Origin of the sequence: Sphingobium estronivorans (genome assembly GCF_008692605.1) — a bacterium.
GTDB lineage: Bacteria > Pseudomonadota > Alphaproteobacteria > Sphingomonadales > Sphingomonadaceae > Sphingobium > Sphingobium estronivorans.
In genome coordinates, this window is sequence record NZ_LFCT01000002.1 from 56,333 (window position 1) to 113,566 (window position 57,234).

General features: G+C 63.0%; 51 protein-coding genes and 1 tRNA gene (2 of these 52 only partly in view). 26 read left to right on the forward strand and 26 right to left on the reverse strand.

Annotated elements, in window-relative coordinates:
- Positions 1-208: the 3' portion of a hypothetical protein gene (locus F7P65_RS01725; RefSeq protein ID WP_150290026.1), read on the forward strand. 158 nt of this gene lie to the left of the window's left edge; only the last 208 of its 366 coding nucleotides appear in the window; its start codon lies off the left edge, out of view; the stop codon is at positions 206-208.
- On the opposite strand, the gene F7P65_RS01730 is transcribed toward F7P65_RS01725, so the two are convergent.
- On the reverse strand, positions 205-1,401 hold the full coding sequence (locus tag F7P65_RS01730) for a phospholipase D-like domain-containing protein (RefSeq protein WP_240334157.1): 1,197 nt from the start codon (positions 1,399-1,401) through the stop codon (positions 205-207). The two genes, F7P65_RS01725 and F7P65_RS01730, sit on opposite strands and share 4 nt — an antisense overlap.
- 124 nt (positions 1,402-1,525) lie before the next feature.
- On the opposite strand from F7P65_RS01730, the gene rpoZ reads away from it, so the two are divergent.
- Positions 1,526-1,870 carry a DNA-directed RNA polymerase subunit omega gene (gene rpoZ / locus F7P65_RS01735; protein ID WP_007688625.1) on the forward strand — a complete coding sequence of 115 codons (345 nt, stop codon included), beginning with the start codon at positions 1,526-1,528 and terminating at the stop codon, positions 1,868-1,870.
- A gap of 60 nt (positions 1,871-1,930) precedes the next feature.
- Here the strand turns inward: rpoZ and mprF are convergent, their stop codons facing one another.
- The 4 genes from mprF to F7P65_RS01755 are packed head-to-tail and all read right to left on the reverse strand — an operon-like array spanning position 1,931 to position 7,298.
- Positions 1,931-4,624 (reverse strand): bifunctional lysylphosphatidylglycerol flippase/synthetase MprF, encoded by a 2,694-nt coding sequence (gene mprF / locus F7P65_RS01740; RefSeq protein ID WP_150290028.1) that lies wholly within the window; start codon positions 4,622-4,624, stop codon positions 1,931-1,933.
- Complete coding sequence (locus F7P65_RS01745; protein ID WP_240334158.1) at positions 4,621-6,066, reverse strand: virulence factor family protein; 1,446 nt, start codon at positions 6,064-6,066, stop codon at positions 4,621-4,623. Before F7P65_RS01745 ends, mprF begins: the two co-directional genes overlap by 4 nt.
- An 11-nt stretch (positions 6,067-6,077) precedes the next feature.
- Entirely contained in the window at positions 6,078-6,506 is a 429-nt protein-coding gene (locus F7P65_RS01750) for a DUF2147 domain-containing protein (protein ID WP_150290029.1), read from the reverse strand.
- 42 nt (positions 6,507-6,548) lie between these two features.
- Complete coding sequence (locus F7P65_RS01755) at positions 6,549-7,298, reverse strand: virulence factor (RefSeq protein WP_240334159.1); 750 nt, start codon at positions 7,296-7,298, stop codon at positions 6,549-6,551.
- A gap of 104 nt (positions 7,299-7,402) precedes the next feature.
- On the opposite strand from F7P65_RS01755, the gene F7P65_RS01760 reads away from it, so the two are divergent.
- From F7P65_RS01760 to F7P65_RS01770, 3 genes are read left to right on the forward strand one after another with little or no spacing between them, the layout of a single operon-like run.
- Positions 7,403-8,644: a glycosyltransferase family 4 protein gene (locus tag F7P65_RS01760; protein ID WP_150290030.1), complete on the forward strand. Its 1,242-nt coding sequence runs from the start codon at positions 7,403-7,405 to the stop codon at positions 8,642-8,644.
- A gap of 7 nt (positions 8,645-8,651) precedes the next feature.
- On the forward strand, positions 8,652-9,173 hold the full coding sequence (locus tag F7P65_RS01765; RefSeq protein ID WP_150290031.1) for a sigma-70 family RNA polymerase sigma factor: 522 nt from the start codon (positions 8,652-8,654) through the stop codon (positions 9,171-9,173).
- Positions 9,166-9,885, forward strand: a complete 720-nt coding sequence (locus tag F7P65_RS01770; protein ID WP_150290032.1) for an anti-sigma factor family protein — start codon at positions 9,166-9,168, stop codon at positions 9,883-9,885. Before F7P65_RS01765 ends, F7P65_RS01770 begins: the two co-directional genes overlap by 8 nt.
- Before the next feature lie 34 nt (positions 9,886-9,919).
- On the opposite strand, the gene F7P65_RS01775 is transcribed toward F7P65_RS01770, so the two are convergent.
- Positions 9,920-10,513: a nitroreductase family protein gene (locus F7P65_RS01775; RefSeq protein ID WP_150290033.1), complete on the reverse strand. Its 594-nt coding sequence runs from the start codon at positions 10,511-10,513 to the stop codon at positions 9,920-9,922.
- A 103-nt stretch (positions 10,514-10,616) separates the two neighbouring features.
- Positions 10,617-10,781 carry a hypothetical protein gene (locus F7P65_RS21920; protein ID WP_162854513.1) on the reverse strand — a complete coding sequence of 55 codons (165 nt, stop codon included), beginning with the start codon at positions 10,779-10,781 and terminating at the stop codon, positions 10,617-10,619.
- Positions 10,782-10,990: 209 nt separating this feature from the next.
- On the opposite strand from F7P65_RS21920, the gene F7P65_RS01780 reads away from it, so the two are divergent.
- The 5 genes from F7P65_RS01780 to F7P65_RS01800 all read left to right on the forward strand — a co-directional run bounded on the left by F7P65_RS01780 (position 10,991) and on the right by F7P65_RS01800 (position 17,304).
- Complete coding sequence (locus F7P65_RS01780) at positions 10,991-14,320, forward strand: trifunctional glycoside hydrolase family 18/polysaccharide deacetylase/glycosyltransferase family 2 protein (RefSeq protein WP_150290034.1); 3,330 nt, start codon at positions 10,991-10,993, stop codon at positions 14,318-14,320.
- A gap of 106 nt (positions 14,321-14,426) precedes the next feature.
- Positions 14,427-14,708 carry a hypothetical protein gene (locus tag F7P65_RS01785; RefSeq protein ID WP_150290035.1) on the forward strand — a complete coding sequence of 94 codons (282 nt, stop codon included), beginning with the start codon at positions 14,427-14,429 and terminating at the stop codon, positions 14,706-14,708.
- A 73-nt stretch (positions 14,709-14,781) separates the two neighbouring features.
- A complete protein-coding gene (locus tag F7P65_RS01790) occupies positions 14,782-15,183 on the forward strand; it encodes a PDZ domain-containing protein (RefSeq protein ID WP_150290036.1) in 402 nt (133 codons plus the stop codon).
- Complete coding sequence (locus tag F7P65_RS01795; RefSeq protein ID WP_150290037.1) at positions 15,180-15,866, forward strand: winged helix-turn-helix domain-containing protein; 687 nt, start codon at positions 15,180-15,182, stop codon at positions 15,864-15,866. Before F7P65_RS01790 ends, F7P65_RS01795 begins: the two co-directional genes overlap by 4 nt.
- Before the next feature lie 145 nt (positions 15,867-16,011).
- On the forward strand, positions 16,012-17,304 hold the full coding sequence (locus tag F7P65_RS01800; RefSeq protein ID WP_150290215.1) for an ATP-binding protein: 1,293 nt from the start codon (positions 16,012-16,014) through the stop codon (positions 17,302-17,304).
- Between the two features lie 546 nt (positions 17,305-17,850).
- On the opposite strand, the gene F7P65_RS01805 is transcribed toward F7P65_RS01800, so the two are convergent.
- The 3 genes from F7P65_RS01805 to F7P65_RS01815 all read right to left on the reverse strand — a co-directional run bounded on the left by F7P65_RS01805 (position 17,851) and on the right by F7P65_RS01815 (position 21,308).
- Positions 17,851-18,630, reverse strand: a complete 780-nt coding sequence (locus F7P65_RS01805; protein WP_150290038.1) for an SDR family NAD(P)-dependent oxidoreductase — start codon at positions 18,628-18,630, stop codon at positions 17,851-17,853.
- Positions 18,631-18,718: 88 nt separating this feature from the next.
- Positions 18,719-20,035 (reverse strand): NAD(P)/FAD-dependent oxidoreductase, encoded by a 1,317-nt coding sequence (locus F7P65_RS01810; protein WP_240334162.1) that lies wholly within the window; start codon positions 20,033-20,035, stop codon positions 18,719-18,721.
- 25 nt (positions 20,036-20,060) lie between these two features.
- Complete coding sequence (locus F7P65_RS01815) at positions 20,061-21,308, reverse strand: MFS transporter (RefSeq protein WP_150290039.1); 1,248 nt, start codon at positions 21,306-21,308, stop codon at positions 20,061-20,063.
- A gap of 80 nt (positions 21,309-21,388) precedes the next feature.
- Here F7P65_RS01815 and F7P65_RS01820 point away from each other — a divergent pair, with 80 nt between their 5' ends.
- Positions 21,389-21,958, forward strand: a complete 570-nt coding sequence (locus F7P65_RS01820) for a TetR/AcrR family transcriptional regulator (RefSeq protein ID WP_150290040.1) — start codon at positions 21,389-21,391, stop codon at positions 21,956-21,958.
- A gap of 37 nt (positions 21,959-21,995) precedes the next feature.
- On the opposite strand, the gene F7P65_RS01825 is transcribed toward F7P65_RS01820, so the two are convergent.
- Positions 21,996-24,326 (reverse strand): TonB-dependent receptor, encoded by a 2,331-nt coding sequence (locus F7P65_RS01825; protein ID WP_240334163.1) that lies wholly within the window; start codon positions 24,324-24,326, stop codon positions 21,996-21,998.
- Positions 24,327-24,506: 180 nt separating this feature from the next.
- Here F7P65_RS01825 and F7P65_RS01830 point away from each other — a divergent pair, with 180 nt between their 5' ends.
- Together F7P65_RS01830 and F7P65_RS01835 are read left to right on the forward strand one after the other, a co-directional pair.
- Positions 24,507-24,881: a RidA family protein gene (locus tag F7P65_RS01830; RefSeq protein WP_150290041.1), complete on the forward strand. Its 375-nt coding sequence runs from the start codon at positions 24,507-24,509 to the stop codon at positions 24,879-24,881.
- Between the two features lie 48 nt (positions 24,882-24,929).
- Positions 24,930-26,531 carry a GMC family oxidoreductase gene (locus F7P65_RS01835; RefSeq protein WP_150290042.1) on the forward strand — a complete coding sequence of 534 codons (1,602 nt, stop codon included), beginning with the start codon at positions 24,930-24,932 and terminating at the stop codon, positions 26,529-26,531.
- Between the two features lie 272 nt (positions 26,532-26,803).
- Here F7P65_RS01835 and F7P65_RS01840 read toward each other — a convergent pair whose 3' ends face one another.
- The 3 genes from F7P65_RS01840 to F7P65_RS01850 form a co-directional block, all read right to left on the reverse strand.
- The gene (locus F7P65_RS01840; protein WP_150290043.1) at positions 26,804-27,436 is read right to left on the reverse strand and encodes a tyrosine-type recombinase/integrase; all 633 of its coding nucleotides are present in this window, start codon (positions 27,434-27,436) and stop codon (positions 26,804-26,806) included.
- A 258-nt stretch (positions 27,437-27,694) separates the two neighbouring features.
- Positions 27,695-28,651 carry a three-Cys-motif partner protein TcmP gene (gene tcmP / locus F7P65_RS01845; RefSeq protein WP_150290044.1) on the reverse strand — a complete coding sequence of 319 codons (957 nt, stop codon included), beginning with the start codon at positions 28,649-28,651 and terminating at the stop codon, positions 27,695-27,697.
- Between the two features lie 66 nt (positions 28,652-28,717).
- Positions 28,718-29,458 (reverse strand): DUF5131 family protein, encoded by a 741-nt coding sequence (locus F7P65_RS01850; RefSeq protein ID WP_150290045.1) that lies wholly within the window; start codon positions 29,456-29,458, stop codon positions 28,718-28,720.
- Positions 29,459-29,635: 177 nt separating this feature from the next.
- On the opposite strand from F7P65_RS01850, the gene F7P65_RS01855 reads away from it, so the two are divergent.
- The gene (locus tag F7P65_RS01855) at positions 29,636-30,916 is read left to right on the forward strand and encodes a three-Cys-motif partner protein TcmP (protein ID WP_150290046.1); all 1,281 of its coding nucleotides are present in this window, start codon (positions 29,636-29,638) and stop codon (positions 30,914-30,916) included.
- A gap of 46 nt (positions 30,917-30,962) precedes the next feature.
- Here F7P65_RS01855 and F7P65_RS01860 read toward each other — a convergent pair whose 3' ends face one another.
- The 6 genes from F7P65_RS01860 to rlxS all read right to left on the reverse strand — a co-directional run bounded on the left by F7P65_RS01860 (position 30,963) and on the right by rlxS (position 36,732).
- Positions 30,963-31,487: a hypothetical protein gene (locus F7P65_RS01860; RefSeq protein ID WP_150290047.1), complete on the reverse strand. Its 525-nt coding sequence runs from the start codon at positions 31,485-31,487 to the stop codon at positions 30,963-30,965.
- Positions 31,484-33,139, reverse strand: a complete 1,656-nt coding sequence (locus F7P65_RS01865) for an anti-phage dCTP deaminase (RefSeq protein ID WP_150290048.1) — start codon at positions 33,137-33,139, stop codon at positions 31,484-31,486. The genes F7P65_RS01860 and F7P65_RS01865 overlap by 4 nt, the downstream gene beginning before the upstream one ends.
- 406 nt (positions 33,140-33,545) lie before the next feature.
- On the reverse strand, positions 33,546-33,749 hold the full coding sequence (locus F7P65_RS01870) for a hypothetical protein (protein WP_150290049.1): 204 nt from the start codon (positions 33,747-33,749) through the stop codon (positions 33,546-33,548).
- 336 nt (positions 33,750-34,085) lie between these two features.
- A complete protein-coding gene (locus F7P65_RS01875) occupies positions 34,086-34,280 on the reverse strand; it encodes a helix-turn-helix domain-containing protein (protein ID WP_150290050.1) in 195 nt (64 codons plus the stop codon).
- Entirely contained in the window at positions 34,277-34,693 is a 417-nt protein-coding gene (locus F7P65_RS01880) for a CopG family transcriptional regulator (protein WP_150290051.1), read from the reverse strand. Before F7P65_RS01880 ends, F7P65_RS01875 begins: the two co-directional genes overlap by 4 nt.
- A 98-nt stretch (positions 34,694-34,791) precedes the next feature.
- Positions 34,792-36,732, reverse strand: a complete 1,941-nt coding sequence (gene rlxS, locus F7P65_RS01885) for a relaxase/mobilization nuclease RlxS (protein WP_150290052.1) — start codon at positions 36,730-36,732, stop codon at positions 34,792-34,794.
- A 280-nt stretch (positions 36,733-37,012) separates the two neighbouring features.
- Here rlxS and F7P65_RS01890 point away from each other — a divergent pair, with 280 nt between their 5' ends.
- The 5 genes from F7P65_RS01890 to F7P65_RS01910 all read left to right on the forward strand — a co-directional run bounded on the left by F7P65_RS01890 (position 37,013) and on the right by F7P65_RS01910 (position 41,036).
- Positions 37,013-37,339, forward strand: a complete 327-nt coding sequence (locus F7P65_RS01890; protein WP_150290053.1) for a hypothetical protein — start codon at positions 37,013-37,015, stop codon at positions 37,337-37,339.
- Positions 37,340-37,764: 425 nt separating this feature from the next.
- Positions 37,765-38,028, forward strand: a complete 264-nt coding sequence (locus F7P65_RS01895; RefSeq protein WP_240334164.1) for a helix-turn-helix domain-containing protein — start codon at positions 37,765-37,767, stop codon at positions 38,026-38,028.
- A 246-nt stretch (positions 38,029-38,274) separates the two neighbouring features.
- Entirely contained in the window at positions 38,275-39,240 is a 966-nt protein-coding gene (locus F7P65_RS01900) for a hypothetical protein (protein ID WP_150290054.1), read from the forward strand.
- Positions 39,237-40,496, forward strand: coding sequence for a hypothetical protein (locus F7P65_RS01905; protein ID WP_150290055.1), 1,260 nt, complete (start codon positions 39,237-39,239; stop codon positions 40,494-40,496). Before F7P65_RS01900 ends, F7P65_RS01905 begins: the two co-directional genes overlap by 4 nt.
- Before the next feature lie 60 nt (positions 40,497-40,556).
- The gene (locus tag F7P65_RS01910; protein ID WP_150290056.1) at positions 40,557-41,036 is read left to right on the forward strand and encodes a hypothetical protein; all 480 of its coding nucleotides are present in this window, start codon (positions 40,557-40,559) and stop codon (positions 41,034-41,036) included.
- Positions 41,037-41,594: 558 nt separating this feature from the next.
- On the opposite strand, the gene htpG is transcribed toward F7P65_RS01910, so the two are convergent.
- The 3 genes from htpG to F7P65_RS01920 form a co-directional block, all read right to left on the reverse strand.
- Positions 41,595-43,481 carry a molecular chaperone HtpG gene (gene htpG / locus F7P65_RS01915; RefSeq protein WP_150290057.1) on the reverse strand — a complete coding sequence of 629 codons (1,887 nt, stop codon included), beginning with the start codon at positions 43,479-43,481 and terminating at the stop codon, positions 41,595-41,597.
- A gap of 301 nt (positions 43,482-43,782) precedes the next feature.
- On the reverse strand, positions 43,783-43,926 hold the full coding sequence (locus F7P65_RS22605) for a hypothetical protein (protein ID WP_420853293.1): 144 nt from the start codon (positions 43,924-43,926) through the stop codon (positions 43,783-43,785).
- A gap of 104 nt (positions 43,927-44,030) precedes the next feature.
- On the reverse strand, positions 44,031-44,777 hold the full coding sequence (locus tag F7P65_RS01920; protein WP_240334165.1) for a class I SAM-dependent methyltransferase: 747 nt from the start codon (positions 44,775-44,777) through the stop codon (positions 44,031-44,033).
- A 120-nt stretch (positions 44,778-44,897) separates the two neighbouring features.
- Between F7P65_RS01920 and F7P65_RS01925 the strand changes: the two genes are divergently transcribed.
- Complete coding sequence (locus tag F7P65_RS01925; protein ID WP_150290059.1) at positions 44,898-45,347, forward strand: Rrf2 family transcriptional regulator; 450 nt, start codon at positions 44,898-44,900, stop codon at positions 45,345-45,347.
- 84 nt (positions 45,348-45,431) lie between these two features.
- Here the strand turns inward: F7P65_RS01925 and F7P65_RS01930 are convergent, their stop codons facing one another.
- On the reverse strand, positions 45,432-46,616 hold the full coding sequence (locus tag F7P65_RS01930; RefSeq protein WP_150290060.1) for a tyrosine-type recombinase/integrase: 1,185 nt from the start codon (positions 46,614-46,616) through the stop codon (positions 45,432-45,434).
- Positions 46,617-46,760: 144 nt separating this feature from the next.
- A tRNA-Ser gene (locus tag F7P65_RS01935) sits at positions 46,761-46,850 on the reverse strand.
- Positions 46,851-46,972: 122 nt separating this feature from the next.
- On the opposite strand from F7P65_RS01935, the gene hspQ reads away from it, so the two are divergent.
- From hspQ to F7P65_RS01965, 6 genes are all read left to right on the forward strand, one after another.
- A complete protein-coding gene (gene hspQ, locus F7P65_RS01940; RefSeq protein WP_150290061.1) occupies positions 46,973-47,344 on the forward strand; it encodes a heat shock protein HspQ in 372 nt (123 codons plus the stop codon).
- Positions 47,307-48,083, forward strand: coding sequence for a GDSL-type esterase/lipase family protein (locus tag F7P65_RS01945; protein ID WP_150290062.1), 777 nt, complete (start codon positions 47,307-47,309; stop codon positions 48,081-48,083). The genes hspQ and F7P65_RS01945 overlap by 38 nt, the downstream gene beginning before the upstream one ends.
- Positions 48,084-48,204: 121 nt before the next feature.
- Entirely contained in the window at positions 48,205-50,139 is a 1,935-nt protein-coding gene (locus tag F7P65_RS01950) for an OPT family oligopeptide transporter (protein WP_150290218.1), read from the forward strand.
- A gap of 141 nt (positions 50,140-50,280) precedes the next feature.
- Positions 50,281-53,052, forward strand: a complete 2,772-nt coding sequence (locus F7P65_RS01955; RefSeq protein ID WP_150290063.1) for a TonB-dependent receptor — start codon at positions 50,281-50,283, stop codon at positions 53,050-53,052.
- Entirely contained in the window at positions 53,052-54,122 is a 1,071-nt protein-coding gene (locus tag F7P65_RS01960) for a phytase (RefSeq protein WP_150290064.1), read from the forward strand. Before F7P65_RS01955 ends, F7P65_RS01960 begins: the two co-directional genes overlap by 1 nt.
- A 104-nt stretch (positions 54,123-54,226) precedes the next feature.
- Entirely contained in the window at positions 54,227-55,543 is a 1,317-nt protein-coding gene (locus tag F7P65_RS01965; RefSeq protein ID WP_150290065.1) for an acetyl-CoA hydrolase/transferase family protein, read from the forward strand.
- Between the two features lie 173 nt (positions 55,544-55,716).
- On the opposite strand, the gene F7P65_RS01970 is transcribed toward F7P65_RS01965, so the two are convergent.
- A protein-coding gene (locus F7P65_RS01970; protein WP_150290066.1) for a M1 family metallopeptidase crosses the window boundary here: on the reverse strand, positions 55,717-57,234 show its 3' portion. Its footprint extends 1,131 nt past the window's final position; the window shows 1,518 of its 2,649 coding nt (coding positions 1,132-2,649); its start codon lies off the right edge, out of view; its stop codon occupies positions 55,717-55,719.

Here is a 57,234-nt window from a genome sequence, read left to right on the forward strand (position 1 = left end):
ATATTGGTTCAATTACCGCACCGACATCGCCGAAGCGCGCAAGGAATTGGCCCGCGACCTGCGCCACGCCTCCGATGCCGAGGATGAGCGCGACGCCTGGGACGAATATCGCGGCGAACTGGCCGATGCGCGCCACGATTATGCGAAGGAAATGCGCGAGAAGGGCTATCGCCCCGGACAGGTGCGCGTTTATGGGTCTGGCCGTTAATCGTCGCGATTGCGGAAGTTCAGGCGGCGCGTGACGGTATAGTCCAGAAAGCCGACCAGAAAATAGCTGATCCATTGCTTGATGAGGGTCGGCAGGCTGCGGTGGGCGCGATGCGTTTCCAGCGTGATCTGCCGGCTTTCCTGTGTCCGCCGTGCGACAAAGCCGCGCATCGCCTCGGCAAAGCCCGCATCCTCGACCCTCAGCATGATCTCCAGATTGAGGAACAGGCTGCGCATGTCGAAATTGGCCGATCCGATATAGACTGCGTCGTCCACCACGATCAGCTTCATGTGCAGCTTGCAGGGTTGATATTCCCATATCTCCACCCCGCGTTTCAACAGCGGGCCATAGAGCAGCCGGGCCGCCGCGACGGTGGCGCCATTGTCCGACTTCGACGGCAGGATCAGGCGTGATCCACCGCGCCGCGCGGCACGGGCCAACCGCTTCAGCATTCCTCGCCCCGGCGAGAAATAAGCCTCCACCATGTCCAGCCGTTCGGCCTGCTCCAGATCGTGCTTCACCAGTTGCGCCCAGGGACTGAGCCTGCGGGTCGGGCCGCCGATCACCCAGCGCATCGGCTCGTCCCGCTCACGGCCGGTCCCGTGCCAGTGGCGGACCATCCGGCGCAGCGTGCGGAACCGCTGCTGGCGGGTCGACACCCAGCGCCAGAGCTGACCGTACCAGCTCGCCATCGCCTGCACCTGCGGACCTTCGACCGACAGGCCCAGATCGTACCAGCAATCCTCCGGCGGAATGCCGAAATAACCATCCTCGACATTGAAGCCGCCCATCAGCAGCCGCCGGTCGTCGGCCAGCGCCAGCTTTTGATGGTTGCGGATCAGGTAACGGGTCGAGCGCCGCGCCCCGAAGCGTCCGAACTGCGCGCCCGCGGCGATCAGCGGATCGAAAAAGGCGAGCGGCGTCGCCGCCGATCCGAAGGCGTCCACCATCAGCGTCACCGCCACGCCCCGCCCCCGCGCCGCGATCAGCCGGTCCAGAATCAGCCGCCCGCTGTCGTCCGCGGCGAAGATATAATAATAGAGCTTCACGCTCTCATGCGCGCCGTCGATCAGGTCGACCAGCGCCTGCCGCAACGCCGGACCCGTCTCGATCACCCGCAGCCGATTGCCCCGCAGCGACAGGCCGATCCCGTCTTCGCCGCAATGGGCCTCCGCCTCGTGCATGGTCGCCATATCCCGTTCATGCCCGCATTCGGGGCGGCTTGCCATGACTTTATGGGCTTTTCATTGACTCTTATGAAGAGCGCTGTTAGGCGCGCATTTCACGATATTTCATTGGTTGTTCAGGAGCGCCCGTTTGGCCCGCGTTACCGTCGAAGATTGCGTCGACAAGGTTACCAACCGTTTCGATCTCGTTCTGCTTGCCGCGCAGCGCGCCCGGGAGATTTCGGGCGGCGCCGAACTGACTCTGGACCGCGACCGGGATAAAAATCCGGTCGTCGCCCTGCGCGAGATCGCGGAAGAAACCGTTCTGCCGGTGGATCTGCATGATTCGCTCGTCGCTTCGCTGCAGAAGGTGCAGATCGATGACGACGACACGCCGGACGAAATCGGATCGATCGCCCAGTCGGCGGAGGCCCTGCGCCTGACCGCCGCCGCCCCGCCGCGTAACCAGAATATCGGCGGCGACTACGACGGCTGATCCGTTCGCGTTTGGAGAGGGAATGAGGCCCGGCCTGCGCCAGCAGGACCGGGCCTCGACTTATTGGGGCTGACCGGACCAGTGGGTGCAGGGAAGCAACGCCTCATGCATCTCCGCGATTTCCGGGGCCGCAACTGTGTCATCCACCGGATCGACTGAGGGAAGGGGCGCGGCCCGTTGCGTCCTCCGCGTCTTCGTCGCCGCGCTGCCCGACCCGCCGCCCACCAGCTTTTGCAGGTCGATCATCGCGCGGGACAGGGAGATGCCGCGCGGTCCGGCAATGAAGCGCGGCTCCCAGCGCGGGGCATATTTGTCCTTATAGGCGCGCAGCCCCTCAAAGCCGTAGAAGCTCTCGCCATGGCGGAAGAAAAAAGCCCCCGCCTTGGCCCAGAGCGGAGACAGACGCCGCGCCTCGATCCCCGAGAGCGGCGCCAAACCGAGCGTGAACCAGTCATAGCCCTGCTCCCGCCCCCACAGCATCAGGCGGATGAACAGGAAATCCATCGTGCCATAGGGCGCATCGCCGACATAGCGCATCAGATCGACCGACAATTCGCGGCGATTGGCGGTGGCCCAGATATTGGCGAAGGCGACGATCCGCCCCTCCTGCCGCACGATGGCGCAATCGCAGCCCGCGATATAGGCGGGGTCGAAACGGCCCACGCTGAACGCCTTTTCGCCATGCCCCTTGGCGCCGAGCCATTCGTCGGAAATCGGCTCCAGTTCATCCAGCAATAGCGGCACATGGCGCGCGGGCACGATCTCGAAGTTCGCCCCTTCCCGCGCCGCGCGGCGCTCGGCATAGCGCAGCGGCTTGGCATCCGGCCCGTCCAGCGTGAAATGATGCAGATCGACGCGTGCTTCCTCGCCATATTTGACGATGACGAAGCCCAGGTCGATCGCCAGCGGCAGCGCATCGAGGCTCAACTGGTAAAGCAGCAGCCGCCCCTGCTCGGCATCGGCCCGTTCGCGCAATTGCCAGAGCAGGTCGGGCCATTCTTCCCGGTCGCCCACGGGGTCGCCCATGACGATCCAGCTATGGCCTTGCACCTGATACATGACGAAGGCGCGCGCGGATTCGGAGATCAGGAACAGCTTGTCGCCGGTCGTCGCCAGAAAGGCGTCGGTCCGCTCGGCCAGCGCCAGCGCGTCCATGCTGGGGGTGCTGGACGGCCGGTCGGCCCGGCGCGGCGCGGTCGCCGGACGGAACATCCGCCAGAAGGCCGCCGCCACCGCCAGCACCGCGCTCGCCAGCCCGGCGCGCAGGAAGCGGGCGGCATTGGCATGCGGGCCGAAATGCCACCAGAGGTCGTTCTGATAATCGACATGCTTGTAGGCGAAAAAGCCGATCCAGATCGACAGGCCGACCGCCACTGCCAGCGTCGCGATCCAGGCCGGGGTCAGCGCCTCTGCGGTAAAGCTGGTGCGGCGGTAGAAGGCGCCGCGCGTCCATTGCAACAGCGCGGCGATGATGAGCAGCGCGCTCGCTTCCTCATAATCCAGACCCTTGATCAGCGAGAAGAGCGCGCCCGCCAGCAGCAGGCTGCGTGTCATCCAGAAGGCGGCGTCCAGCCGGCGATAAAGGCCCGAAGCGAGCAGGATCAACAGGGTGCCGACGATGCTCGCGGCGAAATGCGACGCCTCGACAAAGGTCAGCGGCAACCAGCCGGTGACGATGTGCATGCGATATTTGATCGCGGGCAAGGCGCCCGAAATCAGCAGGATCACCCCGCCCACCGCGACCAGCAGCGACAGCATGACCGGCGCCATGCCCGACGCGGCGGCCTGCGCGCCGTCCAGCACCCGGCTGACGGGATGGCGCCAGCTATTCCCTTCGTGCAGGGCGATGGCGATCACGCCCAGCATCAGGGGGATGAGATAATAGATCAGCCGATAGGCGATCAATGCCGCCAGCAGACTGGGCCTGTCGACATCGGGCAAGGTGGCGACGATCACCGCCTCGAATATGCCGAGGCCGCCGGGCACGTGGCTGACCAGCGTGACGATGATCGCCAGCGCATAGGCCAGGAACAGCGTCGGATAGAGGGCGGGCGCGATGCCCGGCACCAGAATGAACAGCGCGGCGCTGGCGGCGGCAAGATCGATGCTGGCGACGCCGATCTGGGCCAGCGCCTGCCCGCGCGTCGGCAAGGCCAGCGTCCAGCCGAAGAGGCGCGGCGCGCTGCCCTCTTTCCCTGCGGCAATCAGGCCCACGATTGCGGCGAGCAGGATCGCGCCGCCCGCCAGCCGTTGCAGCACCGGCGCAAAAGCGAGGCCCATCAGCGCGATATCCGCCGGATGGAGCGCCATCAGCAGCCCCGCCAGCACGAACACCCCGCCCCAGAAGGACAGCCCGGCCGAAGCGATGATCCGGGCGATGTCCCCGCCCTCCAGCCCGGCAGCGGTGTAGATGCGGTAGCGCGCCGATCCGCCGGTCAGCAGCGACAGCCCCAGATTATGGCTGAGCGTATAGCTGCAAAAGGAGGCCAGCGCCGCCGTCCGCCATGGCAAAGGCCGTCCCACGATGCGCAGGGCGACATAGTCGTAGAAGGTCAGCGCCACATAGCTCGCCGCCGTCAGCGCCAGCGCCGCGCCCAGTCGCCAGCCGGCGATCATATGCACCGCATGGCGGATGTCTTTCAGGCGCACCTCCGCCAGCAGGCCATGCAGCGCGACCAGCCCGAGGGCCGCCACGGCCAGCATCACGGCGACGGTCAGCGGCGCTTTCCACGCCCGGAGCCGGTCCGGCATCATATCGTCAGCCCCTTGAGCATATGGTCCACCAGCAAGGGGGCGTTGCGGTCGAAATGATGGCCGCCCGGCACCAGCACCGTTTCCGCCAACCCATGGGGAATGGCGGGACAGGCGCTGTCATTCTCCTGGGTTCCCCTGACGCAGAGGATCGGCACACCACGCAGCCGGGCGATCGCCGGAACGGTCGGATATTGCGGGCTGTCGTCCATGTTGAGCCAGCTCGACAAATGAAACTTGAAATCCGCCGAGGGGCTGAGACCCAGCAGCGACAGCCGCTCCACCTTCGCGCGCTGGGTGGGCGGCAGGCTGCCGACGATATAGGGCAGCACATCCGCGCCGAAGCTGTATCCGACCAGCAACACCCGGGGCCGGTGCCAGTGCTGCGAATAGCCCCGGATGATCGCGGACAGGTCGGCGGCGGCGCCCTGCGGCGTGCGCTGGCTCCAGAAATAGGACAGGCTGTCCATGCCGACCACCGGAATGCCCGCATGGGCGAGTTGCGCCGCCACATCCTTGTCCAGCCCGACCCAGCCCCCGTCGCCGGAATAGATCACGGCCATCAGGCCGGTGTGCGGCGCGGCGGGATCGGTAACGATATTGACCGGCAGCCCAACCGGCAGCGCGGCATCGGCGCTGACCGGCGGCGGCGCGAGGAAGGGCTGGATTTGCGCCAGCAGCGCCGCGTCCCTCTGCCCCTCCGCCGCCGTGACCAGCCGCCCGCTGCCCGTGCGGGCGACGAAGCGCTGCAAGGCTGCCGGGCGCAGGGCGTGGCGTCCGCCATCGGTCAGCGCGATCCAGGGCGAGGGAAGCTGCCGGCTGGGCGCGAAGGCGAAGCCGCGATAGGGCCGGCCATAACCGGTGAGTTTCAGGCTGCCCGACCGGCACCAGGGCCGCGCCCCGCCCAGCACGGGCGCGAAATCCTGCGACAGCACCGCCTTGTAGGCGCCGTTCGGCCCGGAGGCGAGCGCGGCATAGGCCAGCGCCGCCCCCTCCCCCCGGCCGATCAGGACCGGCTTGTTGTACATCGGCAGCTTCCAGCGATGCTGAAGGTCGCGGGAAAGGGCGATGATGCCATAATTGGGGTTGATGCAGCGGCGGGACGCCTGAAGCGCCTTCAGGAATTGCGGCGTGGAGATGCCCGCCACCATCGCCCCGCGCGCGGCCAGATGGCGGGCGAAGTCGGCGCTCCGCTGATCCCATCCATCGCGGTCGGACAGCGCCAGCACCACACCGGTCGGCAGGCGCGCCGGACGATAGACCGCTACAGGACCGACGGGCGGCAGGGTGTAATCGCTCTCCGCCACCATGCCGCCGATCGCGGCGGGCACTGCATCGGGCTCTGCCCGCGCCGGGTTCATGGCGTTGAAGGTCGACAGCAGCACAGCCGCGCCGGCCAGCAGGCCGGGAATAAGCCACAGAGGTCCGCGACGAAGCCGAATCATGCTTGCCTCCGTCAGGTCCCCGGCACCCGTTCTATCCGGGTCCATGTTTGCGACTTGCAGAGCAGGCCGCCCAATATGCAGCCCTTGACCCGCATCTGGCCAAGCGACAACTGGCTGATCTGCGAACTGAAGCGGCGGCCCATGTCGGGGACGAAAACGGTGCCGCGCCACTCATTCTTGCCGTCGGCGCGGTAATCCTCCAGCAATTCGGTGCCGATCAGCCGGGCCGTGCCCCCGTCGCGGGCATCGTCCTGCGCCTCGCGGTCGGCCCAGACGACCCAGCCGCACAGCCGCTCGCCGCACGGGCCGGTGCGCACCGCGACATTATTATGCGGGCCGAGCCACAGCCCCTCGGGCGGCGCGGCAGGCACCTTCGCCGCCAGCGCGGGCGCGGCGCATGCCAGGCACGCACCTGCGATCCAAAGCCTCCCCAACCTCATATGACCACCCTTTCAGGAACGATCATTCTGCTTTAGGCCAGCTTACATTGCGCGCCGCTCTGCATATTCTGAATTTTTGGCAATGTTTGCCGCGCGTAGCACAGTGGCGGCGACCAGTGCCGAATCGTCACGCAGGAAATGGCCGCCGGGCAGGGCAACGACATGCACGTTGGACTGGTGCCAGCCGGGACAGAGGCTGCCACTTTCCTCCACCCCATGGATGCACAATACCGGCGCCCAGTCGAGCCGCCGCGCCGCAGGCCGGGCGGGACCGTCATCGGTGAAGTCGAACACCCCGCCCGGCGTTGCGCGGAACAGCATGGTGTCGGCGGGCACGATCAGCGCGACCATGGCGACTCGCGAACGCAGGGCGGGCGGCAGGCGCTCCACGCCCGCCAGCAGCATGTTCGCGCCGAAGGACTGGCCGACCAGCACCAGCCGCCGCGCGCCGGGCTGGGCCAGCGCGCGACGCACGGCCTGCTCCACCAGCGCGCCGGTTTCCGCCAGCGTCCGGCGGCGGGCGAAGGCGGTCAGCGAATTGACGCCCACCACCGGCAAACCGCCCTGCGCCATATGTCCGGCGATCACCGGTCCCATGCCCGCATTGAACCCCATGTCGCCCGACAGGAAGATCGCCACTGTCCCGTCGCGGTTCGACGCCGGAGCCGATACCAGCGTGAACAGCGGCCCGGCGGGATAGCCCAGATGTCGGCAATAGGCCGCCGCGCCGGCCAGCAGCGCGATGAGCGCCGCCAGCGTCAGGCCCCATTTGCGGCGTCGGGAAAAGGGCATGGCAAAGCGCCTCGATTGCTTGATCGGCTGCCGACGTTACCGGCTTTTTTCTGAACGCCAAGCGACAGAAGGAATAATGGCCGGTCGGGGGGCGTATAGGCGTCATGAACAATCACGCCGGTCCTGGTTCCACTGCCTCCCGCCTTTCCCCGTCCCGTGCCGCCCTGACCGTCGCCCTGCCGCGCCCCCTGCGGGTCGCGCTGTTTTCCGGCAATTACGATTGCGTGCGCGACGGCGCGAATCAGGCACTGAACCGACTGGTCGCCTATCTGCTGGACCGGGTGCAGGCGGAGGTACGCATCTATTCGCCGACCGCCCCGCGCAAAGCGTTCGATTCGGTGGGCGATGTCCGCTCCGTCCGCTCGATCAGCATTCCCGGACGGCCCGAATATCGCGTGGCGTTGGGCTTCCCCCGCGCCACCCAGCAGGATTTGGAGAGCTTCGCGCCCGACATCGTCCATCTCTCCGCGCCCGACCTGCTGGGGCGGCAAGCGCAGAAATATGCGCTTGCACGGGGCATGCCGGTGGTCGCCAGCCTGCATACGCGCTTCGAAACCTATCTCGATTATTACCGCCTGTCCTTCCTGCGCGGGCCGGTCGACCGCTATCTCGACCGCTTTTACGGCGATTGCGCGCGCATCCTTTGTCCGACTTTGCCGATCGCACGGGAAATGGGCGCGCGCTTCGGGGCGGATCGCGCCGCCATCTGGGGACGCGGCATCGATCCGGCCCGCTTCCGTCCGGGGCTGCGCGACCCGGGCTTCCGCGCCAGCCTGGGCTACACGGCCGAGGATATGGTGCCGCTTTTCTTCGGGCGGCTGGTGCTGGAAAAGGGGTTGGGCGTCTTTGCCGATGCCATCGATGCCGTGCGCGCGCGCGGGCTGACGGTGCGGCCGCTCATCGTCGGTGACGGACCCGCGCGCAACTGGCTGGCGCAACGGCTGCCCAACGCCACTTTCATGGGCCATCTGGCGGGCGAGGCGCTGGGCCGCGCCGTCGCCAGCGCCGACATGCTGATCAACCCTTCGGTCACGGAAGCCTTCGGCAATGTCAATCTGGAGGCGATGGCGTCGGGCCTTGCCGTCATTTCCGCCGATGTGCCCAGCGCCGCCGCCCTGATCGACGACGGCCGCACCGGCATGCTGGTCCCCGCCAAGGATGCCGGGGCCTATGCGGCGGTGGCGGCCATGCTGGTCCGCCAGCCCCATCGCCGTGCTGCGCTGGGCGCGGCCGCCGCGACGGCGGCGGCGCGCCACCAATGGGACGATGTGCTGGAGGAAGTGGTGCGCAGCTACGCCGATGTCCTTCAGATCCCGCTTGCCACGCCGGCCGTGCAGGCCGCATGAGGTGGTGATGGACGAAGATCCCGATATCCGGGACGATCTGGCCGCGATGCGGCGCTATGCCCGCTCGCTGACCCGCGACAACCAGGATGCCGACGATGTCGTGCAGGACGCGCTGCTGCGCGCCATCGAACGGCAGGCGACCTATCGGCAGGGCCGCAGCCGCCGCCGCTGGTTGCTGGCGATCGTGCACAATGTCTTCTTCTCCGCCAAGCGGCGCGAAGCGTCGGAAGCCCGGCGCAACAGCCGCTTTGCCGAAACCCTGATCGACCAGTTGGAACCGGAGCAGGAGGAACATGCCCGGCTGGCGGAGATTGCGCGGCAATTCGCCGCCTTGTCGGAACATCATCGGGCGGTGCTGCACCTCACCGCGATCGAAGGGTTGAGTTACCAGCAGGCGGCGGAAACGCTGGGCGTGCCGGTGGGCACGGTGATGTCGCGGCTGGCACGGGCGCGGGCCGCGCTGCGGAACCGGGAACAGGGGCAGCAGGAGGCGTCCGGCCTCCGGCTGATAGGAGGAAGCGATGACTGACCGTCCGACCGATGTGGAAATCGATGCCTATATCGACGGCGAACTGGATGCGGAGCGCCGCTTCGTGGTCGAAACCCATCTCTCGCGCCAGCCTGCATTGGCCGCGCGGGTCATGGGCGACCTCAGCACGCGCAGCGCGCTCCGCCTGCTGAGCCACGACCGGCGACCGATTCCGGGCGACATGATGGCAAAGGCCGAGGGGCTGGCCCCGGCGCAGAAACGCCGATGGCGCCGCCTGATGCCCGCGGGCCTGGTGGCGAGCAGCCTCGCGGCGGGGCTGGCGGTCTGGACGGTGGGCGTCCAGCACCCGCCGGCCTATGTCAATTTCGCGGTGGCGTCGCACCGGATCGCGATGATGCGCGCCGTCATGGAGTCGCAGGTCGAAACGCCGAAGTTCGACGCCCGCGAGATCGCGCTCAACACCCGCATCGCCATGCCGCAATTGCCCGATGGCTGGCACGTCACCGATGTCCAGTTGTTCCCGACCGACAAGGAACCGGCGCTGCTGATGGCGGTCCGCACCGATCGGGGGAACCGGATGACGATCTTCGCCGTGCATGAAAAGACCCATGCGCCCGAACAGCCCGACGCCGTGCGCGAGGGCGCGCAATCGGTCGCCTATTGGCGGCGGGGCGACATGTCCTATGCGCTGACCGGCGATCAGGAGCCCGGGACGATGGATGCCACCGCCACGGCGCTGGCGCGGATCTGAGGGGCGGGACGCTTCAGACGCCCCGCCTGCCTCTTCATGCCCTGAAATTGCCCGCCATGGTGAAGTCGGCAATGTCCTTGCGGCCGCTCGGCATTTCGCGCGCCTGGAGCGCTTCGGGCAGGATCGCCTTGTCGGCGATGCGGCCGATGGCCACGGCGGCCTCGATCCGGAAACGGTCGGGCACGGCCAGTTCGGCCCGCGCCTTGTCGAAATCCACGCCGGTCATGCCATGACTGTGATAGCCGAGCCGCGTCGCCTGCAACGCCATCAGCGCCCAGGCCGCGCCCGCGTCGAAGCTGTGGCTGTAGAGCGGTTTGGCGTCTTCCACGCTGTCGCGCACCAGCAGCGTGTCGGACAGGATGAAGATCAGGACGGACGCGTTCCGCACCCAGTCCTGATTGGCCGGAATCAGCAATTCCAGAAAGCGATTCCAGTCCGCGCCATCGCGATGGGCGTAGAGGAAACGCCAGGGCTGATAGTTGAAGGCCGAAGGCGCCCAGCGCCCCGCGTCGAAGATCGTATCGAGATCCGCCTGCGGGATCGCGGAGGAATCGAAGGCGCGCGGCGACCAGCGTTCGAGGAAAAGCGGATCGACGGCGCGCGTGACCGCGCGGGCAGCAACTGACATAGGATCTCCCAAAGATCGTGAAACGGAGAGCGACGCCGCCCGTCCGGCAAGATGGGGACGATATTGGGAGGCAGAGCAGCGGTCGCAAGACCACCCGGCGGTTTCAGCTCAATTCGTAGGAGCGTTCGGGGCTCGCGGCCTTCTCCGGCTGCGGCGCGACGGCGTCCGGACCCCGCTCCAGCAGGATGCGTTCGGGATCGCGCAGCAATTCGCGCTTCATGGCGTCGCTCAACCGACTCCAATGCCGACCGATTGCCGAGCGCCACATCCATTTTCTCCCTGCCGAATCGAGACGGTTCTATCTATTTTATCGGTAGAGAATTTTCGCTCAAGCATATCTGATGAGCCGGCGAGAAAAGCTTGTCCCCAATGTGGCACGCCGCATCGTCCCGCGATCATGACCAATAATTCATGAACGGCCCATCGGCCCGGTATCCGGCAGGGCGTAAAGGCGGCTCCATCACAGGGGTAAGCATGATGAGCAGACCGATTTTCTTCGACCCCACTGGCCGCCGGGGGCTTTGGGCGCGGCGCATCCTGGCCGGCGGACTGCTCGCCATTCTGGTCGCCGCCATCGCCTTTGCCTCCACATTGGTGGCCGTGCCGTCGGAACGCGACCTCGCCCTGCCGCTGCCCCAGCCCCATGCCGCACGCCTGTCGGGCCTGTCCAATTTGCGCCGCGGCATCGCCAAATGGCTGCCGCACTGGGGCAAGGCCCATGGACAGGCCAAGCCGCTGAATATCGGCTTCTATGTGCCGGGCACGGAAAACAGCATCGCCTCGCTTCGCCGCAATGTCGGACAGCTCGACTGGGTCGTCCCCGCGCTGGTCAACGTGGCCGGGCCCGGCGAGCCCATCCATTATGCCAGCGATCCGACCTTCGACCGGATGATCGCCGCCATGCCACGCCCGCCCAAGGTGCTGCCCATGGTACAGAATCTGGGCGCGGACAGCTGGAACGGGACGGGCGCGGAGCGGGTGCTGCGTGATCCCGTCGCCAGCAAGGCACTGGCCGGGCAGCTGGGCGCCTATGTCGCCCGTCGCCGCGAAGCGGGGCTGGTCATGGACTTCGAATCCCTGCCGGGCAGCGCCATGCCCGCCTATCTGCGCTTCCTCCGCCTGCTGCGCACCCAGCTTCCCGCGGGGGCCAAGCTGGCCGTCACCGTGCCAGCGGATCAGGAAGAATGGCCGCTCGCCCGATTTTCCGCCGCCGCCGACCGGGTGATCCTGATGGCCTATGACCAGCATTGGCAAAGCGGCCAGCCCGGCCCGATCGCCGCGCAGGACTGGTTCACGCGGGAGGTGAGGGAGGCCCAGCGCGCGATCGGCGCCAACCATATCGTCGTCGCGCTCGGCAGCTATGCCTATGACTGGCATGGCGGCACCGCCGATGCGCTGTCGCTGGACGAAGCCTGGCTTGCCGCGCATGACAGCGACGCTCCTCCGGTCTACGACATGGCCAGCGGCAATGCGGGCTTCGCCTATGACGAGGCAGGGCAGCGCCATCAGATCTGGATGCTGGATGCCGCCGCGACCTGGAACGAGCTGCTGGTGCTCAAGCGCCTGGGCATCCAGAGCATCGCCCTCTGGCGGCTCGGCAGCGAGGACCCCGGCGTCTGGTCCGACCTCACCGCCTGGCGCAATGGCGGCCGCCCGAATCTCAGCCGGGTGGCGAGCACGCTCGATACCGATGTCGAGGGATCGGGCGAAATCCTGCGGATCACCGCCACGCCGACCGAAGGCCGTCGCGCCATCGCCTTCGGCCCGCAGAACGTCATCGAACGGGAAAGCTACGGCACGCTGCCCACCCCTTACCAGGTGCAGCGCACCGGGGGGCAGCATCCCAAAATGCTGGCGCTGACCTTCGACGACGGCCCGGACCCGACCTGGACGCCCCGGATCCTGAACGTGCTGGAACGGATGCATACGCCCGCGACCTTCTTCGTCATCGGGGAAAATGCGCTCGAACATCCGGGCCTGCTCCAGCGGATCGTCGCGGACGGGGATGAAATCGGCAACCACACCTACGACCATCCCAACCTCGCCACTTGGTCGGACGATGGCACGCGCCTCCAGCTCAACGCCACGCAGCGGTTGGTGCAGGCCTATACCGGACACGGCATGCGGTTGTTCCGCGCGCCCTATTTCGGCGATGCGGAGCCGACCACGGCGGACGAACTGGGACCGGCGCTGGCGGCGCAGAAGCTGGGCTACACCGTCGTCGGCCTGCACGTCGACCCCAATGACTGGCAGCGCCCCGGCACCGATGCGATCATCCGTCAGGTGATCGAGCAGGTGCATAATGTGGCGGACGACCGGTCCGAAAATATCATCCTGCTGCACGATGGCGGCGGCGACCGGGCGCAGACGGTGGAGGCGCTGCCGCGCATCATCACGCAATTGCGGGCGGAGGGCTACAGCTTCGTGCCGGTGTCGCAGCTGGCCGGGCTGCCGCGGCAGGCCGCGATGCCGCCGGTCAAGGCCGGGGATCTGCTGGCGGTGCGGGTCGATGTCGGCGTGTTCGTGATCCTGGCCCTCGTCAGCGCGCTGCTGGGCTGGATCTTCTATGTCGCGATCACCCTGGGGCTGGCCCGCGCCGTGCTGATGACGCTGCTCGCCTGGATCCAGGAGCGGCGCGAACGGATCGTGCCGCCGGAGCATCAACCGACCGTCTCGGTCATCATCCCCGCCTATAATGAAGCGCGGGTGATCGAGGCATCGGTCCGCCGCGTGCTGGCGAGCGATTATCCCGCGCTGCAACTGATCGTCGCGGATGACGGGTCGAAGGATGAAACCAGCGCCATCGTCCGGCGCGCCTTTGCCGGCGATCCGCGCGTGACGCTGCTGACGCTGGCCAATGGCGGCAAGGCGGCGGCGCTCAACCGGGCGCTGAAGGAAGCCAGCGGCGAGATCGTCATCGCCCTTGACGCCGACACCCAGTTCGAGCCGCAGACCATTCGCCGCCTCGCCCGCTGGTTTGCGGACCCCGCCATCGGCGCGGTCGCGGGCGATGCGCGGGTGGGCAACCGGATCAATCTCGTCACCCGCTGGCAGGCGGTCGAATATATCACGGCGCAAAATCTGGAGCGCCGCGCGCTCGCTGGGTTCGACGCCATGACGGTGGTGCCCGGTGCGGTCGGCGCCTGGCGCCGCGCGGCGCTGGACGCGGTCGGCGGCTATCCGGAAAACACGCTGGCGGAGGATCAGGACCTGACCATCGCGATCCAGCGCGCGGGCTGGCGCGTCACTTACGATCCCGAGGCGGTCGCCTGGACCGAAGCGCCCGAAAGCTTCAAGGCGCTTGCCAAGCAGCGCTATCGCTGGGCCTTCGGCACGCTGCAATGCCTGTGGAAGCACCGCCGCATCCTGCGCGAACGGCGGCCGACCGGGCTGGCGCTGGTGGGGATGCCGCAGGCCTGGCTGTTCCAGATCCTGTTCGCGGCGATTTCCCCGTTGATCGATCTGGCGCTCGTCACCTCGATCATCGGCACCGCCGTCCGCGTGCATCAGCATGGCTGGGCGCAGACCAGCCATGATGTGTGGATGATGGGCCTTTACTGGCTGGTCTTTACCGGCATCGACGTCGCCTGCGGCTGGGTCGCCTATGCGCTCGACAATCGCGACGTGCGCTATCCGCCGCATCTGCTGGTGGCGCAGCGCTTCGTCTACCGCCAGATCATGTATTGGGTGGTGGTGCGCGCCATCGCCTCGGCCATCGGTGGCTGGGTGGTGGGCTGGGGCAAGCTGGAACGCAGTGGCCGCGTCGCCGTGGCGCAGGACAAGCCGCCCATTCCGTCCGGGGCATGAACAAAGCTTAACATGACTTCATCCGTCACGCGCATCATCCTTCATCCGGCAGCGGAAGGCCCGGCGATCCCGGCCATCCGACGCCGGAAAGTGAAGGAGATGATCCATGAAATATCTGATCTTCCCTCTCGTCGCCCTGGGATTGGGCACGGCCGCCATGGCCCAACCGGCCCCCAGCGCGCCCAAATCCTATCCGCCATGCTCCAAAAGCGTGACGGACGAATGCATGGGCTCTTCGCACGCCACGATGCATCATACGGCGATGCACCACACGGCCATGCGCTCCCATCGCAAGATGGCCACGCATCATCACAAGAGCGCCGCGCGGCACCACAAGATGGCGGCGCATCATGCGATGAAGGCCAAGCCCGCGCCGAAACCGGCCTGACGCCAGCACGACCGGGGAAGGATGGGCTCCCGTCATCCCTCCCCGGTGCATTCCGCGCGGGGGAGTGAGGCCGATGGCGAAGCGCTCGATCGACAATTATGCGACCGGACTGCTGCTCGCTTGCCTTGCCCTGTGCGCGCTGCTGATGAGCGGCGCCTTCTTCCTCCACGTCCGCCACGCCACGGACGGCCATCTGGAGGCGGCCGCAGCCCAGGCGCGCGCCCTGCCCGGCGTCACCCTGACCGACGCCCATCCGGGCGTCATCGTCACCAGCATGGAAACCGGCGGCGAGGCCGCGCGCCTGGGCATCAGCGTCGGCGACGGCGTGGTCAGCCTGAACGGCACGCCGATAAGCTCTCTGGATCAAGCCAGCAGCTATCTGTTACACCATCCCCAGCCACGGATAGCGCTGGGGCTGAAACATGCGGATCAACTGCGCGTGGTGATGCTCGACCGGCCGGAAAGGGGACGATGAGCCACAAGATCTTGGTGGTGGAAGACGACGCCGCCACCGCCGCCTACATCGCCAAGGGCGTCGGCGAGGCGGGCTTCACCGTCGACCAGGCGGATAATGGCCGTGACGGCTTGTTCCTGGCCAGCGACGGCAGCTATGGCGCGATCATCCTCGACCGGATGATGCCCGCCATGGACGGCATGGCGATGCTGAAGGCCCTGCGCGCGGCGGGGATCGAAACACCGGTCATCATCCTGTCAGCCCTCGGCACGCCGGAGGACCGGGTGGAGGGTCTGACCAATGGCGCCGACGATTATCTGGTGAAACCCTTCGCCTTCGCCGAACTGCTGGCGCGCGTGCAACTGTTGCTGCGCCGGGGCGGCAGCGGCAGCACGGTCGTCACCCATCTGCGTCATGACGATCTGGAAATGGACCTGCTCTCCCGCCGGGTGAAGCGGGGCAACCGGACCATCGACCTGCAACCGCGCGAATTCCGCCTGCTGGAATTCTTCCTGCGCCATCCCGATCAGGTGGTGACGCGCACCATGCTGCTCGAGGGTGTGTGGGATTATCATTTCGATCCCGGCACGAACGTCATCGACGTGCATGTCAGCCGCCTGCGCCGCAAACTGGACGAAGGCGGAGACAAGCCGATGCTGCATACGGTGCGCGGCATGGGGTATCGGCTTGGCCCCGAGAACTGACGCATCCGGGGCATTGCGCGGAAAAAGGGACGCCGCTTTTTCGCCATCCGGGGATGCGGCCGCCAAAGGCACTCGTCGCTGGTTCGGCTTTGCCCGATCGACCATCGGGCGATTCGTCGGCCTGGCTTTTCTCTGCCAGTTCCTGGTGACGGGGGGCGTGCTGCTGTTCGTGCAGCAGGCAAGCCAGCGCACCGTGGTCGCTGCCGACCGGCAGGCCGTGGAGGATGCCCGCGACGACCTGACCGCGCTCTATCGGGAGGGCGGCACGGCGGCGCTGCGCGGGGAGATTGCCCGCCGTTTCCGCAGCGTCGAGGGCGAGCGCGCCGTGCTACTCCTCACCGATGCGGCCGGACATTCCATCGCCGGCAATCTGGGCGCCTGGCCCGCCAGCCTTCCCGCCGACGGGCGCTGGCAGATCATGTCGCTCTACCGCGTCGGCCGCGATGAGCCGGAGCCGATCGGCGTGATCGCCATCCGGCTGAACAATGGCGATCAGCTGCTGACCGGCATGGTCATTTCCAACAGCCTGCAACTGGCGCGCATCTATGAAGAGGCACTGAGCGTCGCCTTCATCATCAGCCTGGTACTGGCGTTGGCCATTTCCATCATGTTGGGCCGCATATTGGCGCGGCAGGTATCGGACATCGCCCAGACGGCCAACGATGTCGCGGTCGGCGCGCTGGACAGCCGCGTGCCCACCGACGGCAGCGGCGACGCCTTCGACCGGCTGGGCCAATCGATCAACGCCATGCTGGAAAGGATCGACGCGCTGGTGACGCAGTTGCGGATGATGACCGACGGTTTGGCGCACGATCTCAAATCGCCGGTGACGCGCCTGATCTCCGTGGTGGAGCAGGCAAGCGCCCAGACCCGCGACGACACCGCGCTCGACGCGCTGGAGAAGGTGCATCAGGAGGCGCAGACGCTGCGCTCCATGCTGACCACCGCCCTGCTCATCAGCCGGACCGAGGCGGGCTTCGGCGGCGACCTGCTGCGCGACACCGACATTGGCGACCTGTTGCGCGACGTGGCGGAGGTCTATGGCCCGCTGATCGAGGACAGCGGCTTCGCTCTTAGCGTCAACGCACCTGAATCGCTGATTTTTCCGCTGCATCGCGAACTGGTGAGCCAGTCGCTCGCCAATCTCATCGAAAATGCGCTTTATTACGCGCAGGGCGGCGATGGCATCGGCCTCAGCGCTGCGCTGGAGGATGGCCATCTGCTGATCGAGGTCACCGACAATGGCCCCGGCATCCCGGCGAATAGCCATGCCGCCGCGCTCAAGCGCTTCGGCCGTCTCGACCCCGCACGCAGCAAACCCGGATCGGGCCTGGGCCTGTCGCTGGTGGAAGCGGTGGCGCGGCTGCACCACGGTACCGTGACGCTGGCGGATAACGACCCCGGCCTGCGCGTCACACTGACCTTGCGGCGGCCCTGAGAGCCTGACCTATCCTGAAAGCAAATGGCGGAGAGGGAGGGATTAATAACCCGAGGTGATTGAGCCCGGAATTCCTGCGATTTTCTCCATCAGTGTGCTGTTTTCCCACATTCAATACCACAAGCATCCCCACAGGCATCGGAAACCCGTGGCATACTGCTATTGTGAACAGACCCAAAGATGATGTCCAGCAGCCAATTGACTGCCCGAGAACGCCCTGAGGGATCACAATCGAAGAATTAATTTTGTTGTCCGAAACTGGCCGATAGGTGAACGTCCGGTTCGGGGCTGGCATGTGATGAAAGCTGCCGTTGGCGCGTGTCGCCTCCCGACCCTTCCTGGACGCTCAGGCGCCATTTTTCCGTCGCGAGGTCCGGTCGGTCTGCTTTTTCATCTGGGGGCCAAGGCTGGCCGATTCCCGCCTATCGGCTTAGAAACAAGAGTTTCAGAACGGATGCCATGCCCCGGCAGATGACCCGGCCGTGCCGCGCCCAGCCTGGGCTAGACGACGCAAGTGGAAAGTGCGCGCTGCTCGGCACCGCCGGTTCAGCGCTGGGAAGAGATATTTCCCCCATCCACCACGATCTGCGCAGCGGTGATATAGCTCGCCTCGTCCGACAACAAGAAACGGACCACGCGCCCGATCTCCTCCGCCTCGCCCATGCGGCCCAGCAGGATACGCTTTTCAAAATGGCCGGGTGCCAGCACATCGACGACCGGGCGGGTCATCGGCGTTATAATTTGCCCAGGCGAAAGCGAATTAATGCGGATGCCATCCTGCGCCAGCCTGTCCGCCAGAGAGCGGACCAGCGACAGCACGCCACCCTTGCCAGCCGTATAGACAGGGTTGATCGCATTGCCGAGCGTCGCATTGATCGATGCGGCAGCGACAATGGCTGACCCGGGCCGGCTTGCCAACTCAGGTAGGAACGCCTTTATGAGGAAGGGCAGCGCGCGGAGATGGACCGCGATACCGCAGTCCCAGCTTTCCTCAGTCAGGCCATCCAGTCCCTCTTGATCGACCACACCTGCGCAATGAACTAGCCCTCCGATGTCGGGCATTTGTGCCAGCGTTTCCGCGGCGCAATCGGTTATTGCCTGAAGATCGCGCACGTCGCAGCGCAGGCCCAGCGTCTCTACGTCGAACTGCGCCGCGATCTCCGCCGCCGCCTGTTCTGCACGCTCGGCATTCAGGTCCCACAGCACGACAGGGCGGCCGACCGCCGCCAGCGCCCGCGCCGATGCGAAGCCCAGGCCGGATGCTCCGCCGGTTATTACAACGCCCGTCGAGGGGGACCCCAATTTGGGACTAATATCAACCATCATATTCCGTATCCTTTCTATTGACCGTATTTCAGCTGCCTTGGGCGCTTTCGCGCCGCTGGCTGCGTCAGATAAGCGTGAGAATCATCGGCTAGAGGAAACCCCATCGTTGCGCCGTCCGCGCAGCCGGGATCAAAATGTGGCGGATCAGCACCTCATATTTGCGGCTGAAGGGCACATGCTCGGGTCGCTCGACCGGGAAGGGCAAGCTCGCCATGTCGTCGCGCGCCAGTCCGTCGGCAAGAATCTTGCCCATCAAGGGCGCCATGACATTGCCCCAGGCGTTGAAATACATCAGCCCGAAAATGCCTTTGCCAAGCTCGAACACGCCGGGGAACTGCGCCTTCCGCAAGGCAACCCGTCCCGTCCAATAATCCTCCATCTCGATTCTCATGCCGCGCGTTTCCGGCCAGATGCGATGCAGCCAGCGCAATTGTGACTGGAAATGCCATGACGCGTCATGGGCTCCGCCGACCCGCGGGATCGATGAGAGGATGAGGCGGCCATGGCGATCACGGACCATCGGATTGAGATCGATCGGCGCCTGCGCAAAAGTGCCGCCACCAGGGAGAATATGGTCCAGCGCCCCGGCTGGCAGCGGCCTGGTGGTGAGGGCATAGGCGGTCAGCGGATAAAAGGCTTTCCGGAATGCGGGTTCGATCCCTGTCGGATAGGCATTGGTGCAGAACACAATGCGATCCGCCAGCACGCTGCCCGCCCGCGTGCGGATGCGCCAGCGCTCACCTGCCCGCTCCAGCGCCAGCGCCTCGCTATCGCCATGAATACGCGCCCCGAGCCGGGCGGCCACTGCGACCATGCCATTGGTGAAGAGATAGGGATTGATACGGCCGCCATCTTCGAACAGCACGCCATAAGGATAGGCGGCCGATCCGGTATGGGCCTTCATGTCATCTCCTGACATGCGGACCAGCTTTTGCAGGCCATGGTCTTCCAGATAGGAAAATTCCCGCAGGAATCCTTCAAAGGCCCGCCGGGTCTTCATCCCGTTGATGTAGCCGGAGCGGACGGCATCGCAGTCGATCGCATAGCGGCCAGCCAGATCGAAGGGGATGGTGTGATGTTCGCGGAACAGCTTCAGAAATCGCCGGCCCTCGTCCGGAAAGCGACGGAACACACGCATGTCCCGCAGGATCGGGAGGACATGCCCGGCGTTGCGGCCCGATGCTCCCCAGCCGGGCTGGCGTGCCTCCAGCACGGTGACTGAAATACCCGCTTCTGCTAGATGCAGCGCGAGGGATGACCCCGCAAGGCCAGCGCCGATGACGGCGACATCGGTGGAAACCGCTTCCGTCAGCGCGGGCCAGTTGGGCGCGAGACCTTGCGGCTTGGTCCAGCCACTGGCGGATATCGGAATCTCGCCCCGTTCGAAGACGGCTTTGTTCTGCATCTACTCAATCTCCAGGGAAATTCTGTCAGTTCGCGCGCGCTGCCATGGCCGCCACGAACGGAGCACTGCGGCAGAAAAGCGAGGCGATGCTCGCCACCAGGGTCAGGGTGCCAAGGCAGAAGACCGGCAGGGCATAGCCCCCGCTTGCCTCATGGGCCCAGCCGACCGCGACCGGCGCCAGTGCGCCAACAAAGCCGTTAATGGTGAAGATGATCCCCAACATCGCGGGGTAGGCGCGCTGGCCGATCATCTCTGTCAGCAGCATGGATCCCGCCTGAGCTGGCAAACCGGCCACGCTGCCCCAGAGCATGATGAAAAGCGCGATCGCCGTCCGGCCCTGCCACAGAGGGTCGCCGCCGACCCCCAGCAAGGCTAGCGTACCCGCTGCCTGCAAGGCGAGGATGACGGGAAGGAGGATGCGGGCGCTGATCCGGTCGGAGGTCAGTCCGCCGATCAGGAGTCCCGGTAGGCTCATGAAATTGGCGACGCTGTAGACGGTGACCGCGTCCGCCTGATCGAAGCCGCTGTGCCGAAGATAGGAGATCAGGTTGAAGAGGATGGCATTCAAGGACAATTGGCTGATCGTGAGAACGATGGCCAGCAACCAGTAGCCTGGCTTCCTCAGAGCTTGTTCTCTTGTCAGGCCGAGGTTCTCCGCACCGTCTCCGTCGGAGGCGCCGCATCGGCTGCACGGAAGGAGATACACCACCCCTGTACATATCAGGCCCGCCGCCGCACCGATGGTCCAGAATGTCTCGCGCCAGCCCAATGCCTCGATAAGCCGCCCGCTGATCATCGGCATGGTCGCACTGGCAAGCGCGCAACCGCCGATGAAGAGCGCGATGGCCAGCCCCCTGTGCCGGTGGAAGCTCTGCGAGATGACCGCGATGCCCGGCACGATCGTGGCCATGCCGACGCCAAGGCCCGCCAGCGCCATCGCCGCCATGAAGAACGTTAAAGTCCCGGTGAAGCCTGCCGCGACCCAGCCGCAAACCGCCATGCCAGCCCCAAGGGCGAACAGCCTCTGGACGCCGACTGCCCGCATCGCCCGGCCAACGAACAGATTGCCCGCGCTCATGCCGAGCAGCAGCGCCACCGGCCCGGCGCCCATTTCGGCTTCACCCCAGCGGAACAGGGGCTGCATGACAGACATATAGACGGTGAGCGACGTCAGCATGCCACCAATCAGGAGGAAGCCGATGACGGACAGAACCACCATCACCCCCCACGGATCCGAGCCAAGGGGGACACTGCCTTCGCCGTACTTCACCATGTATTTCCTTCATTCCGATTACCCGTGGCATCGGGCGATTTGCTCTTGAGTCTGTTGGCCGCGGCTCGATAAGAGGGCGCATGACACGCGGCAGCATTCGCCCTGGTGGGCGCACGGAAAGGGTCAGGCAGACGGTTGCCGCCACCGTCTTGCAGTTCATCAAGAACGGCGAGATCGAGTTCACGATGCAGGACGTCGCGGAGCAGGCCGGCATTGCGCGCTCGACCCTTTACGCCCGCTGGGCCACGCGCGAAGCGTTGATCGTCGAAGCGCTGACGGCGCATAATGCGACCTTTCGGGTGAAACCGCGTGCCGACTGGCGCGAGCATCTGCAGGTCATTGCCATCGCCTTTCGCGACTTTTCGGCGCGGCCCGACGAAATCGCCATCAACGGCTTGGTCGCCCATCTCGGCTCCGGCTTCGTGAATGAGGAAACGCTGCGCCAGTGGCGCGCGATCGCCGAAGAGATGGTCGGCCCACTCGATGTCGCCAAGCAAGAGGGCAAGATCCGTGCGGAAGTGAACACGCTGATGGTGATCACGACCCTGTTCACTTCGATCGCGGGCCTGATCGTGATCGCCAAGGACCAGCCGTCCGATGCCTATGTGCGCCAACTTGTCGACCTGCTCATTGCCGGTTGCGAAGCATGAGGGGCCGCGATGAGCGCGGCCCCGTCCCGGTAGAGCGTCAATAGCTGAGCTTTGCGTCCACGCCGAAAGTCCGCTTCTTCTTGAAGGAGGCGCTGCCATAGCCAAGACTGCCGAAGTCGATGCCGAAATCGATATTGCGGTCGTTGGTCAGATTGTCGCCCCAGAAGCCCAGGTCCAGCCTGCCACCGCCGACCGCGATATCGCTCAGCGAGACACGGGCGCGCAGATTATGGTCCGGGCGTGATCGGATATCGCGATTGAAGGGATTGACCCGGTCCAGCGTGAACCAGTAGACGGTGCTGCGATAGGAATAGTCGGCACGCAGCGACAAAGTGCCGATGCCGAATTCGTGGTCATATTGCGCGCCAACATGGGTGTTTAACTTGGCGGTCTGTGACATGCGTGCTTCGGAGGCGACGTTGATCACCGCGTCGGTGATGGGATCGCGGTAGAGATAGCTCTTATATTTGGGTGAGGTATAGCCAACCGAACCATCGATCGTCAGGCCAGGGACAGGGACGGCGGTGAGTTCGGCTTCCACCCCGCGATAGGCGACGCGACCTGCATTGGCGATGGTCGATGTTGCCCCGCCGGTACCCGCCAGAAATTGCGGGATCTGCAGATTTTTATAATCCACATAGAAGGCCGACAGATTGGTGCGCAAGCGGCGATCAAACCATTCGGCCTTCACGCCGGCTTCATACGATATGGCCTTTTCCGGCGCGAAGATGTTGATCTCCGAAGCGGACGGATTGATGCCGCCCGCGCGGTAGCCGCTCGATACGCGGGCATAGGTCATCAAGTCCTGACGCAGCTTGTAATTGGCGGAGATCAGCCAAGAGAAGTTATTATAGGATACCTGACCATCGAGGTTGGGCTGCACATCACCGGCAAGCGTCAGCCATTTCCTGTCCTTTGTATAACGAGCGCCGCCGGTCAGTTCCAGATCGCTGCTTGGCGAATAGCTGAGCTGGCCGAAAACGGCATAGGAACGTGCCTTTCCATGAAATGCCTGGAGTGGCGAAAGATTTACACCCGCATCGCCCCCGGGAAGCACGAAGGTCAACTGTTGATAATTGGCTTCGGATGACTTTTCATGAAAATAGAAGGCGCCGCCGACATATTTGAACGCCCCGGCTTCGCCCAGCAACTGCACTTCCTGAGAAAACTGACGCTGACGCTGCGTAGTGTAGCCGTCATAGGGCGTCACCGGCTGGACTCCGGTGGGCAGGACGGTGCCGTCGACGAACAGCAGCGGGCTCAAGGTGAAGCCAAGCAACTGTCCGTTGCCCGACAGGCCGTTGGCGCCATCCTGGCGATAGGCGCGATAGGCCGTGATCGATTTGATCGCGAGGGCGGGCATAAGCTGATAATTGAGCGTCAGGGCATGGCCGTAGACCCGCGCCTTGACGCTGAAGGTTGGGTTACCATTGAGGTCCATGGCCGGTTGTTGTTCACCCCGGCGCAGTCCTTCTGGCCCGATCTGAAATGCTGAACCGCCGAGAGCCTGGGAACTTCCATAATAGGTACGAACATCATCTGTTGCATTGATGACCTGGAAGAAGGTCGGGGCGCCTTCACGGACATTATAATCGAAACCGTAATTGACGGTTAGCTTGCCGAAATCACCTTGGACAGCAGCGGTGACGGCATCGCTGTTGAGGGCGCCGGGGTCCTTGCTCGACGGAGCCAGACTATTGTCAAAATAGCCGTTTTTCTGCCGATGCATGTAGGAGACCGTAGCTTTGATCGGCATGTTGCCGATCAGGCCGGTGTCGAACCGCGCGCGCGCGAACCAGTCGTCGAACGTGCCATAACCCGCTTTCCCCTCAAAGCCCGGATCGTCGGTGGGCTTGCGGCTTACGAGTTGGATCGCGCCGCCCACACTGTTGCGTCCGAACAGCGTACCCTGGGGGCCGCGCAGCACTTCGATGCGCTCCAGATCGACCAGGTCAAAGATCGCCCCCGCTGATCGCGCGATATAGACGCCGTCGAGATAGATGCCGACGCCCTGTTCCGACACTGCACTAGGCGACGCGTTGCCGATGCCGCGAATGAACACCGACGCGGCGGTGATCGACGCGGGCTGCGCGCTGATGCCGAGATTCGGAGTGAATTGCGCCGTCGCCACCACATCGCGGATATTAAGCTTGTCCAGCATTTCGCCGGTCAGGGCGGTCACGGCCACTGGCGTTTCCTGAATATTTTCGCGCGTCCGCCGCGCAGTCACGACAATGGTGCCGAGTTGAGCATCGGCCTGAACAACCGGCTTTTCCGCCTGCGGTTCCGCCGCCCCGGCCGTACCGCAAATCGCGCTTAACGCCGCGCCAGAAAGCAACAAATTGCGCGATAAACGCCGTAACATCATGACATTTCCCTCTCTTTGCGTAGCCGGTTCGGCTTATCACTCCTGATTCTTTGCATGCTGACACAGAGTTTCTGCACAAACAAGACATTGTGTAGTGTTTGTGTCCGAGCTATACGATGGCGCTGCCGTCGCTGATCGCGCCCGGCGCCCGCAGGTCACGGAAAAAAGGAGAGGGAAGACATGTCCGATACCGATGCCGCCGCCAGCTATGGTTATTGCGAGGCACGCATCGCTGGCCGCATCCTATTCTGCTCAGGCCAGATCGGCATAGAGGTCGACGGCAGCGTACCGCCCGATCCGTCCCGCCAGTATGAGCTGGCCTTCGCCGCGCTGGGGGAGGTTCTGCGCCGCCATGGATGCGGTGCTGGCGATATCGTGGATCTCACCTCTTTCCATGTCGGCTATCCCGCGCACATGGACGGTTTCATAGCCGCGAAGTCCGCGTTCATGCAGGGCGGGAACACCTGCTGGACTGCGATTGGCGTCAGCGCGCTGGGCCATCCCGGCTCGATCGTCGAGATCAAGGCCGTCGCCCTGCTACCACACACCCTATAGCGCCCGCTTTCCCCCGCATTTCCATTCCTCTCCTCTTGGAGCGACCGCATGCAATCAGGCACAGAATTTGACTATATCATCGTGGGCGCGGGATCGGCGGGATGCGTCCTTGCCAACCGGCTTTCCGCCGATCCGCACGTTCAGGTCCTCCTCCTCGAAGCGGGCGGGCGCGATCGCAACCCCCTGATCCATATTCCAGCCGGTTTCTTCCCGATGCTGCAAGGTGGGATGGCAAGCTGGCACTATCAGACCACGCCGCAGCGGCATCTCGACAATCGCGTTTTGGCTGATGCGCGCGGCAAGGTGCTTGGCGGTAGCAGTTCCATCAACGGCATGTGCTACAGCCGTGGCAGTCCCGAGATTTTCGACCATTGGGCGAGCCTCGGCAACAGCGGCTGGTCCTATGAAGAGGTGCTCCCCTATTTCAGGCGCGCCGAGTGCAGTGCCCATGGCGAAGACCATTTCCATGGCGGCAGCGGCCCCTTACCGGTGACGCGCGCGGAGATCCGCAACTCCGGCCAGCGGGCGTGGATCGAAGCCGCGCAGCAGGCTGGCTATCCCTATAGCGACGATCATAATGGCGCGGTGCCAGAAGGATTTGGGCCCTCTGAACATACCATCCGCAACGGCCGTCGGATGAGCACCGCCGTTGCCTATCTGCATCCGGTCGGGGGGCGGCGCAATCTCACCGTCCAGACGAGGGCGACTGTGACCCGGCTGCTGCTGCGGGGCCAGCGCGCGGTGGGAGTCGAATATCGGCAGGGCAAGGAAATCCGCCAGGTCCACGCCGCCCGAGAGGTGATCGTGAGCGGGGGCACATTCCAGTCCGCCCAGTTGCTGATGCTGTCCGGCATCGGCGAAGGCGATCATCTGACATCGCTGGGGATCAGCACCGTCGTCGACCTTAAGGGCGTCGGCCAGAATCTGCATGACCATATCGGCACGCAGGTCCAGATCGGCTGTCCTGAGCCTGTCTCCGACTATAAATTCGCGACCAGCCCGGCGCGCATGGCAGCGGCGGCCTTGCGCTACATGGTTACGCGCGGCGGCCCGCTGGCGAACAGCGGCACCGATGCGGTTGCCTATCTGCGCTCGGGTGCGCCGGGGCATGACGAACTCGATCTCAAATATTATTACCTCCCGATGCTGCTGGGCGCGGGTGGCAGGCCGGTGCGCGAGCATGGCTTCACCAAGCTGGTGATCCTCACCCGGCCGGAAAGCCGGGGCGAATTGAAACTGCGCTCCGCGGATCCCACGGACCAGCCGCTCATAAATGCCAATTATCTCGCAGAGGAACGGGATCGGGATGCACTGCGCCGGGGCATCCGGATCGCGCGAGAGATTTTGGCGCAGCCCGCCTATGCCCGTTTTCGGGGACAGGAATATGCGCCCGGCAATGCCTGCGTGAGCGACGCTGATCTGGACGCTTTTTTCCGCAGCACCTGCAACGTCAATTATGAAGCGGTCGGAACCTGCCGCATGGGGCAAGATGCGCTTGCTGTCGTGGATGCGCGGCTGCAGGTACATGGGATGGAGGGGCTGCGGGTCGTCGATGGATCGGTCATGCCGCGCATCACCACCGGCGACCCCAACGCGACGATCATCATGATCGCGGAAAAGGCTGCCGACATGATCCTGGCCGGGGATTGAGGACGAAGGGAGAGATTATATGCATCGTCGACGCAGGTAGAATACTTCACACAGGTCGAATGCCATTCAACTGAGCGTGTCGTTTTCTCTTGCGCATGACCAAGGCGATGGGCGTCGTTCGAAATGCAGGTGGCCCTGCGAACTGACAAGCACGCGTGACTCGTAACGTCCGCTTTCAGGAACGGACATTTTCTCCTTGAAGGGTCAGAAGGGGCGCAGAGCCGACGCGATATAGGTCCTGGCTCCTCGCGAGGGTAAGGAGCCAGGCAATCTCAGATTTCTGTGCCCTCTGCCAACGTGAGGGCGTCCTCGACATCCACACCCAGGTATCTCACTGTGCTTTCAATCTTCGTGTGCCCGAGCAGGATCTGGACGGCCCGGAGATTTCCGGTCGCCTTGTAGATGATCGATGCCTTGGTCCGCCGGAGAGAGTGGGTGCCATAATCCTCACTGGGTAAGCCAATTCCTGTGACCCACTCATCGACAAGGCGGGCATATTGCCGTGTGCTGATGTGGGCCGCGTGGTCGGTGCGGCTGGGGAAGGCGTAGTCCTCCAGGGATCCACCCCGGAGTTCGAGCCACTTGAGGAGGCTGGCGCGAGCATCGTCCATCAGCTCAAACTGAACTGGCCTTCCGGTCTTTTGCTGAACCACGGTGGCTCGCGTTCGAATTTTCCTATCACAAACAATGTCGCTGATTCTAATCTTCACCAGGTCGCAGCCGCGCAGCTTGCTATCGATGGCGAGATCAAAGAGGGCCCGATCCCGAATGCGTCCATGCTGGTCGAGGAAGAAACGGACGGCCCAGATCTGACGGGGTTTGAGCGCGCGCTTCGCCCCCACCTTGCGTCCGGCGTTCCAAGATACTCGCTCGCGAGCGGCGGGATCAAATTCTGACAATCCCATGACACGTCTCCTAAGGCCATGATGGCCACAGGTAGAACGCTTCAGAGTAGGCCGACCCTTCTTAGCCGCTCAGGCGAATTTTTCAGCCTCCAGATAGCGGACATGGCATGGACGCGCTCGGTCGTCCGTCAGTCGGCTCTGTTGGACATTCGCGACAATCGGCTTTCAGCGATGAACCCCGGATATCGGATGTCGGCGGTGCAGACCACCATCCTGCTTCGCGCTTTTTAATCGCTAATCCAAGATACGCGGTTTACGTCATCGTGACCGGCTAAATGGCAGCGTTCGCCCTCCAAACTTCTTGACCTGGGCGGCGACGCCCTTTCGGATCAGCGACACCGCTCGTTCGTTGGGGTTCCCGCTAAGTAGGAAGAGCGAAAACTGACGCAGCTTGTGCCGGGTCATGATCAGGATCGGCTCGGATACGAAGCTAAATATAGAGCGCAGGCGCTCAGCTGCAAATCTTTCGACCTTGTCCGGGTCGGCATTTCGGCTCGGGCTTGCCGGTGCAGCGAAGTCGAAAAGATCGGCGGATTTGGGGCTGTACTGGTAGAAGTGCTGTTCCCAGTCAGCGGTGCCGAAAATCTCGTTGAGCGCGGCTCTTTTGCCCGCGTCGAGAGCGGCATGGTCATGGCTCAGCTGGCGAAGGGCGGCGTGGAGCGGGAAGAGATACCAGACATCCGCGCGCTGGGTGTCCGCCAGATACCGCAAAGTCTCCCATCGGACCGACATGCCATAAGGGTCGAGGAATACCACGGCGCGCTGAAGGCCGCTTCGGCCTGGCTGCGTCCACGGAATGTTCGAGAAGATCCTGCGCAATTCGTCGTTCGCGTCCCCGGGTACGCATCGGATGTCGCGGTAGGGGAAGTCGGACTTCACCCGCTCGAGGGCGGCGAAGCGTTGCTCATCCTTCTCGATGAAGACGAGATGGCGGAACGGCGGATCGACGGCGATTGCACGGCGCGCGGAACCCTCGAGGCGGACTCGCTCCATGACGCCTGACCCTTGGCCGAAAAGGCCGCCAGACTTGCTTTCGATTGTGCGGTCACCTGTTCCGGCGAATGCGTCGATGTACCAAGTTTCGAAGGGGTTGGTTGGCGACGGGCTCGCTTGAAGCGCCCGGGTGTAGAAGTTGAGGTAATCGGAAACGGCGTTGAGCTTGATCTCGGTCCATCCGCCGCCAAAGGTATGCTCAGTTCTTTCCACATCGGCCATGTCGGGTTTGTCTCGGTTGGGCCTCAGCGGCGTCGTTGATCTCGTCCGGTCCAGGAATGTCCATCGTTATGCGGCGCGCGACGCCACGGAAACCGGTAGCTCGTTCCATTCACGTCCGTCGAGATTGCGCCCGCCGGTCTTCGGGCGGATGCCGCCCCATTGCTTAAAGAAGAAGGCGACCCCCTGTTCTGCACACAGGTCGCGGATCTCGCGCGCCCACTCGATCGCCATCGGCCGGGCACCCGGTCCACTCTCTCCGCCAGCGATAACCCAATGAATCCCCGTAAGATCGACTTTCCCAACTGAACCAATCAGTGGTTCAACCGAGAGGAAGCGGACGCCGGCAGGTGCATCACGCAGGTGCGTGATACGAGCGCTCGACTTGCTGTCTTCGACAGAAACTCCGAGCCAGATGTGAGCGGGCGGTGCGACGTCACGGTAGCGGCGCTTGAGATAGTTGCGCATCAGCGAACTGCGTTTCGTCAGCACTTGGAAGACGTGCCAATCCGCCTTCTCCATCGTGTCGAAGACCTGATCGATGAAGACCCGTGGCACCTCTTTGTGGAATAAGTCGCTCATCGAATTGACGAAGATCATCCGCGACCGCTTCCAAGCAAGCGGCTGTGCCAGACGCTCGGGGCGGAGGGTCAGATCGAAGCCATACTCAAATGGGTGCCCAGGGATACCGCGCCACCGCTCGGAGAAGCGGGCGGCATAGCAGTTGTCGCAGCCGGCAGTAATCTTCGTACAACCCGTGACGGGATTCCACGTCGCATCTGTCCACTCGATTGCACTGCCGTCGGCCATATTCACGCGCCCCTAGAACGTACCGTGAATCCTGCCATATCGCGAATCGCGGAGCAACGAGTTTCGGTAACAAAATTGGAAAATACGAACGAAATGAATGAGAAGGGTATGGACAGTCGCTGTAAGTATTACTCATAACTCATCTATGGCCGCAGGGCGCCAACGAGGCATCAATCCATGGCAGGCAATCTGGGTTACGATTGGATCGTGGGCGGTAGTTTGCCCGAACTCGGTCGCCATAGTGCGGCAAAGCATGAGATATTCGACGCCTATGTAGGGGCGTACATCCGCACATTGACGAAGAGCCACCGCACGCGGGCCTTGAACCTCACGATCGTCGATGGGTTCTGCGGTGGCGGCCGATATATGCTCGAAGGCACGCAGGTCGATGGATCGCCGCTCCGGATGTTAGCTGCGGTCGATCGGGTGCGAACGGAGGTGGCTGCTGCGCGCGTGTTGGGCATCGCCATCAATGTCGATTTCGTCTTTGTCGACGCGAACCGCAACCACATCGACTTCCTTCGCGACCTTCTGGAGCGTGAAGGCCATGGATCTCGAATTGGCCGCGACATTCATATCCTTACCTCGAAGTTCGAAGAGGTAGCCGGCGAAGTGATAGGGCGTATTCAGGCGAAAGGCCGCGCTCACCGCTCGCTGTTCTTCCTGGACCAATATGGATGGAGCGCAGTCACGTTCGCTACGATCCGCAAGATCATGGCAGCCCTTCAGAACCCGGAGGTAGTCCTGACCTTCATGGTTGACCATCTGGTGAACCTTCTGAACGACAGGATGATCGACACCGCTGGTCTCGCGGCTGTCGACCTGAGCCGCAGCGATGTGCAGGACATGTTGGAGATGAAGCAGATGCGCGGCTGGAAGCGGTTCATCCAGAATACGCTGTACGAGCATATTCAGCGCAACACTGGGGCGGATTACTACACGCCGTTCTTCATTCATCCTGAAGGCGGGTCGAACCGGGATTACTGGTTGCTACACCTTTCCAAGCACCATCAGGCCCGCGAGGAGATGGGTAAGATTCACTGGGCGATGGAGAACACATTCGAGCATTTCGGTCGGGCCGGCTTCAACTCACTTGGGTTCAATCCCGGCGAGGACGTGCGGAAAGACATGCTGGACTTCGGCTTCAATGATAACGCACGAACTAGGTCGGAGAGTGCCGTCGTTGATCAACTCGCCCGGATGCTGCATGCGCGGGCGGTCGCTGGCAAAGGACCGCTGACGAAAAAGGAACTCTTCGCATCCCATTGCAACGAGGCTCCGGTGATTGGTGAGATCGTGGACGCGGCGCTGGTGGAACTGCGGGCGGCGAAGGATGTGATCATCACCGCCAAGGATGGTGCGTTGCGAAGATCGGTGAAGCAATTCACTTGGGATGACGAGATTAGGGTTTCACGTGAACCGGGCTTGTTCTCTGTGTTCGATCAGCGGGCCGCGTAAGCCAAGTGGATCGGTCGGCCGCTTGGAACGAGCTAACAGCTGGGCGCTACGACACCCGTTCGATGCTCCAGCCATGGCAACGCTGCGTGGACAGCGCCATGTTGAGCATGGCATGCATGTGCATCGCATGTTCGGCCCTCGAGACGAGCAGAATCAGGTTGCCGCCCCACCGCTCGACCGCCTCATGATACAACCTTATCGGTAGCTTCGTATCGGTCGTGATCCCGTACGCCGAGATTTGGTGCCAGGCGATAGGTGCCCGGGCGTAATGCACGCCATGAGCTGAAAGACGATTGAAGAAGAATTCTCGCGACAAGCCGGGTAGATCGAAGCGAAGCACATCCCGCAAATCGATCACGAATTCTGGGGTGATCTCATCGACCAGCGTGGTTAAGCGACGCCCGTGAATCGTGTCCGTGACGGCGATCTTCAGCAATCTGAGTGCTCGGTCCCCAAGATCAAATTCAAGCTGCCGGTCGCCGGATTCGACAGACGGAAGCTTGTTATTATCGTCAGCCTTCGCTGGAACGGCCTCGACCTGTCCCGGAGGGAAAAGATAGCTGATGTTCATAGCGTTTTCGTCAGGGCAGCTTCAAGTTCAGGGTAGGCTGCGGTGAAAGGCGACCACTCGTCACCCCACTCCGGGGCCTGAATATCAAACTTGCCCGTAATTTTATCCTTCAGCCTACGCGTCTTCTCGAACGCACGAAGGTACAGTCTGGGTGCGACGCCTACAAAGGGACGAAACAGGACACGCCCCGAAACACCCTGCTCGACAGCCGCCTTACCTGGCTCACCTGCGGCTTTCCGGCGCCGTTTCGCTTCTGCCATGCCAGTCTCCTCCGGCGGATACCAGTTGCCTTCCTCGACCGCAATCGCGTCGTCGTGTAACTCAAGGGCAAGGCTCTTCGGATATGGCTCAATGAACTGCACCTCGTAGATCCCCGCACTAACGATGTGACGGGCGCAATAGTGACATGGAAAAGTAGTGACGAAAAGACGGGTTCCGACCGTCGATACGCCTTCGCGACCGGCCGATAGGAGTGCGTCCATCTCGGCGTGAACCGCTCGACTAAACTCGATCAGCTGCCCAACCGCGGTGTTGCGAAGTCGCTTCCTAAGCTCGGCCCTATCCTCGACCTCGCGTAGCGGCTGAATTGACTCGATCAGCTCATCGATAATGCGGTTCTGCTCTTTATTATTGCTGCAGTAGCGATCCTCCCGGAACGCGCACCGATGGTCGAATTCCTCCGGAGCGAGCGGCCGCTCGCCATATACGCCGCCGCCAGCCCGAGGAACTTCGTTCGTGCCGGTCGCCACCACCGTTCCATCACGATCAACCAGTGCCGCGCCGACCTGTCGTGACAAACAGGCGCTCCGGACGCGTGCAGAATGCGCATGATGCATCGCCGTCTCCTCGATCGTCGGGCGGATCAAGGAGTCGTGGGTAATTATGCTGATGAGGCGCGCCAGCGATTCGTCGAGCAGTTGATCCTCATCGGTTTTGTCCGAACGCGTATTGTCGACAAAAAAGTCAGCTTCGAAGAACGCGTCGGTTACATGCTGGCCGTGCGACGCTTCCTCGTCGTCGGCATCACGCTGGATAAAGGCATCTGCCTGAGCGACAAGCGCCTCATCACGACGCTCGGGACCCGTGAAGTACTTATCGAGGATCCGATCTCGCCTTTGGCCATCTTCGCAAACTACGCCGACGAGCGCGAACGCGCTGGCGTACGTGCGGCGGAAGAGGCTCGTCTCCGCTGGATGCCGGACGGAGTCGATGAGATACGCGATCTTCTTGTCCCCAGGCGGCACTACAGTGCCCTGCTCGAACTTTTCCCCGTTGAGTTCCGCCCGCAAGCTGGCGATCTTCGACAGCACGGCGCGCGCAATGCGGGTTGGATCGGCCTTACGCATCTCGTCGCCTACATTCTGTAGATGCTTCACCTTCTCGATGGGCTTCATCTCAGGTGTGATATCGAGACCCTGTGCCGCCCCCCATTCGCGGATGATAGCGCTGACCTTTACGGTCTGCGGGGTATAGCCCGCCGCGCGACAAGCGCGCTCAAGCGCTTCGCGTGCTCGAGATGCACCTGCACCAACGGGTCCAACCACGGCAAAGAAAATTTCGCTTGAACGGCTTCGTTGGATGATCAGTCGGCCATCGACATCTTCACCAGCATCATTTGCGCCCGTTGGCAGTGGTAGCGGTTTCGTCGCCATGATCAATGCATTCCCTGTAAGCGAGATTCGCCTAACGCGTTTGGCTGCGTTTGAAAATTATCAAATCTGTCGAGTACCTCGATTTACGGCTACTCACTGTCCTCGGAAGTGCTGAACGTACGCCCGCTTCTTGCGAGCAGATCTGAAGCCGCGAATGACGGCTTTCGGCGGCAGCGGTCATCAACGCGCGCCACCGCGAATGTCCGCATTCCTCGGGTCGCTTCCCAAACCTGACCGTCGCGAAGGTCCCAGACCCGGTCAAAGACGTAGAATGAGAGGCTGCCCGCGAACGTCAGCTTCCAAGCGCGTGCAAAATGCATTCGAACGGCGAGAACTGGCGCTAACCGATTGAGCATCAGCACCAGATTGCTCTCAACACTCAATGATGGCCCACGACGGGCCGTTTTCACTGAGGCGGGACGATATCAGCCCAGCAAGTGATTTCCTCGAAGACCTGCATGCTCTCGGGATCCTCCCAATCCTGCCGGTCAGGATCCCAGCGTCCGATGACCGGCTGATCCTCCTCCCAGAGCAGCATCTTTCGACCGTCCTTCCGGTCGGCAGGCAGTTCGGAGATGAGATGCCAGCCTGAGCTGCTCGGCATTGCCATATGCGCCTCCTGAGCGGCGACGCCTTCAGCCTCGGCTTATTCGTCGCACCTATGTCCTCTCGGGGCGACGGCCAAAGCCGGTTGTAGTAACCCGCTGAGACAACGAGCGCGCACACCTTTACCGTCACCGGCTGGACATGCGCGCATGCCACCCGGCCTCCAAAACTGGATGACCGAGCTTGTATGCTGAGGTTTCGAAGCCCCACTCCCACGTGTTTTGGGAGCCGGGGCAGATTGCGTGCTTCGGCTGCGGAAGCAAGCCAAATTTCCCCGGGCAGAACACCGGGGTGCGACGAACAGACTGTCACGCCAGTGGCAGAGTTCAGGAAAAGCCGGCTATCTGCGCTCTGTTCGCGCTGCCAGGAACGCTTCGAGCGAGGTGACAGGGATGAGCGTCATGCTGCCCACCTTGATGATCTCGATTTCCCCCTGCTCGATGAGGAGGTAGAGCTTCGATCGGCCGATGCCGGTCATCCGGCAGGCATCTCTGACGCGAACCGTAATGGGCTTTGGCGAAGGATTAGGGCTCATGCCTCGCCCTCCTCTGCGGCAATAGATTTTTGCGCCCCGCTGTCGGCGCGTCCAAGCCGCTGCTCGACCAGCCTGATGAAGGCGGCATAGCGTGCACTGCCAAGCCGGCTGGTCTCGACATCAAATGGTGGCTGATGCGCAACGAGGGTGAGCTGGTGGCGGATGAACAAGCCCAGCATCTCGGTCAGCGCATCCACTTTGCGCTCGATCCGCTCGGCGGTCCGGTTTTGCCGGTCAAGGCGAGGGCCGAAGCGTTGGTCGATCTCCTGCGCGCCCTTGCGCTCGAGCCAGGCGTTGAGCGCGTCGGTCAGGATCTGCGTCTTCGATGTCCCCGGCTTCGATGTCAGGGTGTCGAGCTTCTCGGACAGCGCATCGGGAAGATAGAACTGATGACGGGTTTTGAAGGTCTTCATGAGGAGCCTCGCTCTTTGCTCCCCGAATAATCGGCCATGACGCCATGGAGCGATAGAGCCTCCATGGGGACAGGAGGGGCTCTCTCAGAGCCGGCCGGTCAGCTGACACCAAGCCCCCTCGCCCGGCCGCCAATGGTCCAGCTGATCGGGCCATCACGCATGATGCCGGAGACCGGCTTGCCGATCGCCTGATCCAGCACCGGCCGCCAGGGCACGAGGCTGAACTCGCGAGAGTTCTCGATCACCGCGACGCGCTGGTCGCCGACCATGACGGCGCGCTTCACGATCCCCTCGATGCGATCGCCCGGTCTGGGGGCGACATGGGTCAGCCCCGTCTCGTCTCCGACCTGCCGGGCGGTCCGGTCCAGTTCGCGCTGCTGGAGGACCTGGACCATGTCGGGACGGTAGCGCAGGGTATCGTCCTCCTGCACGACCAGCCCCTGCTCGATCAGCCACGCCTGACGCTGGGCGAGGCTCCTGCGAACCTCGGCACCGAAGCCGCCTGCCAATGACGCGGGTCTCGGGCTGGTCAGCTCGCGGTCGAGCCAGGTCGCGCCATCATGATGGGGAAGATGATCGATCGAGCGCACCGACAGCGTCTCGATGCGAACCGGTACGCGCCGGTTTTTCTCCCGCTCGAAGCGTTCGGCATCGGCAATGTGATCCTGCCCGATCACCCAGCTGCCATCTGGCTGGCGCTCAGGTGTGCCGATGGCTCGCCGCATGGCTTCAAGACGGCGCACATGGGCCTCGGCCTTCTCCTGCGTCATGGCGGGGTCGTGGTCGAGGTGAAGGTCGACGCTGTAGCGACCGTTATGGGTTGCGGCGACCGCCGCCACGGTGCGATCGACATCGCGCACCTCGACGGGTGGGGATGACAACCGAATGACGCTGCCCTTTGCTAGGCTTTGCTGGTCCTTGCCGATGTCCGCATAATTGCTGTTGCCGTCTAGGCCATCGACGATGACATAACGCCGGTCGCGATACTCGTCGGACAGCCCTGTCGTCACCACCCTTCCGGTGATCGTGCCCCCATGCCCGGGATCGAAGATCGCGTGATCCTGTGGCGGGCGATGGATGCCGGCCTCGCGCAGTTCCCGGTTCAGCGTCCTGATGATGTCGCCGCGCTCGCCCATGCGACGAAGGCTCGGCTCCAGTTCGCTGTCCAGTGTCCAGCTGCCATCCCTCTGCTCCCCGGCGAGGCCGAGCCGGGACAGCGTGCGAAGCCGACCAATGAGCGAAGCATGCTGGCCCGAATCGGCCGGGAGGGTGTGGACTACCCCTGCCTCATCCGCCCGGCCCATCAACCTGCGGTCCAGACTGGTGAACCGCTCCTGCTCGATCTCGCGCGCCTGCCCAGCTGCGATCTCCCGCTCGGTGCGGGGACCAAGGTCAAGGGTGACGATCTCGGCCACGCGGGCGCGAAGGCCTTCGGTCATATAGTCGCGGGCAATGATCAGATCCTTGCCTGTCTCATCCCTGCCCCGGACGATGACATGAGCATGGGGATGGCCGGTGTTGAAGTGATCGACCGCCACCCAGTCCAGCTTCGTGCCGAGATCCTTCTCCGCCTGCTCCATCAGGCGGCGCACAACAGTTTTCAGATCGTCATATTGCGCGCCATCTTCCGGCGCGACGATGAAGCGGAACTGGTGGCGATCACCAGCGGAGCGTTCGAGGAAGGGCTTGCCGTCCAGCCGATCGGCATCGGTACCATAGAGCGATCCGCGCTCGCCCTCACGGGTGGTACCGTCACGCTGGAGATAGCGAAGATGGGCAGCGGCAGCCATGCCCTTGCCCAGCTTCACGATGCGGCTTTTCACCACCACCCGGCGAGCGCCTGATCCGGCAGGGTGACCAGCATCTCCCAACACCCGGCCAACGCCGCTGCCGCGTCCCAGCCGGGCGCCGGTAAAACGACGGCCGGAACCGCCAGCCTTGCCACCCATGCGGCGGGCGCGGGCAAGGCTCTTCCCGACGGCCGGCGTATCGCTGCCGACCCGGCCCAGCCAGAGTTCGAAATCATACTTGTCAGCCATGCGCAATCCTTATCCCGGCCGGTGCGAACAAAGGATGGGAAGGCACAGCGCAGGGCTTCAAGGGCCTCCATCTGCCAAGCCGGAAACACGGGCTGACCGCAAAACAGGGAGGCATGGCTGCCCGTATGCCTCCATCCAGAACCCTGTGCAGACGCCCCTTCCGACCACATCGGGAGGCAGGCGTTTAATCTTGCCATTCCTCTTTCCTTGCAGACCCTTCCTTATGTTCGCTTTATGTTCTATTCCTCAACCTTACCGATTCTCATGGGAGAAACCTGCTATGGGCGTGGAAATCGACGCCATGGATGGAGGAAAACTGAAGGTCACCGGCGATCTGGAGAGCCTGCTGCACCTGCCCGGACGCGCTGTGACGGACAGCTTTTTCTTCGCCTTTTCCGACGGCACATTGATCCGTGGTCACCATGATATCCCCACAGGACGATGCCATCTGACCCTTGCGACCGAGGGCGCTGCGCTGGTCAGGATCATGCGCACCGAGCGGCATGACTGCGTGGTTGTAGATTGGAAAATCGAGTGGATGACGCTGTCCTGCGGAAGCGAAACCCTGTGCCCGATCAGTGTGAAATCGAGCGACGATGAATCCTAGTTGCTGCTTGATATCGGCGCAAGGGAAGCCGTCTGACATGCTCCGGCGGATAGCCCTTACAGGCCCGCCGGCCCCTGTCTTTTGGTTTCCGTCATGATTGACCCGTCGGCACCGCCCTGCTCAACGCCGCCCATGCAAATTGACGAGCTGACCGTGATCATTACCGCCACTTTGTCGAAGACGCCGCAATGGATCAGGCACGATCTTGCAGCCAAGGACCACACGATACGAACGCGCGCAGAGGAAAGTCTGGCTGTAATTATCTCGGCAGCTCTGTGACAGTCGGGTGCGGAAAAGGATTGATTCGCGTGCCGGCCGTTTCACGATTGCGGGCAATAGCTGAAGCGCCCATCTGTCGCTTTGGCGCATGCCTTGCCCCATCTGCCAAATAGCCTATGAGCACCGGCAGCGAATGAAAAAGGTGCATGATGGCTGCGGCATTTTCGACGGACGAGCGACGTGAGCATTTTGCTTATTGCGTCCAGCTATTCGGCGGCACGACCGCTTTTTCGCGACGTCTCGGCATCGACGAGAGGGCTATCCGCCGCTTCATCAACGGCGAGCGGCCTCTTGGCGCTGGTCTTCTGGAAGAAACCGCGAAGGCACTTCGCCTGCTCGTCGCTGAGGCAACTGCGGCCGAGGAACAGATTGTCGCTATGTTGAAATCGGAGCCGGACGATCCGTCATAGAGGATGTCTTCACTGCCACCCTCGCTAACTCGACTGACGGTTTTTGGGACTTTGCCGCCGTTCCGGCATGGGCGTCGAAAGGGCGGTTTTAACCAGCACCCGACATTCTGAGAACCATCGACTCTAGGTTCCAGAAAGAGTGGCAGCCCGGCGTTCGAACCTGCTACACAGGATTACGAACGGCACGTCAGGCGAGACAAATCTCATGATTTTTTGTGAACTGGGTGTGCCACGTGGGCATATTCGATGAGCAATGATAGCGGACTGAGCGTCTGGGTCGGTGACCTTGACGGGTACATTAACTTAGACGCGATCAGCGCGGCGAACGAGCGTGAGGCCGAGCAGGCGGCGCTTGAGCTTGAGCTCGACGAGATCGGGGAGCTGCGGCTGCTCGCGGGTAAATCGACGTCGGCCAGACAGCTGAACTACAAGGACATCACGCCGTCTGATTGGCGTCATGCCGTGCATCAGGCCGAAATGGCAATCGGTTCGGAGCCTGATACCATCTTCGGCCATAGCTCACAAGGGCAGGATGGTGCGGAAGAACACCTCATTCGTGCCATGCTGAAGCTCGGTCATTCCTATGCTGTAGCGCGATATGCTCAGTGGGAACGCCTGGACTATCCGTCAGCGATCACCGCTACGCTACCGCACGGCATAAGGGCACTCATCAATCAGTTTCTCGCCGCCGAGGCCATTCCACGTTCCGCTGGCACGGAGGAACGCATCCGATCTGTATTGACCGATGACCAGACTAGCGCAATGACAGCATATCGCCGCGCCGGAATGTTGCAGGCCGCTCTGCATGACATCGCCGATGAAACGGCTGGTCATGCAGGGGGTGAGGCTCTTGATCGTGAAAGGACGAGGGCAATTCTCGCCCTGGCACGCCTTCGCTTCTCCGCACGGGAACTTCGACTGTCGTCCGTGACAGAACTTGGGGAACTCGCGGAGGCCTATACCGCCGATCGAGAAACGCTGGGGGCTAAGCGAGAATTGCTGCCATCAAATAGGCGATCCATCAGGAACTGGCGCCTTAGGCACATCCGCTCACTGCTGGATTTCTATCCCTACTCTATCCGACACGGCCTTGCTCGCGCCGCGCGTTCTGACCAGTTCGATCGCGTCGCGATCGTGAACGAACTAGCCCTCGCGCATTGTGGCATCTTGAGTATGCGTCGGGCAGGTCGAAATCGCACTCGCTCCCGATGAGCCAGGCCTATCGCTTCCACGGTCCAGCCAATGTGTCCGTGCCGGATCGGCCTGTGCTATTACGCAAGCGCAAGAAGCAGGCGCGGGAACGACTCCACCTCGTCGGAGCCGACACATTGTCGATCAGCGATCACAATGGGACGCGGGCGATCGAGACATATGCCGCAGTCGATGGACGCGCCGTCACGCTAACAAGGCGCGAGGTGGATCTGATCACACTAGCGAACCCCGGAATGGAGCCCCCAGCCGCGCTGGAGGATCTCCACCCGTGGCTTCCTGAGTGTCGTTTCCTGAATGATTCTGTGGCCAGTCTTCAAGCAGCCGATGCCATTGTCCGGCGCTTTGGGCAGCATTTTGTCTCCGCATCGTCGTTCTGCGACGAGAAATGGAACACCATCTGCAACGCGCTGCGCCAAAGCAGCATCTATGACGCGCGCTTCTATTCGGCCTGGCATCTGCCGATCCAGGAAGCGCAAATCCTTGAGGAGGTAAACTCCGACAGAAGCGTCATCGCGATCGATTTCAATGGCATGTATCCCGGTTGCATGCAGCACGATTTCCCCAAGCCATCTGCTCTGCGCCTGGTGCGCCTCGACCGAGATCTGGATCCGAGCGAAATCCTCACTACCGGCCTGTACCGCTGCGTGCTCCATGAGCCGGCCACGGACTTCATCGCGCGGCACAATCCGCTTCGCAGCTTCCATGCCGGACGGCATCTGGGTGCACAACTGAATGAGCCGATAGCGATCGACCTTAACGAATTCGAACTAGCCTTTTTCAGTAGGCATTTTCGCCGCATCCATCTCGTCGAAGCCGTTGTCTCGAACGAAACCATCTCGCACCCCCTCGCCAGAGAAGTGAGACGGTCATTCGCCCGAAGGAAAAACTATCGGCATCAGGGCAACAAGGCCCTCGCGGACAGGGAAAAATTCCTCGCCACGCTGATGACGTCATGTGCAAGTCGTCCATCGAGACCGAGGCGAACTTTCGAAACCCGGGAAGCAGCGATGGCGCACGTTCGATCTCACTATGGAATCGACGTGCCGGCAGATGAGCCGGAAGCCGCTACTGACATCTGGCTGGATGGCCGTAAAGGCGTGACGGTGCATCACGGAGACAATGGCGTCGATGTTCGCGGCCCGGCCCTTCAGAACGGTTCCGCATGCCATCTTCTGGGGCAACGGATCGTGGCACGCGGTCGCATCATGCTGCTGGAGATGATGGAAAGAATTCTTGTCAGCGCCCCGGATGTGTAAATCTGCTACACTAACATAGACTCTATCCACTTCTCGCTTCCGACCATTCATCGGGACCGCGTGGTCGATTGGCTGGAGCGCGAGGCGTCCGATGCGATGGGCTCGTTCAAAATCGAAGCGGTCACGCAGCACGGGCTGTGGTTGGAGCCAGGGCGTTACTGGCTGTATTCGGACACAGAAATCGTCAAGTTCAGGAACCGAAGCATCGGCGATCAGCAGCAGCCATTCAGGGATCATGCGATTCATGTTGCTGGCCGGCGCATCGGCGATCTCCATGTGCCCGTCCGGATGACGCTCGCTATGGAACGCACCATGTCTCCCTCCCGCTCGGTTAAGCCAGACGGCGATGACAGACTGGTCCGTCAGCGCCTGATCGAGATCGGTGACAACACGACCTTTATGGACGTCATGGGCAGGCTCGAACGCAATCAGCGGCAGGCTATCCCTGCACGCATGAAGGCATTTAAAGCCGTAAGGGAAAAAATAGATACTTCCCGCAACGCTGCCTCGGCGCGGGAAGATAATGCCATTGTCATGTAACCCCGAAGGGGCCCGCAAGGGGCGTGTTCAATGAACACTGGCTGCAAGAACAGATTGACTGGGCAGATCCTGCGCCAACTGTCATGCCATGAATCAAGGCCTGAGCCAACACGTTTATCCCCCGCGTCGCTACTTCAACGCGGTGGAGGATACCGTTTTCATGTAAGCCCGTGGGGGCTTCTGTGGCGGGCGTGTTCGGCAGGTGGGCGACCAGGATTGGGCATCCTAATCCCTAGCGAACGAACTCTCGAGTGGCCGGTAATGGTGTAAGCCGACTTTCAACTGGTGGCTGCGGAACGGCCTAGTTCGGTCGACAGCCGCCGATAACCGGACGTTCCGGAGCCGGGAACGGGAAAACCGCGGCTGAACGACCGGAAAGGGTCGATCACAGGAAGGCACTTAGAAAATCAGGCCTGGCGGTTGGCGCTGCCATGACAGCCGGTGCCGACCGTTCCCATTAGCGGGCTAAACGATCGGCACCCTTCTTTCTGCTTCAGGCCGAGCGTTTCACGGCCGGCTTTTGGATAAGTGTCAGCCTCGTTGTCGGGACATGAGGCGTTAGTTTAGCGACTTCGCCATTAACCGCTCCAGCCGCTCAGCAAAAGCGCGAGGATCCGCGGGTGGCTGACCTTCGGCGATACGCGCTTCGTCGAGGAGCAGGAAGGCGAGGTCGCTCCGCTCTTCGTCGTTTGCCCCGGCCTGGCCTAGCTTAGCGATCAGCGCATGGCCGGCATTGACCTCCAGCACCGGCTTTGCTCGCTCGGGCGCCTGTCCGGCCGCAGCCAGCATCCGCTCGAGCTGCAGGTCCATCGCGCTTTCCGATGCGACGATGCAGACGGCGCTGGTCGTCAACCGGTCGGAAACGCGGACATCGGACACCTGTTCGGCCAAGGCGTTCTTGGCAAAGCTGATGAAGCTGCTCACATCCTCGCTCGGCGCGTCCGTCGCTGCGCTGCCTTCAGCCAGCGGGATCAGGCTGAGGTCGGTCGCGCCTTGGGTCACCGACGTGAAGGGCTTCCCGTCATAATCCACACCAACGGTCGTCCAGAAGCTGTCGACCTGGTCGGGCAACAACAGAACCTCGATCCCACGCGCCTTGAAACCTTCGAGCTGCGGCGATTGAGCGATGCGATCGAGATCGGTCCCGGTCGCATAATAGATTGCGGTCTGGTTGTCCTTGAGGGAGGCGGCATAGTCCTTAAGCGAGCGCCACTCGCCGTTCGACGTGCTGGTCTTGAACCGGGCAAGGCCCAGCAACTGTGCGCGCCGCTCGAAATCCTCATAGAGGCCTTCCTTGAGCACCGCCCCAAAATTCTCCCAGATCGCGCCATAGCGGTCAGCATCGCTGGTTGCGATCTTGTCCAGTTCCGACAGGATGCGGTTGCTCACGCCCTTCTGAATCGCGGACAAGACAGGGCTGTCCTGGATCATTTCGCGCGACATGTTGAGCGGCAGGTCGGCGGAATCCACAAGACCCCGCACGAAGCGCAGGTAGCGAGGCAAGATTTCCGCCTCGTCGGTAATGAAGACGCGGCGGACATAGAGCTTGATCCGACCCTTGCGGTCGGGATCGAACAGGTCGAACGGCTTGGTTTCGGGAATGAAGATCAGGGCAGAATATTCGTGCCGCCCCTCCGCGCGATAGTGGAGCGTCAGCGCGGGCTTGTCGAACTGGCCCGCGACGCTGCGGTAGAAGTCGGCATAATCTTCTTCGCTAATATCCGACTTGGCCTTGGTCCAAAGTGCCGCCCCATCAGCGACCTGGCGTTCTTCCTCCTCGCTGCCCAGCTCCTTGATGAAGATGGGCACGGGGACATGGCCCGACTGCGCCTTGACGATCCGCTCGACCGTGTAACGCTCGGCATAGGTCTTCGCATCGTCCAGCAGATGCAGGGTCACCCGCGTGCCGCGCGCTGGCGCCTCCGCGGTGTCAACTGGCGCAATCGTGTATGTTCCGAGGCCATCCGAGGACCAACTGGCGGCCTCATCAGTTCCTGCACGCCGCGATACGACATCGACATTTCCCGCTACCATGAAAGCTGAATAAAAGCCGACACCGAACTGGCCGATCAACTGCTGGCCCTCACCATTCTTGTCAGCGGTTAGCTTTTCCATGAAGGCCTTGGTCCCCGACCGCGCAATGGTGCCCAACGTCTCCCCCATGTCGGCTGCGCTCATGCCGATACCATTGTCCTCGACGATGATTGTCCCGGCTTCCTTGTCGAGCGCCAGCGTGATGCGCGGCTGCGGTTCGTCGCCGAACAGGGCCGGATCGGAAATTGCCTCATATCGCAGTTTCTCGCACGCGTCGGCCGCGTTGGAGATCAGCTCGCGGAGGAATACGTCCTTGTCGGAATAGACCGAATGCACCATCATTTGCAGCAACTTGGAAACATCCGCCTCGAAGGCATGCGTTTCAGGGGCGCTCACGGTGTCGGTCGTCATGGGTCTTTGCTCTCTGATGTGGCAGACTGTGCGACGGTCAGATGGATCGAATGCGATTTCCATTCAAGAGGTGAGCCTGAAAGCCCGCCCGTCATGGCCCTGCCTGTTAAAGGCGGTGCCAATCAGAAATTTGTCGCAACCTTTGTTTCACAGCGACCCTGCGCAGGGATTTCTCGATCTCAACGCCACAAGAAGCGTCGCCTCGGTTCTTGAATGACGCCTTGTTCAGTTGCGCCAGGGCAGGCTTACTTGCAGCCGCCTCGACATCGGCGCGATGTGCGGCGCTGCCTCGACCAAGGTGTTAGCGATGGTGTAAAAAGCGATCCGCCATAGTGGTCCATGTCGACATTGCGGTATCGGCCACGCCTGTGCTGTCCGTTACAATCAGATATCCCGTCTCTTTTCTCAAACCATGGCGTGCGCCAGGCGCACCCCAGATCGCCATCAGCCGCGTTGCGCCAACTCAACAAGGGAAACGGAGAAAAAACCGGACCCACCGCAACTGGGGATCAAAACTTCTGGCCGAACGGCCGGTAAGGGTCGAGCATGTTAGCGTCGGGCCACTCCGATCAGCGCGGTTGATGGAACAGACAGGATGGGATGCCCCTCCGCAATTCGCCGAATCTCGGCGACAACAGCTGCTTTTTCCTCGTCGATAAGACTGGTCCAGTCGGGCGACATGCCAAACAATGTGTCGGGATCATCTAGGGCCGTGACCTCGAGAGTATAGTCATGGGTGACGCGCTCGATGTCTGGATCGCGATAGCCGGCGGCGATCATTTCGCGGGCGAAGTCGTTTGGGTCGCTCAGAGCTCTCACCGCTTCCGGCATCGCCATGCTGTCGCGACCGGGGAAGAGGTCCTGGCGAATGTTACCCAGCAGCAGGAAGGTTGCTGCGCCACGTTCCTGCCAAGTCGCGACGATGCCATGTCCGCCTGGACGCGTAACTCGAGCCATTTCGGCTAGCCCCTTGCGCCAGTCGGGGAACATGATGACCCCGAAGATCGAGAAGACGGCGTCGAACGCCCCGTCCGGCAGCGCGAGCGCCTGTCCGTCCATGACACCGGCTTCGACATTGGGTAGCTTCGCCGCCGCGATGCGGGCTACCATCCCCGGCGAAAAGTCGGTCGCAAGCACCTGTGCGCCTGTTCGGGCAGCCGCCAGCGCCAAGGCCCCGGTGCCGGCCGCGACGTCCAGGACGCGACTGTCAGGCCCCAACCTTATCCGTTTCAGCGCAGCCTCTGCATAGCGTTCGGTGAAGGGGTGGGCCGTCTTTTCATAGTGCTGCGCCGCCATGTCCCAATGGTCAGGGTTTTCGAACTCTCGCATTTCCTGTGCTCCACGAATCATGTAACATTATGAGTATCGTGAAATATCGGATTTGCCAATCCGGGCGGGCATGCAAAAGATCGGGTCGTGCGCAACGATAGTCGTCTCTCGCGGATGCTTCATGTGCTGCTCCATATGGCGCGGCATGAAGGGGCCATGACGTCCGAGACGATCGCGAGGATGCTAGGCACTAATCCGGTGGTCGTTCGACGCACCATGGCAGGGCTGCGGGACGCAGGATATGTGCGCTCCGAAAAGGGGCATGGCGGCGGCTGGGTTATCGCGGTGGATCTGGAGACAGTCTCGCTCCTCGACGTGCATCGGGCGGTGGGTGGCCCCCGCATTTTCGCTATCGGCAATGAGCATTCTCATCCCGAATGTGCAGTTGAGCAGGCCGTCAACGAGGCGTTGCAGGATGTGCTCGCGGATGCAGAGGCACTCCTGGTCGCTCGGTTAGGTGCGGTGAAACTCGCTGAACTGGCCCGAAACGTCGATGCGCGCTGCGCAATCGACAAGGAACGCGCGCCCTTGGGTTAATCGGCCCCCCTTCAGCAAGCGGACGGTCTGGTCATCGGGATCCGTAATTTAGCGCTGAATGACCGATTTGGGTCGATCACGCTATTACGTCTCAATCTCCGGCTTTGGCGGGACATCCTTGTTGGGGAGTTTGATGCAATGATCCGCCCAGTCAATCATGAGCTTGCGACGTTTCTCCAGCAGATTGCCTCGGCGATAGGCCGCCTCGGTCTTGTCGCGTACCTTGTGGGCAAGAGCCGCCTCGGCGACCTCGCCAGAATGATCCGTTTCTTCGCTGGCCCAGTCCCGAAAAGCTGATCGAAAACCGTGCGCCGTGCAGTCCTCTTTCATCTCGCGCAACAGCTTCGTGAGCGTCATGTCGGACATGGGGGCATCACCTTTAGCTCCAGGAAAGACTAGGATGCGCGATCCAATGCGTAGCTCGAGGCATCGCTCGATTATTCGGAGCGCGGGCGTGGATAGGGGAATGACATGTTCCCGGCTCGCCTTCATGCGCTCCTTTGGAATAGTCCACAGCTTGGCGTCCAGATCAAATTCATCCCAGGTCGCTCCACGGACCTCGCCGGAACGTACAGCCGTCAGAATAGCGAAACGCAGCGCAAGGCGACTGAAGGACTCTCGCCGGGCCAATCTGGTCATAAAATCGGGCACTTTTGTGTAAGGCATGGCTGCGAAGTGTCCGTCTTTCTTGGGTTGGCGAGGCAGCCCTTTGGTCACCGCCCGCATCGGCGCTTCGCTATCGCGGTAGCCAGAGGCATAAGCCCAGTCCAACACGGTGCCGATCCTTTGCCGCACCCTGCGAGCAGTTTCCGGCTTGGACAACCAAATCTCCGATAGGACATTACGGATCATCGGCCCGGTGATGTCATGCACCTGCAAGTCACCGATCTCGGGGAACACATAGCTGTCGAGCGTCTGGAGCCATTGCTTCGCGTGCTTCTCATTTCGCCAGTTTTTGCCATGCGATGCAATGACCTTCGCGGCGGCTTGCCTGAAGGTCGGGACACCCTGCAACTTGCGTCGCTCGAACAAAGGATCGAGACCCATTTCCACCCAGGTCCGGATTTCCCGAGCGCGCTCCCTGGCTATCGAGAGTGAAACCTTTGCCGCGCTGCCGAGGCCGAAATCGCGGCGGTTGCCATTTTTCTGTACGCGGCAGACCCAGCTTTTCGCGCCGCTGGTTTGGATCACCAGGAAAAGGCCGTCGCCATCACCATGTCGTCCTGGCCGCGTGGCCGCCTTTACCGAGGTCGCAGAGAGCTTTCCCATCGCTCAGAATCTCCCACATTTTTTCCCACATTGCCAATCGGTCACCGATGGACGGGAGGGGATGGGAGCGGACACGAATCGCGCTCAAGGCCGCACGAAAGCTGACCTTTCGTGATTCGCGATGGATGGGGGAAGACAGTGTATTGGCGGAGAGGGAGGGATTCGAACCCTCGGTACCCTCGCGGGCACGCCGCATTTCGAGTGCGGTGCATTCGACCACTCTGCCACCTCTCCGCAGAAGGTCCGGCGCGTGCCGTCCCGGTCGAGCGGCGGCCATTAGCGAATGAATTCACCCTTGCCAAGCGGCCGAGAGCATTTTTCTTGTTTCAGGCCGTAAGCATCCTAAATTACGTCATATGAACGACACGATTCAGATTTTCGGATCCGATATTTCCGCCCCGCCCATCGTCCACGCCCGCTTCAGCATCGGGGATGTGGTGCAGCATCGGCTCTTCGGCTTCCGGGGCGTGGTGTTCGACATCGACCCCGTCTTCGCCAACACAGAGGAATGGTATCAGGCCATTCCTGAGGGTGTGCGGCCGGACAAGGATCAACCCTTTTATCACCTGCTCGCGGAAAATGGCGAAACCAGCTATGTCGCCTATGTCAGCCAGCAGAATCTGATCGCGGACGACAGCGATGAGCCTGTGGACCACCCGGCCATTGCCGGCATGTTCGGCACCTACGCCCATGGCAAATATCAGCTGCGCCCGCTCCACCGGCACTAGGGTCCACCGGCGACGGGGGCTGGCAGGGCCGCTGTTCGCGGCGTTCCTGCTCGCGCCGACCAGCCCGCTTTGCGCCGCCGAGACGCAGCTTCCCACGATCAGGGTCAACGCCGACCCCGCCTTCCCCTTCTCGCGTGAGATCGAGGCTTTCGCCAAGGCCAATGAGGCGGGACCGCCCATCACCGATGCCACGCTGTTCCTGGGCAGTTCCAGCATCCGCCTGTGGGACATACCGGCCAGCTTCCCGGACATCGGCACGGTCAATCGCGGCTTTGGCGGGGCGACCACGCCCGATGTGCTGCATTATTACAAGCGCCTGCTGCCCAGGGCCAAGCCGCGTTCCATCCTTGTCTATGTCGGTGAAAATGATCTGGCCGCCGGCGCCACGCCCGCAGAGGTCGCGCATAATGTCCTGACCCTGCTCCGGCAGCTCCGCACCGATTATCCCAAGGCGCATATCGCCTATCTGTCACTCAAGCCGAGCCCGATCCGCTGGACGCTCTGGCCGAAAATGGCGGCGGTCAACATGACCGTGGCGGCGCGTGGGCGGGTGTCCGGCTTCGATTATCTGGACGTCGGCCGGGTGTTGCTGGCCCCCGACGGACTGCCTGACGCATCGCTGTTCCGGGCCGACGGCCTGCACATGAACCCGCGCGGCTACACGCTCTGGACCAGACTGGTCGATGCCTATCTCGACGGAGCCGTAGACGCCGACCGCAAGCCGGTTGCCCCTTCCTGACTCACTTTCCGATTGATCCACGCCCAAGCAACATTATTACCGGACATTGATAAAACAAGCGCAGGCAAGGGAGCGACCAGTGAGTAGTGCAGCGATAGGCGATTCGGCCAAACCGGCCCCCATGGCGGAGCTGACGCTTCGCGGCGTCATATTGGGCGCACTCATCACCCTGCTGTTCACCGCGGCGAATGTCTATCTGGGGCTGAAAATCGGCCTGACCTTCGCCACATCGATCCCCGCCGCCGTCATCTCCATGGCGGTGCTGCGCCTGTTCGCGACCGGCACGATCCTGGAAAACAACATCGTCCAGACGATCGCGTCGGCGGCGGGCACGCTGTCGGCGATCATCTTCGTGTTGCCGGGGCTGGTCATCATCGGCTGGTGGCAGGGTTTCCCCTATTGGCTTTCCGCCTTCACCATCGCCCTGGGCGGCATATTGGGCGTCATGTATTCGGTGCCGCTGCGCCGCGCGCTCGTCACCGGCTCCGACCTTCCCTATCCCGAGGGCGTCGCCGCCGCCGAGGTGCTGAAGGTCGGCGCGGGTTCGCGCGAGGGTCTGGAAGAGAATAAGCGCGGCCTTGCCGCCATCGTCGCCAGTTCGGTCGCCGCCGCCGCCTTCTCGATCCTCGCCAAGACGAAGCTGATCGCGGAGGAAGCCGCCACCTTCTTCAAATTCGGCGCGGGCGCCACCAGCGTCTCCACCAGCTTCTCCATGGCGCTGATCGGCGTCGGTCATCTGGTCGGCCTGTCGGTGGGCGTCGCCATGTTCTTCGGCCTGCTCATCAGCTGGGTCGGCATCGTCCCCACGCTCACCGCCCCGCTGCCCTCCGGCGCCGATCTGGCGGACATTGTCGGCACCACCTTTCGCATGAAGGCGCGCTTCATCGGCGCAGGCACCATCGGCATCGCCGCGATCTGGACCCTGCTCAAGATACTGGGGCCCATCGTCAGCGGCATCCGCTCCGCCCTGGCCGCGGCCAGGATACGCAAGGCCGGCAATGCCAGCCTGCTCGACCTGACCGAACGCGACCTGCCCATCGGCATCGTCGGCGGCACCATCCTCTCCTCGCTGGTTCCCATTGCCGTGCTGCTGTGGATGTTTGCGCAGGGCGGCCCCATCGCGCTCAATCCGGTGCCGATCATCGCCCTGACGCTGGCCTATATCCTGGTCGCGGGCATCGTGATCGCCTCGGTCTGCGGCTATATGGCGGGCCTGATCGGCGCGTCGAACAGCCCGATTTCCGGCGTCGGCATCCTCGCGGTGCTGGGCGCGTCGCTGATCCTCGCGGCGATCTACGGCTCGGGCGGCGATCCGAAACAGAGCGAGGCGTTGATCGCCTATGCCCTGTTCGTAACCGCCATCATCTTCGGCGTCGCAACGATTTCCAACGATAATCTTCAGGATCTCAAGACCGGCCAACTCGTCGGCGCAACGCCCTGGAAGCAGCAGATAGCCCTCGTCCTCGGCGTGATCTTCGGCGCGCTGGTGATCCCGCCGGTGCTGGACCTGCTGAACAGCGCCTTCGGCTTCGCGGGCGCGCCGGGCGCCAAGGCCAGCGCCCTTCCGGCACCGCAGGCTGCGCTGATCTCCGCACTGGCCAAGGGCGTGCTGGGCGGCGATCTCGACTGGAACCTCATCGGCTTCGGCGCGGGCATCGGCGTCGTCGTCATCGCCATTGACGAATTGCTGGGCAAGGCGGGCAAGCTGCGCCTGCCGCCGCTCGCGGTGGGCATGGGCATCTACCTGCCCATGGCGCTGACCCTGCTGATCCCGGTCGGCGCGGTCATCGGCCATGTCTACAACCGCTGGGCGCTGCGCCAGTCCAACCCCGAATTTGCCGAGCGCATGGGGGTGCTGATGGCGACCGGCTTCATCGTCGGCGAAAGCCTGTTCGGCGTGGCCTTCGCGGGCATCGTCGCGGCGACCGACAGCGACGCGCCGCTGGCGCTGGTGGCGGAAAATGGCTGGGCCGTTCCCGCCTCCATCATCCTGTTCGCGGCGGCGATCGGCGGGCTATATGCGCGCCTCAGGCGGCAAGCCGCTGCGCCTTTGTAATAATTTGCAACAAGGGCGTTTTTCATCGAACTGTCATCGAAATAACATTTCCCTGTAAGCTATAGCCGTCACTGCCCCCTCGACCGGATGGGGGGCAGCGGTTCGCCGCTGAACTCCCGTCGGCAACAGGGAGACTTCCGCATGAATCGTCTTTTCCGTGGCGCAAGCCGCGCGGCCATGGCCCTTGCCCTCACGACGCCCGCCGCCGCGCTGGCGGGCACCATCACCGGCACCGTGTCCGACGGCACAGGCACCCGCGCACTTCAATCGACCCAATTGCGCATCGTCGAACTGGGCCGCGTGGCCGAAGCGGGCCGCGACGGCAGCTACCGTTTCCCCGACGTGGCGCCCGGCACCTACACGCTCGAGGCCCGCTATGTCGGCGCCGATCCGGTGCGCGCGACCGTCATCGTCCCCGCCACCGGCGATGTCGACGCCGACATCCGCATCGGCTCCACCATCGACAGTTCGATCATCGTCGTCGGCCAGGTCGCGAATCAAGCCTCCGCCCTCTCTCGCCAGCGCGCCGCCGATGGCGTGGAAAGCGTCCTGACCCGTGACGCCGTGGGCCAGTTCCCCGATCAGAATGTCGCGGAATCGCTGCGCCGCCTGTCGGGGGTCAACATCCTCAACGACCAGGGCGAAGGCCGCTTCGTCTCGGTTCGCGGCCTCGACCCGGAACTCAACGCCGCCTCGGTCAACGGCGTGCGCCTGCCTGCGCCGGAAAGCGACGTCCGCTCGGTCGCGCTGGACGTGATCCCGTCCGAACTCATCGAATCCATCGAGGTCAAGAAATCGCTGACCCCCGATATGGACGGCGACACCATCGGCGCCTCGATCGAAATCAACACCACCAGCGCCTTCGACCGCAAGAAGGACCTGTTCTCGATCAAGGCCGAGGGCAGCTATAACGACCTGACCGACAGCGTCACGCCCAAGGGCAGCTTCGATTTTTCGAAGAAGATCACGGACAATTTCGGCATCGCGGGCGGCGCCAGCTATTATAAGCGCCGCTTCGCCACCAATAATGAGGAAATGGACGGCTGGGATGTGGACAACGGCATCGCCTATGCCGACACCATGGAATATCGCGACTATGACGTGACCCGCAAGCGTATCGGCGCTTCGCTCAGCCTCGACTGGCAGCCCAGCCCCTCGACCAAGCTCTACGCCCGCGGCCTCTACAGCCAGTTCGACGATCAGGAATATCGCCGCCGCCTGACCTTCGAAATGGACGAAGCGCCCTCCTCCGGCAGCGCGACGACCGCCGGCTTCGACTCGCAGGACGGCGAGATCACCGTCACCCGTGACCTCAAGGACCGCTTCGAACGCCAGCGCATCCGCTCGCTCAGTCTGGGCGGCGAAACCAATACCGGCCCATGGAAATTCACCTATATGGGCAGCTTGTCGAAATCCTCCGAGCGCGAGAATGGTTCGATCGACCCGGTCGCCTTCGAACGCAAGTTCGATGACGGCGACGATTTCGGCGTGGTCTTCGACTATGGCAATCCGCGCCGGACGGCCTATGCCATCACCTCGGGCGCCGACATCTTCCTCGACCCCGGCGAATATGAATTCGACAAGGTGGAACGCACCACGCTGAGCGATTCGCAGGATGAGGAATGGGCGGTCAAGGCCGACATTTCCCGCAAGTTTGCGATGAACGGCGGCGAATTCACCATCCAGGCGGGCGGCAAGGCCCGCTGGCGGACCAAATCCTATAATGGCACTTTCGATGTCTATAAGGGCTTTGACGGCGACCTGACGCTGGCCGATGTTCTGGGCAAGCAGGATTACGACCTTGCCAGCATCGATCCGGTCCCGGCGAAAAAATCCTTCCGCAAATATTTCAACGAGAATTTCTCCAGCTTCGAACTGGACGATGGCGACACATGGCAGGCATCGAACGAATCCGACTATAGCGTCGATGAGGATATTCAGGCCGCCTATCTGCTTGGCCGCTGGGACAGCGCAAAACTGCGCGTGGTCGGCGGCGTGCGCATGGAGCACACGAAGAACGACATCACCGGCAACCTGCTCGACCTCGACGCGCAAACGCTGACCGTGCTCAACGTCAAGCGCAGCTATACCGACTGGCTGCCCAGCCTCACCGCCCGCTATGAGCCGGTCGCCAACCTTGTCCTGCGCGCCGCCGGTTATAAGAGCCTGGTCCGTCCCAAGCTGTCGCAACTCGCCCCTCGCGTCGTCATCGAAGACAATGAGGGAGAATTCGGCAATCCCGACCTCAAGCCCTATCGCGCCTGGAACATCGACCTGTCGGCGGAATATTATTTCGGCCGCAACGCGGCCCTGTCAGGCGGCTTCTTCTGGAAGGACGTGAAGAATTTCACCTACGTCCAGGTGATCGAGGACTATCAATATGGGTCCGCGCTGCTGGACGAGGCATCGATCCCTGTCAACGGCGCGAGCGGCAAGATCAAGGGCGTCGAACTCAGCTACAGCCAGGTTTTCGATTTCCTGCCCGCGCCCCTGGACGGCCTGCTCGCGCAGGTGAACTACACCTATACCGACGCCAAGGGCACGGTGCTGACCGATGGCGACATTGCCGATCCGCGCAGGATTCCGCTGGCGGCGTCTTCCAAGAACACGCTGAATGTCGTGCTGGGCTATGAAAAAGGTCCGCTCTCGCTGCGCGCGGCGGGCACCTATCGCGACAAATATCTGGATGAAATCGGCGATAGGGCGGAGGAGGACCGCTATGTCGACGATCATTTCCAGCTCGACCTCAGCGCCAAATATCGCATCACGCCGGGCGTGCGCGTCTTCGCCGACTGGGTGAATGTCACCAACGCGCCCTATTTTGCCTATCAGAATCTGGGCGGCCGCCAGCGTCTGCTGCAATATGAAAATTACAGCTGGACCCTCAAATTCGGCGTGAGCGCGAACTTCTGATGAGGAAAAAACTCCTTTTCACCCTGCCCTTCCTCTCGCTCGCGGCCTGCGCCACGGGCGAACGGGAGGTCCCGGTCGAAACCCGCATCGCCAACGCCACCCCCGCCGCGACCGTCACGGCGCGGGGGGAAACCGTTCCCGTCGGCACCGCCAATGCCGACGCGGCGGACGATCCGGCGATCTGGCGCAACGCCGCCGATCCCGCGCAAAGCCTGATCGTCGGCACCGACAAGAAGGCCGGGCTGTATGTCTATGGCCTTGACGGCAAGACCCGCGACTTTCTGGACGCGGGCCGGGTCAATAATGTCGACCTGCGCGACGGCGTGGCGATCCATGGCGGAAACGGCATCCTCGTCGTCGCCAGCGACCGCAACGATGTCGCCCAGGCGAAGCTCGCCCTCTTCCGGCTCGATCCCGCCACCGCCAAGCTTTCGGCGCTGGGCAAAATCGATGCGGGCCAGGGCGAAGCCTATGGCGTCTGCCTGTACCGCGCGCCGGAAACGATCTATGCCTTCATCGTGCTCAAGGACGGCACGGTCCACCAGATTGCGCTCGACACCGGGAGCGCCGCGCCTTCGGGCAAGATCGTCCGCAGCCTGAAGCTCGGCACCCAATCGGAAGGCTGTGCGGTCGATGACCGCACCGGCATCCTTTATGTGGCGGAGGAGGATGTCGGCCTTTGGCGCTTCGACGCCCGCGCGACCGGCTCGACCGCGCCGACCAAAATCGCTGCCGCCGACGGCAGGAACCTCGTCATGGATGCCGAAGGCGTCGCCCTTGCCCCCATCGGGGAAAAGGACGGCTATGTCCTCGTTTCCAGTCAGGGCGACAATGGCTATGTCCTCTATCGCATGAGCGACGACAGCTATGTCGGGCGCTTCCGCGTGATCGACGGCATCCTTGGCGGCGCGGAGGAAACCGACGGCATCGAATTGATGCTGGGCGATTTCGGCCCCAATTACCCCGGCGGCCTCTTCGTGGCGCAGGACGGCCATAACGCCGCCGCCGCCCAGAACTTCAAACTGGTCGCCTGGAACGACATCATGAAGGCGCTGGGGATCACTCACTAACGCGCGTTCGTTCAGGAGAGGGCCTGCAAGTCCTCTCCTCCTTTCAGCCCCATTGCATTCAGCACCCGACAACGCGACATTCCTCCAAAATGGGGGAGAGCTTCATGTCCATCGTTGAAACCTACCGCGCCAAGACCATGACCGCCGCACAGGCCGTCGCGCTGATACCCGACGCCGCAAAAATGGTCGTCGGCCTCGGCGTCAGTTACCCGCCTGCCCTGATGGATGCGCTGGCCGACAGGGTTCGCGCGGGCAACCTCACCGGCGGCACCCTCTATTGCATGCTGGCCTGCCCGGCCGCGAGCAAATCCATCCTCTCCTCCGACCTGCACGACCGCATCCGTCATGTCAGCCTGTTCCATGGCGGCGTCGAACGCGCCACCGACGCGTTGCGCGCAGGCACGACGCAGGCCTTCGTTGAAACGCTCCCGGTCCAGTTCCACCAGATCCCCCGCATCCTGACCGAGAATCTGCGCGCCGACACGCTGTTCACCACGGTCTCACCGATGGATGCCGATGGTTGCTTCAGTCTGGGCACCAATACGGATTATGCCCTCGCCGTCGCACGCAGCGGTGCCCGGCTGGTCGTGGAGGTCAATCCCGCCATGCCCACTGTCCATGGCGACTGCAAAATCCCGCTCTCGGCAGTCGCCGCCATTGTGGAGAACGACGCCCCGCTGTTGCAGATCCCCGCCCTCCCCCGGACCCCCAATGACGAAGCCATCGGCGCCATCATCGCGGAGATGGTGGAGGATGGCGCCTGCCTGCAAATGGGCATTGGCGCCGTGCCGGACGCGGTCTGCGCCGCGCTGATGAATCACCGGCACCTCGGCATCCACACTGAACTTCTGACTCCCGGCCTCGTCGGCCTGATCAGGGCGGGCGCGGTCGACAACAGCCGCAAGGCGATCCTGCCCGGCCGCTCGGTCTTCACCTTCGCCATGGGCGATCAGGACCTCTACGATTTCCTGCACGACAACCCGACGCTGGCAGCGCATCCGGTCGAATATGTGAACGCCCCCCACATCATCGCGCAGAACGACCGAGTGATTTCCGTGAACGCCACCATTCAGGTCGACCTCAGTGGCGCCTGCAATTCGGAATATATGAACGGTCGCCAATATAGCGGCACCGGCGGCCAGCTCGATTTCGTGCGTGGCGCCTATGCGTCGAAGGGCGGCCGCTCGATCATCGCCTGCCACTCGACCGCCGCGAAGGGGAAGGTTTCGCGCATCGTGCCCTGGCTCGACGGCCCGGTCACGACGCCGCGCACCGACACCCATATCATCGTCACCGAATATGGCTGGGCCGATATGAAGGGCAAGACGCTCTCCCAACGCGCCCGCGCGCTGATCGCCATCGCTCATCCCGATTTTCGCGAAGAGCTGGAACGGGCCGCCTTCGAACGAAGATTGTTCTAAGGCCCGTGGGGATTGAGTTCAGGGTGACGCGAAAATGGTGGCGTTCGAGAACCGGCGCGCAGCGTATTTAAAGGAGGCGAGCACCGGAAGCGCAGAAAGTTGGCCCGCCATGGGGTGAATCCCCCACACACCCTAGAAAAAAGGGCGGTGGATCGTTCCACCGTCCCGTCATTTCACTTCTTCGCAAACCAGGCAGTCAGCGCCGGCTTCAGCCGCGCCCGCGTCTCGATCCGCGTCTTGATCGCGGCGATGGAGCGATCCACCACCTTGCGCGATTCCGGCGTCAGATATTGGGTGGCATAGCTGTCCAGCTTCGTCGCCATCGCCGGATCGGCCGAATTGCCGCCCAGCCGCGCAATCGCCTGCGACCGCGCCGACACATCGATCATCGCCTCATATTGCTGCCGGTGCGCCAGCACATAGTCCACCGCCAGCATCGCATGTTCCGACCCGACGGCCGAAATGATCGCCGCACTGGTGGTCTTGCCCGGCTCGTCGGTCATGGCGAGGTCCAGCGCCTTCTTCGCCAGCGCCTCGTCCTTCGCCACGCCCAGCAGGGCGAAGGTGGTGCTCTTCTCCAGGTCGGACTTCGCGCCATTGGCCATGGCGCGCAGCTTGTCCCAGGTCGCCGCATCGGCATTCTGGGCAATGATGTGCAGCCACACATTGCGCAGCGGCCCGTCCAGCGCCGCCGGATTGCTGGCGAGCGCGGCAAAGCGCTTGTTGGCTTCCGCCACCACGGTCTTGTCGCCCATGCCGCCCAGGGTCGATACCAGCGCCGACCGCAGCACCGGCACCTGCGGATTTTCACCCGGCTTGGCATCATAGCCGACGCTCGCCAGCACCGGGCTGAGCTTCTTCGACGCATAGGCGGCCACCCTGGCCTGCGCCGCCTTGTCGCTCTCCACCATGCTATGGACGCTGTCGAGATAGCCCGGCACCTCCGCCAGCACGGCGGGACTGGCGGAAGCAGGCACCGCATCCACCAGATCCAGCGCCAGCCCCATGGGCTGATAGCCGCCCAGCCCAAGCTGGAAATTATCCGCCAGCAAGCCGATCTGATCCATGGACGACAATCGGGTGAAGTCCTTCGCCAGCGCCTTCACATTCGCTTCCGGATAGAGCGAGCGATAATAGCCTGTCTGCCCCGCATTGATGACATAGGCCCCGCAGCCCGGCAGCGTGACCTGTGCGGACCCGTTCAGGATCAGCCGCTGCTGCGCGCCGCCGATGGTCTGCGCCATCACCGGCACGTTCCAGCGCAGCGGCGCCTTGCTCTTCTGATCCCGGCTGAACTCGCCCTGGCTCAGCGACAGCACGGTCGAGCCGCCCTGGCACTGCGCGCTCTCCACCCTGACCAGCGGGATGCCCGGCTGGCTGGTGAAGTCATGCGCGATGCCGACCACGCCCTTGGCGCCCGCGCCCTCGACCGCCTTCCACAGGTCGTCGGTCACGGTGTTCCCATATGCGTGCTGCTTCATATAGGCGCGGATGCCCGAACGCCACGCATCCTCCCCGGCAAAGCCTTCCAGCATGGTGATGACCGCCTCACCCTTTTCATAGGTGATGTCGTCAAACGCCTGATTCACCTGATCGACCGTGTTGATCTTCTGGAGGATCGGATGAGTCGTCACCAGCGAATCGAGGCTCATCGCCCGCTCGCGGCCATTGACGCGGCTCAGCAGCATTTC

Coding starts and splice junctions, on each gene's coding strand:
- F7P65_RS01965 (WP_150290065.1), top strand. CDS start 54,227: ATGTCCATCGTTGAAACCTACCGCGCCAAGACCATGACCGCCGCACAG.
- F7P65_RS21920 (WP_162854513.1), bottom strand. CDS start 10,781: ATGTGGCGCTCGGCAATCGGTCGGCATTGGAGTCGGTTGAGCGACGCC.
- F7P65_RS01815 (WP_150290039.1), bottom strand. CDS start 21,308: ATGGTGAAGTACGGCGAAGGCAGTGTCCCCCTTGGCTCGGATCCGTGG.
- F7P65_RS01950 (WP_150290218.1), top strand. CDS start 48,205: ATGGCGGAGCTGACGCTTCGCGGCGTCATATTGGGCGCACTCATCACC.
- F7P65_RS01805 (WP_150290038.1), bottom strand. CDS start 18,630: ATGATGGTTGATATTAGTCCCAAATTGGGGTCCCCCTCGACGGGCGTT.
- F7P65_RS01775 (WP_150290033.1), bottom strand. CDS start 10,513: ATGTCAGTTGCTGCCCGCGCGGTCACGCGCGCCGTCGATCCGCTTTTC.
- F7P65_RS01820 (WP_150290040.1), top strand. CDS start 21,389: ATGACACGCGGCAGCATTCGCCCTGGTGGGCGCACGGAAAGGGTCAGG.
- F7P65_RS01865 (WP_150290048.1), bottom strand. CDS start 33,139: ATGGCGACGAAACCGCTACCACTGCCAACGGGCGCAAATGATGCTGGT.
- F7P65_RS01955 (WP_150290063.1), top strand. CDS start 50,281: ATGAATCGTCTTTTCCGTGGCGCAAGCCGCGCGGCCATGGCCCTTGCC.
- F7P65_RS01905 (WP_150290055.1), top strand. CDS start 39,237: ATGAGCCAGGCCTATCGCTTCCACGGTCCAGCCAATGTGTCCGTGCCG.
- F7P65_RS01875 (WP_150290050.1), bottom strand. CDS start 34,280: ATGAGCCCTAATCCTTCGCCAAAGCCCATTACGGTTCGCGTCAGAGAT.
- F7P65_RS01785 (WP_150290035.1), top strand. CDS start 14,427: ATGAAATATCTGATCTTCCCTCTCGTCGCCCTGGGATTGGGCACGGCC.
- F7P65_RS01750 (WP_150290029.1), bottom strand. CDS start 6,506: ATGAGGTTGGGGAGGCTTTGGATCGCAGGTGCGTGCCTGGCATGCGCC.
- F7P65_RS01810 (WP_240334162.1), bottom strand. CDS start 20,035: ATGCAGAACAAAGCCGTCTTCGAACGGGGCGAGATTCCGATATCCGCC.
- F7P65_RS01760 (WP_150290030.1), top strand. CDS start 7,403: ATGAACAATCACGCCGGTCCTGGTTCCACTGCCTCCCGCCTTTCCCCG.
- F7P65_RS22605 (WP_420853293.1), bottom strand. CDS start 43,926: ATGGCGATCTGGGGTGCGCCTGGCGCACGCCATGGTTTGAGAAAAGAG.
- F7P65_RS01930 (WP_150290060.1), bottom strand. CDS start 46,616: ATGGGAAAGCTCTCTGCGACCTCGGTAAAGGCGGCCACGCGGCCAGGA.
- F7P65_RS01920 (WP_240334165.1), bottom strand. CDS start 44,777: ATGGCGGCGCAGCACTATGAAAAGACGGCCCACCCCTTCACCGAACGC.
- F7P65_RS01745 (WP_240334158.1), bottom strand. CDS start 6,066: ATGATTCGGCTTCGTCGCGGACCTCTGTGGCTTATTCCCGGCCTGCTG.
- F7P65_RS01855 (WP_150290046.1), top strand. CDS start 29,636: ATGGCAGGCAATCTGGGTTACGATTGGATCGTGGGCGGTAGTTTGCCC.
- F7P65_RS01730 (WP_240334157.1), bottom strand. CDS start 1,401: ATGGCGACCATGCACGAGGCGGAGGCCCATTGCGGCGAAGACGGGATC.
- hspQ (WP_150290061.1), top strand. CDS start 46,973: ATGAACGACACGATTCAGATTTTCGGATCCGATATTTCCGCCCCGCCC.
- F7P65_RS01900 (WP_150290054.1), top strand. CDS start 38,275: ATGAGCAATGATAGCGGACTGAGCGTCTGGGTCGGTGACCTTGACGGG.
- rlxS (WP_150290052.1), bottom strand. CDS start 36,732: ATGGCTGACAAGTATGATTTCGAACTCTGGCTGGGCCGGGTCGGCAGC.
- F7P65_RS01870 (WP_150290049.1), bottom strand. CDS start 33,749: ATGGCAATGCCGAGCAGCTCAGGCTGGCATCTCATCTCCGAACTGCCT.
- F7P65_RS01755 (WP_240334159.1), bottom strand. CDS start 7,298: ATGCCCTTTTCCCGACGCCGCAAATGGGGCCTGACGCTGGCGGCGCTC.
- F7P65_RS01835 (WP_150290042.1), top strand. CDS start 24,930: ATGCAATCAGGCACAGAATTTGACTATATCATCGTGGGCGCGGGATCG.
- F7P65_RS01770 (WP_150290032.1), top strand. CDS start 9,166: ATGACTGACCGTCCGACCGATGTGGAAATCGATGCCTATATCGACGGC.
- F7P65_RS01945 (WP_150290062.1), top strand. CDS start 47,307: ATGGCAAATATCAGCTGCGCCCGCTCCACCGGCACTAGGGTCCACCGG.
- htpG (WP_150290057.1), bottom strand. CDS start 43,481: ATGACGACCGACACCGTGAGCGCCCCTGAAACGCATGCCTTCGAGGCG.
- F7P65_RS01795 (WP_150290037.1), top strand. CDS start 15,180: ATGAGCCACAAGATCTTGGTGGTGGAAGACGACGCCGCCACCGCCGCC.
- F7P65_RS01830 (WP_150290041.1), top strand. CDS start 24,507: ATGTCCGATACCGATGCCGCCGCCAGCTATGGTTATTGCGAGGCACGC.
- F7P65_RS01895 (WP_240334164.1), top strand. CDS start 37,765: ATGATGGCTGCGGCATTTTCGACGGACGAGCGACGTGAGCATTTTGCT.
- F7P65_RS01880 (WP_150290051.1), bottom strand. CDS start 34,693: ATGAAGACCTTCAAAACCCGTCATCAGTTCTATCTTCCCGATGCGCTG.
- tcmP (WP_150290044.1), bottom strand. CDS start 28,651: ATGGCCGATGTGGAAAGAACTGAGCATACCTTTGGCGGCGGATGGACC.
- F7P65_RS01840 (WP_150290043.1), bottom strand. CDS start 27,436: ATGGGATTGTCAGAATTTGATCCCGCCGCTCGCGAGCGAGTATCTTGG.
- F7P65_RS01960 (WP_150290064.1), top strand. CDS start 53,052: ATGAGGAAAAAACTCCTTTTCACCCTGCCCTTCCTCTCGCTCGCGGCC.
- F7P65_RS01790 (WP_150290036.1), top strand. CDS start 14,782: ATGGCGAAGCGCTCGATCGACAATTATGCGACCGGACTGCTGCTCGCT.
- F7P65_RS01860 (WP_150290047.1), bottom strand. CDS start 31,487: ATGAACATCAGCTATCTTTTCCCTCCGGGACAGGTCGAGGCCGTTCCA.
- F7P65_RS01890 (WP_150290053.1), top strand. CDS start 37,013: ATGGGCGTGGAAATCGACGCCATGGATGGAGGAAAACTGAAGGTCACC.
- F7P65_RS01765 (WP_150290031.1), top strand. CDS start 8,652: ATGGACGAAGATCCCGATATCCGGGACGATCTGGCCGCGATGCGGCGC.
- F7P65_RS01780 (WP_150290034.1), top strand. CDS start 10,991: ATGAGCAGACCGATTTTCTTCGACCCCACTGGCCGCCGGGGGCTTTGG.
- F7P65_RS01825 (WP_240334163.1), bottom strand. CDS start 24,326: ATGATGTTACGGCGTTTATCGCGCAATTTGTTGCTTTCTGGCGCGGCG.
- mprF (WP_150290028.1), bottom strand. CDS start 4,624: ATGATGCCGGACCGGCTCCGGGCGTGGAAAGCGCCGCTGACCGTCGCC.
- F7P65_RS01850 (WP_150290045.1), bottom strand. CDS start 29,458: ATGGCCGACGGCAGTGCAATCGAGTGGACAGATGCGACGTGGAATCCC.